Source organism: Chryseobacterium oleae, from assembly GCF_900115055.1.
Taxonomy (GTDB): Bacteria; Bacteroidota; Bacteroidia; order Flavobacteriales; family Weeksellaceae; genus Chryseobacterium; species Chryseobacterium oleae.
Genome location: NZ_FOVD01000010.1, coordinates 115,343 through 173,013, shown reverse-complemented (window position 1 = coordinate 173,013; position 57,671 = coordinate 115,343). Strand labels below are relative to the sequence as shown.

At 38.5% G+C, this 57,671-nt stretch carries 50 protein-coding genes (1 of these 50 cut by a window edge); 34 read left to right on the top strand and 16 right to left on the bottom strand.

Features of this window, described 5'->3' with window-relative positions; genetic code table 11:
* Positions 1-1,695 carry the 5' portion of a hypothetical protein gene (locus BM143_RS22740; RefSeq protein WP_090027549.1) on the bottom strand. 960 nt of this gene lie to the left of the window's left edge, so the window shows 1,695 of its 2,655 coding nt (coding positions 1-1,695); its start codon is at positions 1,693-1,695; its stop codon lies beyond the left edge, outside the window.
* Positions 1,696-1,730: 35 nt separating this feature from the next.
* Positions 1,731-2,528: a DUF2797 domain-containing protein gene (locus BM143_RS22735; RefSeq protein ID WP_090027547.1), complete on the bottom strand. Its 798-nt coding sequence runs from the start codon at positions 2,526-2,528 to the stop codon at positions 1,731-1,733.
* Between the two features lie 86 nt (positions 2,529-2,614).
* On the opposite strand from BM143_RS22735, the gene BM143_RS22730 reads away from it, so the two are divergent.
* The 10 genes from BM143_RS22730 to msrA all read left to right on the top strand — a co-directional run bounded on the left by BM143_RS22730 (position 2,615) and on the right by msrA (position 18,453).
* Complete coding sequence (locus BM143_RS22730; protein WP_090027545.1) at positions 2,615-3,637, top strand: GDP-mannose 4,6-dehydratase; 1,023 nt, start codon at positions 2,615-2,617, stop codon at positions 3,635-3,637.
* A gap of 142 nt (positions 3,638-3,779) precedes the next feature.
* The gene (locus BM143_RS22725) at positions 3,780-4,001 is read left to right on the top strand and encodes a DUF2795 domain-containing protein (RefSeq protein ID WP_002662059.1); all 222 of its coding nucleotides are present in this window, start codon (positions 3,780-3,782) and stop codon (positions 3,999-4,001) included.
* A gap of 127 nt (positions 4,002-4,128) precedes the next feature.
* Positions 4,129-7,203: a preprotein translocase subunit SecA gene (gene secA, locus BM143_RS22720; protein ID WP_090027543.1), complete on the top strand. Its 3,075-nt coding sequence runs from the start codon at positions 4,129-4,131 to the stop codon at positions 7,201-7,203.
* A gap of 153 nt (positions 7,204-7,356) precedes the next feature.
* Complete coding sequence (locus BM143_RS22715) at positions 7,357-9,558, top strand: TonB-dependent siderophore receptor (RefSeq protein ID WP_090027542.1); 2,202 nt, start codon at positions 7,357-7,359, stop codon at positions 9,556-9,558.
* A gap of 32 nt (positions 9,559-9,590) precedes the next feature.
* Positions 9,591-11,756 (top strand): TonB-dependent siderophore receptor, encoded by a 2,166-nt coding sequence (locus tag BM143_RS22710; RefSeq protein ID WP_090027540.1) that lies wholly within the window; start codon positions 9,591-9,593, stop codon positions 11,754-11,756.
* A gap of 40 nt (positions 11,757-11,796) precedes the next feature.
* Positions 11,797-12,993 carry a PepSY-associated TM helix domain-containing protein gene (locus BM143_RS22705; protein WP_090027538.1) on the top strand — a complete coding sequence of 399 codons (1,197 nt, stop codon included), beginning with the start codon at positions 11,797-11,799 and terminating at the stop codon, positions 12,991-12,993.
* Positions 12,993-15,110, top strand: a complete 2,118-nt coding sequence (locus BM143_RS22700) for a TonB-dependent receptor (protein WP_090027569.1) — start codon at positions 12,993-12,995, stop codon at positions 15,108-15,110. The genes BM143_RS22705 and BM143_RS22700 overlap by 1 nt, the downstream gene beginning before the upstream one ends.
* Before the next feature lie 51 nt (positions 15,111-15,161).
* Complete coding sequence (locus BM143_RS22695) at positions 15,162-16,373, top strand: PepSY-associated TM helix domain-containing protein (RefSeq protein ID WP_090027537.1); 1,212 nt, start codon at positions 15,162-15,164, stop codon at positions 16,371-16,373.
* An 84-nt stretch (positions 16,374-16,457) separates the two neighbouring features.
* Positions 16,458-17,426, top strand: coding sequence for an ROK family protein (locus BM143_RS22690; protein ID WP_034724626.1), 969 nt, complete (start codon positions 16,458-16,460; stop codon positions 17,424-17,426).
* A 472-nt stretch (positions 17,427-17,898) separates the two neighbouring features.
* Complete coding sequence (gene msrA / locus BM143_RS22685; RefSeq protein WP_090027535.1) at positions 17,899-18,453, top strand: peptide-methionine (S)-S-oxide reductase MsrA; 555 nt, start codon at positions 17,899-17,901, stop codon at positions 18,451-18,453.
* Positions 18,454-18,500: 47 nt separating this feature from the next.
* On the opposite strand, the gene BM143_RS22680 is transcribed toward msrA, so the two are convergent.
* The gene (locus tag BM143_RS22680) at positions 18,501-19,373 is read right to left on the bottom strand and encodes a hypothetical protein (protein WP_090027534.1); all 873 of its coding nucleotides are present in this window, start codon (positions 19,371-19,373) and stop codon (positions 18,501-18,503) included.
* 378 nt (positions 19,374-19,751) lie between these two features.
* Here BM143_RS22680 and BM143_RS23810 point away from each other — a divergent pair, with 378 nt between their 5' ends.
* The 6 genes from BM143_RS23810 to BM143_RS22655 all read left to right on the top strand — a co-directional run bounded on the left by BM143_RS23810 (position 19,752) and on the right by BM143_RS22655 (position 24,466).
* Positions 19,752-19,946, top strand: coding sequence for a hypothetical protein (locus BM143_RS23810; RefSeq protein WP_139222099.1), 195 nt, complete (start codon positions 19,752-19,754; stop codon positions 19,944-19,946).
* 64 nt (positions 19,947-20,010) lie between these two features.
* A complete protein-coding gene (locus BM143_RS22675) occupies positions 20,011-21,639 on the top strand; it encodes a tetratricopeptide repeat-containing sensor histidine kinase (protein WP_090027532.1) in 1,629 nt (542 codons plus the stop codon).
* Positions 21,640-21,654: 15 nt separating this feature from the next.
* Positions 21,655-22,320 (top strand): response regulator, encoded by a 666-nt coding sequence (locus tag BM143_RS22670; protein ID WP_090027531.1) that lies wholly within the window; start codon positions 21,655-21,657, stop codon positions 22,318-22,320.
* A gap of 128 nt (positions 22,321-22,448) precedes the next feature.
* A complete protein-coding gene (locus tag BM143_RS22665) occupies positions 22,449-23,513 on the top strand; it encodes a type I restriction endonuclease (protein ID WP_090027529.1) in 1,065 nt (354 codons plus the stop codon).
* A gap of 1 nt (position 23,514) precedes the next feature.
* On the top strand, positions 23,515-24,123 hold the full coding sequence (locus tag BM143_RS24210) for a TM2 domain-containing protein (protein WP_228430940.1): 609 nt from the start codon (positions 23,515-23,517) through the stop codon (positions 24,121-24,123).
* Between the two features lie 46 nt (positions 24,124-24,169).
* Positions 24,170-24,466 carry a hypothetical protein gene (locus tag BM143_RS22655; RefSeq protein WP_090027527.1) on the top strand — a complete coding sequence of 99 codons (297 nt, stop codon included), beginning with the start codon at positions 24,170-24,172 and terminating at the stop codon, positions 24,464-24,466.
* A gap of 128 nt (positions 24,467-24,594) precedes the next feature.
* Here the strand turns inward: BM143_RS22655 and BM143_RS22650 are convergent, their stop codons facing one another.
* From BM143_RS22650 to BM143_RS22640, 3 genes are all read right to left on the bottom strand, one after another.
* Positions 24,595-25,044: a GNAT family N-acetyltransferase gene (locus BM143_RS22650; protein WP_090027525.1), complete on the bottom strand. Its 450-nt coding sequence runs from the start codon at positions 25,042-25,044 to the stop codon at positions 24,595-24,597.
* Positions 25,037-25,663: a ribosome biogenesis GTP-binding protein YihA/YsxC gene (yihA, locus tag BM143_RS22645; protein ID WP_072925026.1), complete on the bottom strand. Its 627-nt coding sequence runs from the start codon at positions 25,661-25,663 to the stop codon at positions 25,037-25,039. Before yihA ends, BM143_RS22650 begins: the two co-directional genes overlap by 8 nt.
* A gap of 65 nt (positions 25,664-25,728) precedes the next feature.
* A complete protein-coding gene (locus tag BM143_RS22640) occupies positions 25,729-26,490 on the bottom strand; it encodes an alpha/beta fold hydrolase (RefSeq protein ID WP_090027524.1) in 762 nt (253 codons plus the stop codon).
* 272 nt (positions 26,491-26,762) lie between these two features.
* On the opposite strand from BM143_RS22640, the gene mraZ reads away from it, so the two are divergent.
* The 17 genes from mraZ (at position 26,763) to BM143_RS22555 (ending at position 46,696) form a co-directional block, all read left to right on the top strand.
* Entirely contained in the window at positions 26,763-27,221 is a 459-nt protein-coding gene (gene mraZ, locus BM143_RS22635; RefSeq protein WP_034724617.1) for a division/cell wall cluster transcriptional repressor MraZ, read from the top strand.
* Positions 27,222-27,264: 43 nt separating this feature from the next.
* Positions 27,265-28,158, top strand: a complete 894-nt coding sequence (gene rsmH / locus BM143_RS22630) for a 16S rRNA (cytosine(1402)-N(4))-methyltransferase RsmH (protein ID WP_090027522.1) — start codon at positions 27,265-27,267, stop codon at positions 28,156-28,158.
* A gap of 56 nt (positions 28,159-28,214) precedes the next feature.
* Entirely contained in the window at positions 28,215-28,580 is a 366-nt protein-coding gene (locus BM143_RS22625; protein WP_047456505.1) for an FtsL-like putative cell division protein, read from the top strand.
* Complete coding sequence (locus tag BM143_RS22620; protein WP_090027520.1) at positions 28,564-30,555, top strand: penicillin-binding transpeptidase domain-containing protein; 1,992 nt, start codon at positions 28,564-28,566, stop codon at positions 30,553-30,555. The genes BM143_RS22625 and BM143_RS22620 overlap by 17 nt, the downstream gene beginning before the upstream one ends.
* 66 nt (positions 30,556-30,621) lie before the next feature.
* The gene (locus BM143_RS22615; protein ID WP_090027519.1) at positions 30,622-32,082 is read left to right on the top strand and encodes a UDP-N-acetylmuramoyl-L-alanyl-D-glutamate--2,6-diaminopimelate ligase; all 1,461 of its coding nucleotides are present in this window, start codon (positions 30,622-30,624) and stop codon (positions 32,080-32,082) included.
* A gap of 43 nt (positions 32,083-32,125) precedes the next feature.
* Positions 32,126-32,506 carry a four helix bundle protein gene (locus BM143_RS22610; RefSeq protein WP_228430938.1) on the top strand — a complete coding sequence of 127 codons (381 nt, stop codon included), beginning with the start codon at positions 32,126-32,128 and terminating at the stop codon, positions 32,504-32,506.
* Positions 32,507-32,543: 37 nt separating this feature from the next.
* Positions 32,544-33,785, top strand: coding sequence for a phospho-N-acetylmuramoyl-pentapeptide-transferase (gene mraY, locus BM143_RS22605; protein ID WP_034724610.1), 1,242 nt, complete (start codon positions 32,544-32,546; stop codon positions 33,783-33,785).
* A gap of 84 nt (positions 33,786-33,869) precedes the next feature.
* Positions 33,870-35,195, top strand: coding sequence for a UDP-N-acetylmuramoyl-L-alanine--D-glutamate ligase (gene murD, locus BM143_RS22600; protein WP_034724608.1), 1,326 nt, complete (start codon positions 33,870-33,872; stop codon positions 35,193-35,195).
* 67 nt (positions 35,196-35,262) lie between these two features.
* The gene (locus BM143_RS22595; RefSeq protein WP_034724606.1) at positions 35,263-36,501 is read left to right on the top strand and encodes an FtsW/RodA/SpoVE family cell cycle protein; all 1,239 of its coding nucleotides are present in this window, start codon (positions 35,263-35,265) and stop codon (positions 36,499-36,501) included.
* A gap of 69 nt (positions 36,502-36,570) precedes the next feature.
* On the top strand, positions 36,571-37,674 hold the full coding sequence (gene murG / locus BM143_RS22590; RefSeq protein WP_090027516.1) for an undecaprenyldiphospho-muramoylpentapeptide beta-N-acetylglucosaminyltransferase: 1,104 nt from the start codon (positions 36,571-36,573) through the stop codon (positions 37,672-37,674).
* Positions 37,675-37,727: 53 nt separating this feature from the next.
* Positions 37,728-39,101 carry a UDP-N-acetylmuramate--L-alanine ligase gene (gene murC / locus BM143_RS22585; RefSeq protein ID WP_090027514.1) on the top strand — a complete coding sequence of 458 codons (1,374 nt, stop codon included), beginning with the start codon at positions 37,728-37,730 and terminating at the stop codon, positions 39,099-39,101.
* A gap of 84 nt (positions 39,102-39,185) precedes the next feature.
* On the top strand, positions 39,186-40,148 hold the full coding sequence (locus tag BM143_RS22580; protein WP_090027512.1) for a cell division protein FtsQ/DivIB: 963 nt from the start codon (positions 39,186-39,188) through the stop codon (positions 40,146-40,148).
* A gap of 109 nt (positions 40,149-40,257) precedes the next feature.
* Positions 40,258-41,643, top strand: coding sequence for a cell division protein FtsA (gene ftsA, locus BM143_RS22575; RefSeq protein WP_090027510.1), 1,386 nt, complete (start codon positions 40,258-40,260; stop codon positions 41,641-41,643).
* Between the two features lie 111 nt (positions 41,644-41,754).
* A complete protein-coding gene (ftsZ, locus tag BM143_RS22570) occupies positions 41,755-43,677 on the top strand; it encodes a cell division protein FtsZ (protein ID WP_090027508.1) in 1,923 nt (640 codons plus the stop codon).
* Between the two features lie 84 nt (positions 43,678-43,761).
* Positions 43,762-44,208 (top strand): GatB/YqeY domain-containing protein, encoded by a 447-nt coding sequence (locus BM143_RS22565; protein WP_090027566.1) that lies wholly within the window; start codon positions 43,762-43,764, stop codon positions 44,206-44,208.
* Between the two features lie 457 nt (positions 44,209-44,665).
* Complete coding sequence (locus BM143_RS22560) at positions 44,666-45,076, top strand: BrxA/BrxB family bacilliredoxin (protein ID WP_034724594.1); 411 nt, start codon at positions 44,666-44,668, stop codon at positions 45,074-45,076.
* Between the two features lie 105 nt (positions 45,077-45,181).
* The gene (locus BM143_RS22555) at positions 45,182-46,696 is read left to right on the top strand and encodes a GH3 auxin-responsive promoter family protein (protein ID WP_090027507.1); all 1,515 of its coding nucleotides are present in this window, start codon (positions 45,182-45,184) and stop codon (positions 46,694-46,696) included.
* A 155-nt stretch (positions 46,697-46,851) separates the two neighbouring features.
* Here the strand turns inward: BM143_RS22555 and BM143_RS22550 are convergent, their stop codons facing one another.
* From BM143_RS22550 to BM143_RS22505, 10 genes are all read right to left on the bottom strand, one after another.
* Positions 46,852-47,229, bottom strand: coding sequence for a hypothetical protein (locus BM143_RS22550; protein ID WP_090027505.1), 378 nt, complete (start codon positions 47,227-47,229; stop codon positions 46,852-46,854).
* A 41-nt stretch (positions 47,230-47,270) separates the two neighbouring features.
* Positions 47,271-47,633: a hypothetical protein gene (locus BM143_RS22545; RefSeq protein WP_090027503.1), complete on the bottom strand. Its 363-nt coding sequence runs from the start codon at positions 47,631-47,633 to the stop codon at positions 47,271-47,273.
* Positions 47,634-47,637: 4 nt separating this feature from the next.
* Positions 47,638-48,612, bottom strand: a complete 975-nt coding sequence (locus tag BM143_RS22540; RefSeq protein WP_090027501.1) for an endonuclease/exonuclease/phosphatase family protein — start codon at positions 48,610-48,612, stop codon at positions 47,638-47,640.
* 77 nt (positions 48,613-48,689) lie between these two features.
* On the bottom strand, positions 48,690-49,679 hold the full coding sequence (locus tag BM143_RS22535; RefSeq protein WP_090027500.1) for an endonuclease/exonuclease/phosphatase family protein: 990 nt from the start codon (positions 49,677-49,679) through the stop codon (positions 48,690-48,692).
* A 9-nt stretch (positions 49,680-49,688) separates the two neighbouring features.
* On the bottom strand, positions 49,689-50,417 hold the full coding sequence (locus BM143_RS22530; RefSeq protein ID WP_090027498.1) for a rhomboid family intramembrane serine protease: 729 nt from the start codon (positions 50,415-50,417) through the stop codon (positions 49,689-49,691).
* A 3-nt stretch (positions 50,418-50,420) separates the two neighbouring features.
* Complete coding sequence (gene mutL / locus BM143_RS22525) at positions 50,421-52,217, bottom strand: DNA mismatch repair endonuclease MutL (protein WP_090027496.1); 1,797 nt, start codon at positions 52,215-52,217, stop codon at positions 50,421-50,423.
* 458 nt (positions 52,218-52,675) lie between these two features.
* Positions 52,676-53,503 (bottom strand): YoaK family protein, encoded by an 828-nt coding sequence (locus BM143_RS22520; RefSeq protein ID WP_090027494.1) that lies wholly within the window; start codon positions 53,501-53,503, stop codon positions 52,676-52,678.
* A gap of 31 nt (positions 53,504-53,534) precedes the next feature.
* Positions 53,535-54,029 (bottom strand): hypothetical protein, encoded by a 495-nt coding sequence (locus BM143_RS22515; RefSeq protein ID WP_090027564.1) that lies wholly within the window; start codon positions 54,027-54,029, stop codon positions 53,535-53,537.
* Positions 54,030-54,496: 467 nt separating this feature from the next.
* The gene (locus BM143_RS22510; protein WP_090027493.1) at positions 54,497-55,897 is read right to left on the bottom strand and encodes a sensor histidine kinase; all 1,401 of its coding nucleotides are present in this window, start codon (positions 55,895-55,897) and stop codon (positions 54,497-54,499) included.
* A 3-nt stretch (positions 55,898-55,900) separates the two neighbouring features.
* A complete protein-coding gene (locus tag BM143_RS22505; RefSeq protein ID WP_034724569.1) occupies positions 55,901-56,608 on the bottom strand; it encodes a response regulator transcription factor in 708 nt (235 codons plus the stop codon).
* A gap of 153 nt (positions 56,609-56,761) precedes the next feature.
* Here BM143_RS22505 and BM143_RS22500 point away from each other — a divergent pair, with 153 nt between their 5' ends.
* A complete protein-coding gene (locus BM143_RS22500; RefSeq protein WP_034724567.1) occupies positions 56,762-57,331 on the top strand; it encodes a helix-turn-helix domain-containing protein in 570 nt (189 codons plus the stop codon).
* Positions 57,332-57,671 lie beyond the last annotated feature (340 nt).

Genomic DNA, 57,671 nt, shown 5'->3' with positions numbered 1-57,671 from the left:
GTCTGCTGCTATCTGAGAAACTTTGATGTCATAGAGATCACGCTCTACAGGTATCATTTTGATAAACTGTGCTCTCGAAACGAGCGGTTTCATGATAAAACTATTAACCTGAACTTTATTTTTATTCAATTTTAAAAGTCCGGCGCTTAAATTATAAAACTTTGTTCTGTAGGCAAAATTCCTTGTTGTCAGGAAATAATCTTTCACTTTAAAGGAAAGTCCCTGTTTATTTGATTTAGGTGCTATTTCAATGGTATTGACCGTTGCATTCAGATCATGAAAAGCGAGTGGCTGCATTCCTTTATCATAAACAACATCAGAATTTTTGAGGGACATTTTCCGGACTATGATTGAATTGATGATTCCCGGTCCTGAATTTTTCCTTGGTTTATTAACTCCTGCTTTAACAATTCCGCTTACATTTTCAACCAGAACATCTTTGAGATCCAGATTCAGTTTCTTTTCAACAAATTCAAATTTATTGATATTAAAGGCAATATGTCCGGTTTTCAGATCCATTGAACCCTTTCCCGCCTCCGGAACTCCGGGAGACAATACCAGATTTCTGATTTCCCCGCTTTTGGGGTTTAGTGCAATGCTTTCAACCGTGAAGTTCTGGTGATTTGAATACTGAATATCTCTTCCTGAAAAATGAAAATCTTTATATCCGACAGGAATTACCGCTTCTGCGGTGACTTTATCAAATTTCAACTGATTAACTTTCACATTCAATGCTTTTGCAGAAAGTAATCTGTTTCCATCTGGTTTATTAATGAGTACAGCAGCGTTACTAAACTTTATATCTTCTAAATTAACTTCAAAATTCAGTTTTTTCTCAGCCTTTTTAGGTTTTACTCCCGTGTTGTAAACGGTAAGGACAGGGTTTTGAAAATCTGCATTAGCCAGTGAAATTTTGTTTTTAGCCAAAACCACATCTTTAAAATCCATTTTTGGAATGGAGAATTCAAAGAGTTTAGGTTTTTGAGGATAGAATCTTTTAAACTGATTAAAAGACAACAATGGAATCAATCTGAAATTTCCGATTGACATTTGACCATCCGACGTCGTGATATTTCCTATTGTAATTGCATATACATTATCCGGGCGGAAGAAAAAATCTTTTCCTTTAATAGAATAACGGTCAAAAACTACAGGAAGTTTATCCTCTACTGATTCTTCGGTCATCTGCAGGTTTTCAACAAACAAGTCCAATTGCTGAACAGATAAAAATTTTTGTTTTGTATGTTTGAAAATATTAATCGTTCCTTTATTGATCCTGATATTTTCAAATAGGACAGGATTTCTTTTTTTCCCGGTTTTACGGTTTACGGGTTTTGCAAGACTGATATTTAAGTTAGGTCTAGCCAGCAACAGATCAGATGAGCTGATTCTTTTATTAAAAATAGCATCATAAATCCCAAAACGGCTGATTTTTAAGGTATCAATCGTTCCCTGAAGGCCAATAACGTTGGTGTTTTGTGGGTCTTTGCTGTTTACGGTAATTCCCGCAGCGAAAATATTCCCAGAGCCTAGATCTACATCCAGTGTTTTGTAGGATACCTTATAATTTGTATTCTTTTTTATATAATCAGGAAGTTGGGTTTTAAGCCATATATTCAGTCCGAAATTCGCGGCTAAAATAATGAGCAGCAGAACTCCAAGGCTTATTAATAACTTTTTGACCCATTTTTTCATATTGTAATTTGGTGTTTGTCATCTTAAATATAAGATTAATTTTTTATCTCCAGCTCGATGACATAGCCTTCATGCCCTCTAACATTCATAAAATCGGCACTATCGAAACTCAGATACTGTCCTTTTATTCCGGTAAGCTTTCCTGTGAATTCAGGTTTTTTATCTAATGTGAATGAAGTTACTTTCGACGGTTTTTCAAAAGGGTAATCAAATCTCCACAAATCTTCCCCTTCACTGTAGAACTTTTGGAAGTCATCAGGAAAATACTGTCTGATTTTTTGCTGGAAATCGGCGAGATCAATTTCTCCTTCGAAATCATCCTGAAGCATTTTTCTCCAGTTGGTCTTGTCAGGAAGGTGTTCTTTTAATGCAACTTCTATCATTCCCGCTTCGTAACGGTTTTCTGTTCTGGCAATCGGCAGTGCAAAAGTGGCACCCTGATCGATCCATCTTGTTGGAATCTGGGTATTTCTTGTTACTCCTACTTTTACATCTCCGGTGTATGCTAAATATACGGTGTGAGGCTGCAATTGGATTTGTTTTTCCACTTCCAGATCACGTTCTGCAACGCCTAAATGGGCTGTGGAAAGTTCCGGACGAATGATGGTATCACTGGCGTAAGGGCTTTCAAAGAAACAGCTCTTGCAGAATCCCATTCTGTAAATCGGCTTATTTTCTCCACAGTTGACACACTGAAATCCGGTATGCTTTATACGCAGTTCCTTTCCGAAAAGCTCGTTCATATGGATAAGATCCCCTGAAAGATTAAGATAATATTGGATCGGCTGTGCGTCGAAACTCGTCATTTTTAAAATTTGCCCTTGAAACTGCATACTGTTTATATTACTTTTTTAAGTAAATTTAATGATTATATTTTCAAAAAGTAAATTTATATTTTTGCGACATTAAAAAATCACAAATGACTTATCTTGTAACTGGAGGAAGCGGATTTATAGGTTCCCATTTAATAGAAAAATTATTACGAAATGGACATTCTGTCATAAACGTTGACAATTTTGATGATTTCTACAATTATCAGATAAAAATTAAAAATACTTTAGCGTCTATCGATAAAAATTACGATTTTAATTTTTCGGACAAAGAGACAGACATCAGACATTTAATGACTATTTCCCAATCAGACAGCTACCAACTCTATTATCAGGACATTCGGGATAAAAACGGGCTTGAAACCATCTTCAAAAACCATAAAATCGACCTTATTATTCATCTGGCAGCTCTGGCAGGCGTACGTCCTTCTATTGAAAGACCTCTGGAATACGAGGAAGTAAATGTTCGCGGCACCATGAACCTATGGGAGCTTTGTAAGGAATTCAATATCAATAAATTCATCTGTGCCTCTTCATCAAGTGTTTACGGAAATAACGAAAAAACACCTTTTGCAGAAACCGATAATGTGGACAACCCTATTTCGCCTTACGCTGCAACAAAGAAAAGTGGCGAAGTTTTAGGACATGTTTACCATAATCTGTATCATATTGACATGATCCAGCTCCGTTTCTTCACCGTTTATGGGCCGAGACAGAGGCCGGATCTTGCCATTCATAAATTTACAAAACTGATCTCAGAAGGTCACGAAATCCCTTTTTACGGCGATGGAAACACGGCCAGAGACTATACCTATATTGATGATATCATTGATGGAATCACGAAATCCATCCTTTATCTGGAAAATCATTCCGGGGTTTACGAAATTATTAATCTTGGAGAAAGCGAGGTCATCACTTTATCTGAAATGTTGAATGCCATAGAAAATACCCTTGGAATTTCTGCCACCCGCAAAATTCTGCCAATGCAGCCGGGAGATGTCCAGAAAACCAATGCAGATATCACAAAAGCTAAGACATTAATAGACTACAAACCAGACACAGACTTCCAAAATGGCATAAAAAAATTTGTGGAATGGTTTTTGAGAAAATGACATCATGTAAGTTGTCGGAACAGCTGTAATGCGGTCTATGACGGACAATGAACAAAAATTAATCAAAAAGAATTGAAAATCAAGTATAAAAAAGCGTATAATATAAGCTAATTTTATACTTTTGCAAAAAAATTAGAAAATTATGTACTGGACATTAGAACTAGCCTCCTATTTAAGTGACGCGCCTTGGCCGATGACAAAAGCAGAACTTATTGACTATGCAATCAGAACTGGTGCACCCATGGAAGTTGTAGAAAACCTTCAGGCTATTGAAGACGAAGGAGAGATCTACGAATCTATCGAAGAGGTATGGAGTGATTATCCTACCGACGAGGATTTCCTTTGGAACGAAGACGAATATTAATTAAAGCAATAAGCTTTAAGCAATGCGCTTAGAGCTTTTTTGCCCTTTTTTATATATAAAATTCACACGATAAGCGTGTCAGTAAAACGCTTAAAGCATATTGCTTTAAGCATAAAGCAAAAAATTTATGAGTTTTTTAAACAAAGTTCTTAAAGGGTTTTTGGGAGACAAAAAAGCGCAGGACCTAAAAGAAGTAAAAAAAGTTGTAACAAAAATCAAAGCTGTAGAACCAGCCATTCAACAGTTGACTGATGATGGACTGAGAGAAAAAACTGCTGAATTTAAAGACAATATTAAATCTGCAACCAGCAAAATTACAGCGCAGATAGAACAGATAAAAGAGCAGGTGAAAAATTCACCTAACGTAGATGAAAAGGAAGCTCTTTTCACAAAAATTGAAGCTCTTAAAAAAGAATCATACGACATCGAAGAAAAAGTTCTTGGTCAGATCCTTCCTGAAGCTTTTGCACTGGTAAAAGAAACAGCGAGAAGATGGGCTCAGAACGGAGAGATTCGTACGAAAGCAACAGACTGGGACAGACAGTTGGCCGGAGCGGGTAAAGATTTCGTAGAGATTCAGGGAGATACTGCCATCTGGAAAAACTCCTGGGACGCTGCCGGAACTCCTGTAGTTTGGGACATGGTTCATTATGATGTTCAGTTTATCGGAGGGGTTATTCTTCACAGTGGTAAAATTACCGAAATGGCTACCGGTGAAGGTAAAACTTTGGTAGGAACATTACCTATTTACTTAAATTCACTTTCTGAAAGAGGTGTTCACGTAGTAACGGTGAACGACTATCTTGCTAAAAGAGACTCCGCATGGATGGGCCCTCTTTATCAGTTCCACGGAATGTCTATCGATTGTATCGATAACCACCAGCCGAACTCAGACGGAAGAAGAAAAGCATACAACTCGGATATTACCTACGGAACGAATAACGAATTCGGTTTCGATTATCTGAGAGATAACATGGTAACTTCACCTTCAGAACTGGTGCAAAGAGAATTGAACTTTGCTATTGTGGATGAAGTTGACTCCGTATTGGTAGATGATGCCAGAACACCATTGATTATTTCAGGTCCGGTTCCTCAGGGAGACAGACAGGAATTTGATGTTCTTAAGCCTTCTATCGACAGAATCGTTGAAGTTCAGAAAAAAACGGTTTCTGCACTCTTTAATGAGGCGAAAAAATTAATCGCTGCAGGAAACACAAAAGAAGGAGGATTCAAATTGCTTCAGTCTTACAGAGGTCTTCCTAAAAACAGACAATTAATCAAATTCTTATCGGAAAGCGGAAACAGAGCATTGCTTCAGAAAGTGGAAGCGCAATACATGCAGGACAACAACCGTGATATGCCGATCGTAGATAAAGATCTTTATTTCGTTATCGAAGAGAAAAACAATCAGGTTGATCTTACCGATAAAGGAGTAGAATATATGTCTCAGGGGAATTCTGACAATAACTTCTTTGTTCTTCCGGATATCGGAACAGAAATCGCTGAAGTTGAAGCCAGAAATCTTTCTAAAGAAGAAGAATTCGAAGCTAAAGAAAAACTTTTCTCTGACTTCGCAGAAAAATCTGAGCGTGTACACACAATGAGCCAGCTGTTAAAAGCTTACACATTATTTGAAAAAGATGATGAGTATGTAGTGATTGACGGGGAAGTAAAAATCGTAGACGAGCAGACAGGTCGTATCATGGAAGGAAGACGTTATTCAGACGGTCTTCACCAGGCGATCGAAGCTAAGGAAAATGTAAAAATTGAAGCCGCTACGCAGACTTTTGCAACGGTAACACTTCAGAACTATTTCCGTATGTATAACAAGCTTGCGGGGATGACCGGTACAGCTGAAACAGAGGCGGGAGAGCTTTGGGAGATCTACAAATTAGATGTTGTGGTGATTCCTACCAACCGTCCTATTTTAAGACATGACAGACAGGATTTAGTTTTCAAAACTAACCGTGAAAAATATAACGCCGTTATTGAAGAAATTGAAAAATTAACAGCAGCCAAAAGACCTGTATTGGTAGGTACTACTTCTGTTGAAATTTCTCAGTTACTTTCTAAGGCCCTTCAGTTAAGAAAAATCCCACACCAGGTATTGAACGCGAAGCTTCACAAGAAAGAAGCAGAGATCGTTGCCGGAGCAGGACAGCCGGGCGTTGTAACGATTGCAACGAACATGGCAGGTCGTGGTACGGATATCAAGCTTTCCAAAGAAGTAAAAGAAGCAGGAGGTTTGGCTATTATCGGTACAGAAAGACACGATTCAAGACGTGTAGACAGACAGCTTAGAGGTAGAGCGGGACGTCAGGGTGACCCTGGAAGTTCTCAGTTCTATGTATCTCTTGAAGATAACCTTATGCGTCTTTTCGGTTCTGAGAGAATCGCGAAAATGATGGACAGAATGGGTCATAAAGATGGTGAAGTGATTCAGCATTCTATGATCAGCAAGTCTATTGAAAGAGCGCAGAAGAAAGTAGAAGAAAACAACTTCGGGATCAGAAAGAGACTTCTTGAGTACGATGACGTAATGAACAAACAGCGTGACGTGATCTATAAGAGAAGAAAGAATGCTCTTTTTGGAGATCACCTTAAGTATGACATTACGAACATGATTTTTGATGTTTCAAATTCAATTGTTACCAAAGGAAAAGCTACAGGAAACTATAAAGATTTCGAATTCGATATCATTAAGTTCTTCACCATGGAATCTCCGGTTTCTGAAAATGATTTCAAGAGCAAGCAGATTCCTGAATTGACGGATCTTGTTTTCAAGGCAGCTCAGGAAGATTATAAAATGAAACTGAACTTACTGAAAGAAAAATCATTCCCTATCATTGAGAATGTGTATCAGAATCAGGGTTCCATGTTTAAAATGATCCAGGTTCCTTTCTCAGACGGACACAAAACAATGACAATTGTGGCTGATCTGAAAGAAGCTTACGATACTCAGTGTGAAAGTTTAATCAATGATTTTGAAAAGAATATCACTTTATCCATCATCGATGAAAACTGGAAACTTCACCTTCGTGAAATGGATGACCTGAGAAGATCTTCTCAAGGTGCCGTTTACGAGCAGAAAGATCCATTGGTGATTTACAAACAGGAATCATTCCACTTATTCAGTGAAATGGTAGACAAAATGAACAAAGAAATTATCTCTTTCTTATACAAAGGAGAAATCCCTGCTTAAGGAATTAATAATAAAATCTCATAAAAACCCCGCTTCAGCACAGACTGAAGCGGGGTTTTGTTATTTAGTGCCTAATGAATTCATGATAAATATCAATCCTGTTATTTATTTAGAACAATTAAAAACAATATATTTGCAAAAAATTTGACTTTCATGAAACAAGTACTGATCTGTGCCTCATTGCTGGGTTCTCTACTGGTCTCTGCCCAGGAAAAGGATTCAACAGCCTTAAAAAGCATTGATGAAGTGATCATCAACACCTATGTCAAAAAAGACAGTGATTATTCCAATAAGATGCCTTTAAAAGCTATTGAAAACCCACAGGTATATTCGAGCGTAGATAAAGTAATTTTAGAAAATCAGGGAATTTTTACCGTTGATGATGCTTTCAAAAACATTACGGGTCTGCAAACCATGTGGACATCTAATGGAAGAGCCGGTGATGGTGGAGCTTATGTAAGTTTAAGAGGATTTGTTTCATCCAATTCATTGAGAAACGGAGTTCTTGGAGCAGTAACCAGTACTATAGATGCCGTGAACCTTGAAAAACTTGAGGTTTTAAAAGGTCCATCCGGAACATTATTCGGAAGCTTGCTGACCAGTTATGGAGGTGTTATCAACCGTGTAACAAAAAAACCTTTTGAGACTTTCGGAGGAAATGTAAGTCTTGCAGGAGGAAGTTATGACACGTACAGAGCCGCCGTAGACATCAACACTCCCCTAACGAATGATAAGAAACTTCTATTCCGCTTAAATTCTGCTTATACCAACGAAGGTACATTTCAGACAGAAGGTTTCAGAAGAAATTTAGCAATTGCGCCAAGCTTAAGCTATAAACCAACAGACCGATTAAGCATTAACCTGGATATGGAATTATTCCAAATGAAGAGTATGAGCGATCAGACGTTCTTCTTTTATTCAGGAAAATATTTGCAGAAGGTGAATAACATCAGGAATCTTAATCTGGATTACAAAAATTCATACTTAGGAAAAGACCTTACCAATACGGGACGAAGCATCAATTTCTTTGGGCAGGTTCAGTATAAAATTTCAAATTCTATCACTTCTTCTACCAATTTCAGCAGTTCTTCCAGCTATTCAGAAGGGTTTATGCCTTATCTGTATTTTATGGGTGATGATGCTACCAGCATGTACAGAAGTGATCAGTCTACGCGAGACAGCAGAAAAAAATCAATCAATTTCCAACAGAACTTTAACGGAGATTTTAAAATCGGAAACTTAAGAAACCGTGTAGTTTTAGGATTTGATTATTTAAGGGTAAACAACAATCAGAATTTCTATGATGTAAACGGATTCGACAAAAATGCCGCCGGTGAGTCTGTACCTGTCCCATTACATCAGCCGGGCTTCAACTATACCAACTTCAATGGAGCAGCTCTTCAATCCATGTACAATGGAATGGCAGGAAATGAAAAACCCTACTTAATATCCGGAACACAGGAAAACTACGCCGTATACTTATCCAATGTCCTGAACATAACGAACAATCTGAATGTGCTGATGGCTTTACGTGTTGACAATTTCAACAATAAACCGGGAGCTGATGTTGCGGATGGAAAGAAAATGAATCAGACTTTCTTTTCTCCAAAACTTGGGGTTGTGTATGAAGTAATCAAAGACAAGGTTTCTCTTTTCGGGAATTATCAGAACAGTTTTAAAAACCTTAGTTATTATGTAGACGGAGCGGGAGCGACAAACACACCGCTTCCTGAACAGGCCAACCAAATGGAGGGAGGAATTAAGACAAGCCTTTTTAATGGAAAAGTATCTTCTACTTTCAGTTACTACAACATTAAAGTAAAGGATGTTTTAAGAAATGTGCCTACCGTAGATGCTCCCAATGCACAGATACAGGACGGAACTATTGTAAGCAGAGGTGTTGAGCTTGAAGTGAACGCTTATCTGGTAAAAGGTTTTACAGCCATTGCAGGGTTTACTTATAATGATTCGAAATACACCCAGTCTGATAAGTCCGTTTTAGACAGAAGACCGAATACGTCAGGTTCTCCTTATCTGGCTAATCTATACGCAAGCTACCAGTTTCTTGATGGAAAACTTAAAGGCTTAGGATTCGGAGTTGGTGGAAACTACGCCAGCGAAAATAAGATTGTCAATAATGTGGAGACTGATCCGGTTACTCATGTAGCTACTGAAAATGTATTTACTCTGCCTTCTTATTTTGTACTGAACGCAAGCGCCTATTATGACACTAAAAGATTCAGGATAGGAGTAAAAGTAGACAATTTCACCAATGAACGCTACTGGATAGGATATACTACTGCCAATCCACAGAAGCTCATTAATGCAGTGGGAACTCTTACTTACAAGTTTTAATCCATTACCATAATTCAGACACTATTTAAACAATGAAAAGAATAACGATAGGAGCAGCATTATTAACATCTATGTTAACTTTAGCTCAGCAAAAAGACACGATTAAATCAAATGACATCGAAGAAGTTGTTGTCAACGGAAGATACTATCAGAAATATAAACTTAACGAGGTTTCAGGATCATTAAGACTGCAAACCCCGATTATTGAACTTCCGCAAAACGTACAGTCCATCAGCGGTCAGGTTTTGAATGACCAGATCACTTTAAATATGTCTGAAGGAATTGTCCGTAACGTAAGCGGTGCCAGAAAAGTAGAACACTGGGACAATGTGTATTCCAATGTTTTCATGAGAGGAGCAAGTATCGCTACTTATATGAACGGAATGAATGTTTCCTCTACGTGGGGACCTATCAACCCCGACGCATCTATTATTGACAGGATAGAATTCGTAAAAGGACCGGCAGGATTCATGGGATCTATGGGTGATCCGGCAGGATTTTACAATGTGGTAACGAAAAAACCAACAGGAAAATTTGCAAACAGTGTAAGATTCACAACGGGAAGCTATAATCTTTTCAGAGGAGAAGCAGATCTTGACGGTGTTATCGTGAAGGACGGTGTTTTGGATTACCGTTTAAACCTAATGGGTAGTTCCAACAAATCATGGTCAGAAAATGATAAGACCAGCAAAATAATTGTGGCTCCGTCTATTACTTTCAGACCAACAAAAACAACGACATTCACGGCACAGTATAATTATCAGTTTTTAAAATTCAATCAGCCGGGAGCTTATTTAATGTCTCAAGACGGTTATGCTTCATTAAATGTTCATACTAACTTTAACGACCCAAACTTCAAAAAAACTGAAGTAAAAGATCAGAGCTTATTCTTGACTTTGGATCAGAAATTATTCAAAGACTGGGTGTGGAGTACGCAGTATGCCTATATGGATATGAACTATGACGGTGGTTCATGGTGGGGAACTTTTGATCCGAACGATAAAAATATCTTCAACAGAACAGTAAGCAACTGGCAGGCTGTTGGGAAAAACCATATTTTCCAGACATATTTAAGAGGTAGTCTGAATACAGGGAACATCGTTCACAAAATTATCGCAGGATTTGACTACGGAGACAGGAAATACAATGCAGACTTCTCTGGGTATGGTCCAGGAGTCTATCCGATCAATATTCAGAATGTACAGTATGGAGTAAATCCTTCTACACTACCTCCTGACAGTTTTTATACTTTAAACTCTTCAGCTCCTTTCTATAACGATCAAGGCGTAAAGTATACTTCTTATTATGCACAGGATCAGATAGAAATGTTCAATAATAAGCTGCGTCTTACTTTAGCAGGAAGATATACAAGCGGTACTACTTTCGCAGGATATCCATTTTACTCCGAAGGAAATATTGTTCCTAAAGATAAAGCAGGTGAATTTACGCCAAGAGTTGGAGCAAGCTACTCTTTCAGTGATGATTTCTCCGCATACGGGGTTTTTGATAAAACATTTGTACCACAATCAGCTGTGCAGTATTCTGAAACTAATCCTAAAGGTGTTCCTCTTACCACACCTTTCAGAGGCCAGAACCTTGAAGTCGGAATTAAAAAAGACTGGTTTGGCGGGAAATGGAATTCAACATTTGCAGTATATGATATAAGAAGACAAAATATATTTACATCTGATCCCGCTCGTCCCGGTAGTGGTCTTTCAGTAGCTACTGGTGAACAGAGAGCCAGAGGTTTCGAAGCTGATATTAAAGGAGAAATTGTAAAAGGATTAAATGTAGTGATCAACTATGCTTATACAGATGCTAAAACGATCAAAGACAGTGATGCTTCAAAAATAGGTCAGCAATCTCCCGGAAATGCTAAAAACGTACAAAATACATGGTTAAGCTACAGGTTCGAACATGGCAATCTAAAAGGATTCGGTATTTCTGCAGGATATCAGTACCAGGGAGGAAGACAGTCTTGGTTTGGAACCACCGCAAAATACGACCAGAGCCTGGAAGATTATTTTGACACCAACTTCGGTATTTCTTATACTGCTAAAAAATTCGATGTTAATCTATTGCTGAATAATGTTCTGAACAGAAAGCTTTACAGTGGCTACAGATCAGATGACGGTTCGTACGCATGGATCTACAATGCTCCGCGTAACTGGAGACTATCAATAGGATATAAATTTTAAATAATCAAAAGTTAGCCTCTTCGGAGGTTAACTTTTTGCTATGAAGAAAAAGCACCCCCATAAAAAGAAAATTTCTTTTACAAAAAAATGGTCTGCCAAACTGCATTTGTGGTTTGGTTTGTCCGTTGGTATCATTGTCTTTATCGTTTCGCTTACCGGAACGCTGTATGTGTTTAAAGACGAAATACAGAACAGCCTCCGAAAAGAAGCCATGTATGTGAAGGAAACCACAGCGTCTCCCCTTTCTATAGCTCTCCTGAAGGAAAAAGTCAGTCTGGAACTCAATGAAAAGTTTCCGGTGAATGCCGTGGAAATATCTTTGGACAAAAATAAATCTTACCGTTTTTCTTACTACGAAAAAAACAAAAAGGGCTGGAATTATTTTGAGGAAGTTAAAATCAATAAGCTGGTTTACGTCGATCAGTACACCGGAAAATTACTGGCCATTTATGATGAAAAATACAATTTTTTCAACATTCTGAAATACATCCACTGGAGTCTTCTTCTGAACTCCGAATGGGGAAAATACGTCGTAGGAATTCCTACCGTCCTGTTTATCTTCATGCTCATCACCGGAATTGTATTATGGTGGCCCAAAAATAAAAAAGCAAGAAAAGGTCGTTTCTGGTTCAGTTGGGAAAATGTAAAGACCTGGAAACGTAAAAACTATGATCTTCATAATGTATTAGGTTTCTATGCTTCATTTTTCGCTTTACTGATGAGCATTACAGGAATCTATTTTGCGTATCCGTATGTGAAAAACACGTTCAATCTTGCGCTGTCAGGCTCTTTGGAACAGCCGAAAGAAAAAGAAATTAAATCTCCGGATTCTCTGGTGGCTAAAAATCCTTCGGTCTATGATCTTACGGCTCAGGAAACGAGAAAACTGTATGCCCATTCTTCCAGTTTCAGAATTCCACTGAACGGAAAAAACAAAAAAGGAAAGGAATTGAAAAACATCCCGGTGACCATATACGGAGAAGAGGGACGTTTCAGCGAAAGAAATGCATTGGTCTTTGACAAATATTCAGGAAAACTGCTGGCGGAAAAACCTCATCAGAATCTGAACAACGCGGAAAAATATGCCAATGCCAATTATGACATCCACACAGGTTCCTATTTTGGGCTGTTTGGAAAAATCTTATGGTTCATCACCGGACTCATCTGTACTTCACTTCCTGTGACAGGGTTTCTGGTATGGTGGGGAAAACAAAAAAAACAAGGAAAGAAAATATAATGAAAAAAGCGCTCTTATCAGCCGCATGCTTAGGCTCGGTAACTGTTTTTGCACAGGTTAAAGACAGTGTCCAGACCAACAGCGTGGATGAAGTCGTGATGACTGCTTCCAGAAAAAAAGAAAGTATCAAAGAAATACCAAGCTCAGTAACCATCGTTGCCGAAAAGCAGATCCAGTCTCAGCTGACCGTTAATTCAGATATCACCAGTATTCTTCAGTATACGGTTCCCAGTTTAGGAACCAACTCCGGGCAGACTTCCAACACAGGACAGACTTTAAGAGGTCGCCAGGTCCTTGTCCTTATCGACGGAATTCCCCAGTCTACTCCACTCAGAAACGGAGCAAGAGATATCAGGTCTATTGATCCTTCAGTGATTGAAAGAATCGAAGTCATCAAAGGAGCTTCATCCATCTACGGAAACGGTGCAGACGGTGGAATCATCAACTATATCACGAGAAGAAGCAAGTCCGATAAAAATATTTCAGGATTGACTCAGATCGGTTTTACAGGCCAGGCTTATGGCGGAACTTTAGGAGTAAGAGCCAGCCAGCTTTTATCCGGAAAGGTGAATAAATTCGATTATGTATTCTCTCTTGCCTATGAAAGAACAGGCTACATGAAGGATGCAGACGGAGTAAGCCTTTCCCCGACCTACAGCACCGCAAAAATGGACAACTACAACGGAATGCTTAAAATAGGGTATGATATCAACAAAGATCAAAGGATTGAAGCTTCTTATATCGGATATTCCTCCAGATCTGACCTCAGCTTAGGATTGGTAACCGGAAAATATGGCATTAAGCCCACCATTGGGGAAGGCGTAGGAAAAAACCTGGAAACGACTCCTCAGGGAACTCCTAAAAATCATAATTTCAGGATCAATTACGATAATCAAAATCTATTCTGGGGGACCACTTCACTGAATTTCAATGCCTATATGCAGGATTTTAAGACGGTGTACGGATACAGTGACACGTTCTTCGGAGGTGGACAGTCCAATGTGATCTCTAAAAAATACGGAGCCAGAATTAATTTTGACACCAAACTTTGGACCGCTCAGAATTCACAGGCCGAAATCATGTACGGAATGGATATCCTGAATGACCAGACCGTACAAAAGCTGGAAGATGGCCGCTACTGGACACCGGACATGAATATGACCAACCTCGCTCCTTTCTTATTGGTTAAAGTTGATTTATTAAAGAAACTGACCCTCAAAGGAGGTCTTCGCTACGAAAACATGAGCGTGAAAGCAGGTGACTTTAATACCCTTTCTTCCATTAAAAGTGATGGAACCTTTACCACAAGTATTTTTGTAACCGGAGGAAAATTAAAATATAATGCATTGGTAGCTAATTTAGGGGTACGTTACAACGTTGAGCCTTTCTTAAACCTGTTCGGAAGTTTTTCACAGTCCTACTCTATCAACGAGCTGGGAAGAATTCTGAGAACATCTACCCAGGGAACCATTCAGAATCTTGAAACAAAACCAATCATCGTGAATAACTACGAATTTGGTGCTACAGGACAGATTTCAAAATGGGTCAACTATGAAATCACCTCTTATGTAAGTACTTCAAAACTGGGCGCTTCATTTGTACAGAGTCCGGACAGAGCATTAACCATTCAGAGATCGCCGGAAATTGTATACGGGGTTGAAGGATTCCTTCATTTCACCCCGACAAGATGGGTCAATTTCGGAGGAAGCTACAGCTGGATGGAAGGAATCACTTCCGTAAAAGATGACGGAGATTATTCAGCTAAAATCAACAACAGCAGAATTTCTGCACCTAAAGTTCTGGCATACGTTCAGTTCAGACCTATCCCAACATTATCTCTTGGTCTTGATATGCTGCATGCCTTTGAGCAGGACAGATTCCAGCCTAATGCAAAAACAGGACTGTATGTATACGGAGAAGGTTATGTTCCTGATTATACTGTTTTCAACTTTAAAGCAAGCTACGAAGTCAATAGAAACTGGAGAGTGTCTTTAGGAGTAGAAAACGTATTCAACAAAATGTATCAGCCAGCTATTGCATGGTGGTCTGCGCGTGACAGCGAATTCGTGAATTCATTGGGAGCGAGAGGTACTGCAATGATTGAGTATAAATTTTAATTAAACTAAATAAAAAGTAAAACTTATCTTTGTGCTACTTTGAATTGAGATATGAAGAAAAAACATCATCATAAAAATAAGCCGGGTTTCTTTAAAAAATGGTCTGCTAAACTGCATTTGTGGTTTGGTCTGGGGATTGGGTTTCTGATCTTTATCATTTCTATTACAGGAGCACTGTATGTTTTTAAAGACGAAATAGAAAACCTGACCAGAAAGGATGTTATCTTTCACAATGAACAGAATATAGATCAGAAAAAGGTTCTTCCCATCCGACTGATGGAAAAGGCCGTTGTGGAGCAGGTAAAAGAAAAATATCCGGTCCATTGGGTTAATATTCCTATCGACAAAAAGAGATCCTATGTATTTTACTGGTACGAGCATAATACGAAAGCCTGGAATTATTTTGAAGAACTTCCGGTCTATAAGGCGGCTTACGTAAATCCTTATAACGGAAAAGTACTCAGAGTTTATGATGAAAAGAACGGTTTTTTCAATATCGTAAAAATGATCCACTGGAGTTTCCTGTTGAAGCAGGACTGGGGACCTTATGTAGTCGGAATCCCAGTGATCATCTTCCTGATTATGCTGATCACCGGAATTGTGCTTTGGTGGCCTAAAAATAAGGCCGCTAGAAAACAGCGTTTCTCATTCAAATGGAAAAACATCAAAAGCTGGAAACGAAAGAATTATGACCTTCACAATATCTTAGGCTTCTATTCATCCATCTTTGCTTTAGTCTTCACCATCACAGGACTGTTTTACGCTTACTTCGTGGTGCAGGCGATGATCTATGTGATCTTCTCCGGCGGAGAAACAAAATATCCGGATTTCTCCCATATTAAAACCAAAGCTCCGATAGAATTAAGAACAGAAGGAACACTGGATAAAGTTATCAATACGGTTATTCTGAAATACCCGGATGCATTCGGTTTTGCGATTGATCTTGGCCATGAGCATATGGATGATCACGAGCACCCGAACTTTGAAGTCTATGTAAAGCACCTGTCTTATTCTTACCATAAAAGCAGCAATCTGATCTTTGATGAAAACTCAGGAGAGCTTCTTCATACCCATGATCCAAAAGACAAAAACTTTGGTGAGAAAGCCGTCAATGCCAACTACGACATCCATGTTGGAGCCATTTTAGGACTTCCTACAAAGATCATCGCATTTGTTGTTAGCCTGATCTGTGCATCCCTTCCTGTGACAGGATTCATGATTTGGTGGGGAAGAAGAAAAAAGAAACCGGTAAAAACCGCGTAAAAGTTTTTTAAATAAAAGTTTTGTTAATAATCCATTAATACAATCTTTTTTATAATTTTAACCCTTTAGAATTTATAAATAGAAATGTCATTAATAGATTTATCAAAACAGGTTGCTCTCGGAATTGATATCGGCGGAACCAATACAAAATTCGGAGTGGTGAACCACCGCGGTGAAGTTCTGGAAAAAGGAAATCTGAGAACTGATGAATACGAGCAGGTAGAAGACTTTATCGATGCTTTATACGAACAGGTAAAACCCCTGATCGATAAATACGGTACAGAAAAAAACTTTGACGGTATCGGGGTAGGTGCTCCGAATGCCAACTATTATAAAGGAACCATAGAACAGGCACCCAATTTACCTTGGAAGGGACTCGTTCCTTTCAGTGACCTGATGAAAGCCAAATTCGATCTTCCGTGCACCATCACCAATGATGCCAATGCAGCAGCCCTTGGAGAAATGCTTTTTGGAGCTGCACGCGGAATGAAAGATTTCATTATGATCACTTTGGGAACCGGTGTAGGCAGCGGAATTATTTCCAACGGAAGTTTGATTTACGGCCATGACGGTTTTGCAGGAGAATTGGGTCACACCATTGTAAAGCCAGGCGGAAGAAAGCACTGGAGCACAGGATCTGAAGGAAGTCTGGAAGCGTATGCATCCGCAACAGGAATTGCCATCACCGCTAAAAAGATGAGAGCCGAATTTCCTGAATCTATGTTGAATCAGTATCCTGAAGAAACGATCAACTCAAAAACGGTACATGAGTGTGCATTGAAAGGCGACCTTATCGCTATTGAGGTGTTCAGATATACAGGACAGAAGCTGGGTGAGGCATTAGCGAATTTCGTGATGTTTTCTTCCCCTGAGGCTATCCTTTTATTTGGAGGGGTCATCAAGGCTGGAGATTTTATTTTAAAGCCTGCTAAGCTTCATATGGAAAGAAACCTTCTGCCGATCTTTAGAAATAAAGTAAAATTGGTTTTCAGTGAGCTGGACGAAGCCGATGCTGCCATTCTTGGAGCAAGTGCTTTGGTTTGGGAAAAATAACTGAAAAACGACATTAAAATAATAGTTAAAGCATCCTTTTGGGGTGCTTTTTTTGTTTCATACGGATTGCTGATTTCAAATAAATGGCGAAATTCATGGATTTTTGTTGGTTCTCGCAAAGGCGCAAGGCTGTATGTTTTAAGGCGCAAGGATTTTATCTCCGATAAAATTGTATACCGCTGTCATTGCGAGGAGCGCAGCGACGAAGCAATCTCATCATCATCTTGCTGAAAATTTTGGACTTTCCTGCGTCTTAAAAATGCTTTCTAACATACAGCCTTGCGCCATTGCGTTGATCCAACTTATTAGGTTAAATATTTCTCAGCAATTATAAAAACTGCGTATCAATTCTGTTTTAAATCATCGGGTTTCTCACCTTAAATGAAAAACTTTTTCATACTTTTGATTGGTTTTTTACTGCTTTTATGTCATCGCTGAACAGAAAAACCACAAATAAAATAATCAACAGACAATGGATAACAATAATTTAGAACAGATCACTTTCGGGGGCGGATGCTTCTGGTGTGTCGAAAGCTGTTTCAATATGCTTAAAGGCGTTCATTCTGCTATCTCGGGATATTCGGGTGGCCACAAAGATAATCCTACCTATGAAGAAGTATGTACTGGCGAAACCGGACATGCGGAAGTGGTACAGATTACATTTGACCCCAATATCATTTCTTATGCACAGCTGATGGATGTATTCTTCTTCCTTCACGACCCTACCCAACTGAACAGACAAGGCAATGACATCGGAACACAATACCGTTCTGTGATCTATTATAAAGACGAAGCTGAAAAGGCTAAAGCTGAAGAAGCCCTAAAAAAATCTGAAGCATCAGGAAAATGGTTGGGAACCTATGTAACAGAAGTTACCCAGTTTGAGAAGTTCTGGCCGGCAGAACAGTATCATCAGGGATATTATAACGTCAATCCCAACCAACCTTACTGCAGCGCCGTAGTAGGCCCGAAGATCCAGAAGTTTAAAAAACATTTTGGAGAGCTCGGAATGCTGAATGCGGACTAAATAACAAAGCGAATATCTTTCTGATGTTCGCTTTTTTTGTGCAAAAATTATTCTTCTATTTCTATCGAATCTTTCGGCTTTCCTGCATATTTATAAATAATAGTAGGGGTTGATCTTTTTAATTCTCTTCCATTCTCCGGATCTACCCCATCTTCTGTAAAAAACTCAACCTCATTATAATATTTTGAATACCATGTTGTGCCGAGAGCATTCTGTTCGGTAAGCGTATCTTTTCTTTTAATCTTTTTAAAATATTGAAACAGATGTTCGTTCATTGCCTTTACATCCAGTCCAGGACGGATGAAACTGCTGTCTGTCCCAATATATCTTTCCCCATTCCAATACATATATTTTTTATCAATACCTGATTGTATATCGGCCATAAAGCCTAAGGGAAATGAAGACCCATGACTCACTTTCTTATTACTTGAAAATACAATATTTCCAGTCACGAGGCATAAAAGTAACGCAATCTCCATAATACCCAACCCATTCTGTTTCATAAACTCAGGCATTTTAAAAGTTTGCGTATTCTCAACTGTATTGGTAAGGTTAATCACTAGTCCAGAATTTCCCATCGGGATAATTTCTTCTTTTTCATCAATACTTACTTTAAAGATTGTTTTCTTAGCATTTTCATCATTTTTCACGAAAGTTCTGGAAAAATCTGTAAAGTCTTTATAACCTAAGTATTCACTAAGCTTATTCAGAATCTTTATGTCTTTTATACTGGGTTCTTTATTATCCCGTAAACAAGCATCATAGTACCTAACGAAGGTCTTTTCGTTAACTATAAACTTTAGCTTTTTTTCAAAATGGTCAACAAGTTCTTTGCACCAACCATTCTTAGTGCTTTCAGCAGGAAAATCTTTTCTCGCCTTCTCAAATACCTCATGAATTAGTAGTTTTTTCTTGGACATATATAGTTTTTTCGGTCTTACAAAATAGGTGATTATCTCTCATACCACATTACGGATTCCCATAAGGCCCCGTTGTCCAGAACGTGTCCACAGATGTCCAAAATGTGTCTAACATCTGCACCATCATTTTCCGCACCTTTGCTTCAGAAATCAGTGACAAACAAAACATTACAAAAACAAATTTACAAAACTGATTTCAAACTCACCAGATAAAACGGAGGAAAACTCCGGGTTGGGAAGCAGATGTTTCTCCTCCGTTTTTGAAGGTTCACTTCCCAAAAAAATTAGAAGCGCTTCGAAATTTTAAACGTGTACTGCTCGTGATCAAAAACCACGAGAGGAAGAAAAACAGTCTAAAAACTTCAAAATTTTAAGGAAATGATCCAGTTTATATTAATGCTAATCGGTTTAGCATTTTCAAATAATAACGCTAATACAGCAACTAATAATACTACCGGAAACCAAACAACGATACAGGCATCTCCAGGAGAAGGGTTAGAAGGAAACGGAGAAGATACAGGAGGCAACACCGGACAAAAACCACCTTTATCAGATCCTGGAACAAACCCATAAAGGATGACAACGGAGAGCAATGGAAATCATTGCTCTCTTTTTTGTATCTTGGAAAACAAAAACCTTGAAAAAAATTAAACTTCTTACCTTATTAGGGTTTGCTTTAATAAGCTGTAAAGATGAGACTCAAAAGTTCTTCAAAAAAAACAGTTACGAAAATTTAGATAAAGCAAAAAAGCTAAGAGATTCCGGGGATACAGATTCTGCCTATATATATTATGCTAAAGCTAAAGAAGATCTATCAAGCATCGATGATAAAACAGAAACAGGCAGGGCCCTTGCCAATCTGGCTATTATAGAAAATGATAAAGGGGATTATCATGCAAGTATAGCAAGTTCTATTGAAGCTGAAAAACTATTACAAAACAAAAATGACAGCATTTCTAAAAGTATTGCATCTTCCAACTATAATTCCGTTGCCATTGCCTCTAAAAATCTTAAAAACTTTAAAGATGCCATTGAGTATTATAATCGGGCTATTTCTATTTCGGATAATAAAGTGGATTCTCTAGCATTTTATAATAATATTGGAGACACCTATTTAGAGCAACATGATATTAAATCTGCGAAGATGTTCTTCCAAAAAGCATTACAGACTACAGACAGTATAGATTATGCACGAGTGCTAAATAATTTAGCCAAAACAAAGTTTCTTGAAAACTCAAGCTACAATCCTATTCCAGACTTATTACAAGCCTGGAAAATAAGAAAAAAATTTAAAGACAATATTGGAATTAATTCAAGTCTGGCAACGATTGCAGATTATTACATTATAAAAGATAAGACGAAAGCTCTTCCTTATGCTGAAGAAATGTATAAAATTGCCATACAGAATAAAAGCCCGGATGACAGGCTTGAGGCTTTAAATAAATTAATAAGGCTTGACCCCGAGAATTATTCTAAAAATTTTCATGCCTACAATTTTCTCATAGATAGTCTTCATACTGCAAGAAACAATTCGAAAAATCAGTTCGCGCTTATACGGTTTGGTAATGAAAAATTAAAAACGGATAATATTCGTAATGAAAATCGTATTCTGTGGTTATCTTTTGCTTTAGGTATATTGGTTTTGATCACTATAATCATATCTGTTTGGTATAAAAAAAGAAAAGAGATAGAGGTCAAAAACACTCAGCTTAAGATGTCTAAAAAAGTCCACGACGTTGTAGCCAACGGCATCTATCAAGTGATGACCAAAATAGAAAACCAGGAAGATTTTGATAAGGAACACGCCCTTGACGAGCTCGAATTTGTTTATGAAAAATCTAGGGATATTTCCTACGAAAAACCTGATCACGAAAACGATAGCAAAGATTTCAAAGATAAAATATCAAACCTCATTGCTTCTTTCAAGAACGAAAATACAGAAACCTATACGGTAGGAAATGATGCCGAAATCTGGGCTGGTATTTCCCAATCTTCTTTTGATGAAGTCTATCAGGTTGTACGGGAACTGCTGGTGAATATGAAAAAACACAGTCAGGCTTCGCGCGTTATCTTCAAATTTGAAAGAATTGAGAATTCAGTCAAAATCCAATATACAGACAATGGAATTGGAGTTCCGGGAGAGATGACCTATAAAAATGGTCTTACAAATACGGGAACCCGTATTGCCGCTATCGATGGAGCTATTATTTTTGACAATAAATCTGAACAGGGGCTGAAGATTACGATCTCATTTCCTGTTTCTTAAAAAAGACCTAAACGAATGTTCAAAAAAATTTTAATAGCCGAAGACCACGAAAGTATCAGTATTTCTATCCAGAAAACATTGGAAGAACTCAACATTCCGAATGTAGATTATGTATACTATTGTGATGATGCATTAGCCAAAGTTCAAAAAGCCATCCGTGAGGAAGCGCCTTATGACCTACTGATCACAGATCTTTACTATGAAGAGGATCACCGGGACCAGAACCTCAAAGACGGAAGAGATTTAATACAGAAAGTAAAGGAATTGCAGCCTTCCTTAAAAGTGATTGTTTTTTCTGCAGAACATAAATCAGGAATTATTGATTCTCTGTTTAATAAGTTTAAAATCAACGGCTATGTCCGTAAAGCAAGAAACGACTCCAAAGAGTTGAAAAAATCCATTGCCTCCGTTTTCATTAATGAAAATTATTTATCCTTTGATTTGAAACAGGAAGTCAAAAAACTGAACAGTTATGAATTTTCAGCTTATGACATCGCTTTGGTTTCTCTTCTTTCAAAAGGAATTCTGCAGAAAAATATTCCTTTGCATCTCCAGGAGAAAGACATTAAACCCTACAGCTTAAGCAGTGTAGAAAAAAAGTTGAACAGCCTGAAAGAAGATCTCGAAGTTTCCAGCAATGAACATCTGGTAGCGTTCTGCAAAGACCTCGGAATTATTTAATCTTGTCTTTATATATGATATAAAAACCTTTCAAGTTCTTTGAAAGGTTTTTTGTTTTACGGATTCCCGTAAGGAAAATGCTTTTTCTCGGGATACTTTTGAGGCATAAATTTAAACATAACCAACCTATGGATCTCAAACTAAAATTAGAACAGCTGCATCAGAAAGTTGTCGGATTAAAAGACCAGATCAATACTGAAGAAGCCACAAAAAATGCCTTTGTCATGCCTTTCATACAAATTTTAGGCTACGACATTTTCAACCCTACGGAAGTAATTCCTGAGCACATCTGTGATATCGGAACCAAGAAAGGAGAAAAGGTAGATTATGTGATCAGAAAAAATGATGATCCTATTTTAATTATTGAATGTAAACATTGGAAAGAAAGTGCAGACGCCCATAATTCTCAATTGCATCGGTACTATCATGTTTCGAAATCAAGGTTTGGAATTTTAACCAATGGTATTGTTTACAATTTTTATACAGATCTGGAAAAACCTAATATTATGGATGAGAAACCTTTCTTCACCATTAATATTGAAGATCTGAAAGACAGTTCCATTAAAATATTAGAAAGCTTTACAAAAAACGATTACAATTTAGAAAGCATTCTGGATTCTGCTGAGGCACTGAAATACATAAAAGCGATCAGAAAAGAATTCGAAAAAGAAATTGAAACCCCTTCCGATGAAATGGTAAAACTATTGGTTGGCAGATTCTTCGAAAAACCTATGACAGCAAGTAGAATGGTTTCTTTTAAAGAGTACACGAAAAAAGCTTTAACCCTTTCTATCAATGAATCTATAAGCTTTAGATTAAAATCGGCATTAAGCATCAATGAGCAGATTGAAAAACAGGAAGAAACCATTAAAACACTTCCGGTTGATGAAAATAACGATTCTAAAATTGTGACAACAGAAGAAGAATTGGAAGCCTTCCAAATCGCGAAAGCCATTTTAAGAGAAAAAGTTCCTTCCGACAGAATTGCTTACAGAGATACACTATCCTATTTTGGAGTTCTACTTGATGACAACAATAGAAAACCGCTCTGCCGATTTCATTTCAATACTGCCAATAAGTATATTGAAACCTTCCACAATGGAAAAGATGCAGGAGAAAAAGTATTGCTGAATAACCTTGATGAAATATACAATTTCAGAGATCAGCTTCTTAAAACATTAGAAAACTATTAATATGGCAGTATTCGCAATCCCAAACCCCAAAAAAACACTGAACGTCGACATTTCTATTGACAGAGTGAAAGAAAGTGTTAAAAATATTACTTTTCTACATTCTAAATATAGATTCCACAGTTCAAATGAAATCTTCAATCAATACACTTATGAATCATATGAGTTCCTGAGTTTGGGCGTTTATATTGATATTAATCTTAATTCCATATCAGAAAACAAAACGGAAATAACGGTAGAAATAAGGAGAAAAATGGGGACCTTCAATGAATCTCATGAAGTCACACATGCCAACCAGCATATTTTCAATATCGTCAATTATATTGCACAATTAACAGCCATGTCCACAGATGAAATAATCAAATTAAAATCACAACAATCACAAAATGTCCCGCCCATAATCAAAAGCCGGAAAGAAAAAAATATGGCAGCAATACTTTCTTTTTTTCTTGGAGGTTTAGGAATACACCGTTTTTATTTGGGGCAGACAATGATGGGAGTATTTTATCTTATTTTCTGCTGGACCCTTATCCCTTCTTTTATCGCCTTCATAGATTTCTTTGCCTTTGTTTTTATGTCGCAAAACAAATTTGATTTAAAATATAACCGTTGATACAACTCATACCCACGAAAACATTATCATATAAAAACTAATACCCATGAAAAAACTACTATTTACAGCCCTTTTGGCTACAGGATTACTACTTCCGGCGAGCTTTACAGCAACAGCAAACAGTACAGCTTCCAAAACAGAAGTATCTTCTAAAAAACAAAAGAAAAAAACGAAAAAGAGCAAAGGCAGTTCCAGCTCTAAAAGATCAAAATCTTATTCACAATCCAAAGGATGTTCTTATAATGGAAATCAACTCTATGTAGGTTCAAGAGGAGGCTGCTATTATTATACCGGAAGCAGCAAACAATATGTAGACAGATCATACTGCTCCGGGTGCAACTAACCTTAAGCCATGCAGAAGGAAACCTATTGAACATGTGGCCTCAATAACTTCCATCCTCAAGCTTCAAACTTCCTGCCTTTAAAAACACATTCATTATATAAAAAAAGCGAAGATCTCTCTTCGCTTTTCTATTTTCTTATCATTTCCGTATGCGGAATATCGTCTTCCAGATATTTCTTCCCGGTATCTACAAATCCGAATTCGGAATAAAATCTTAATAAATAATCCTGTGCTGAAATCATAATCTCAGAAGTATGGAAACGGTTTTCTATCGTTTCTACAGCATATCTGATCAATTGTCTTCCAAGATTTTTACCTCTCGCCTGTTCTGTAGTAAGAACCCTTCCGAAAGAAGTTTCATCATACTTGATTCCTTTGTCAAAAACACGGCAGTAGGCAAGGATCTGCCCGTCTTCTTCCGCCCAGATATGAATTCCTTTCTGATCGTTATTATCAAGATCAGGGTACGGACAGTTCTGCTCGATTACAAAAACATCGATACGGGCTTTCAGGATGGCATACAGCTCAGGAACCGTAAACTCATCAAAGCTTTTAATTTTCCAGATTATATTACTCATCTTCAAAATTTACACTATTATTTTTCAGGAATTCGTTCGTCGTCTGAATGAAGTTCAGGATTTCATCACCGCCGGTTTTCTTTTCTGCAGAAGTCACATACAATTCAGGAAGATCATCCCAGGTTTTATGCAGCTCATTTTTATAATTTTCTACATTTTGAATCGTAACATTCGGCTTCAGTTTATCTGCTTTCGTGAAAACAATGGAAAAAGGAATTCCACTTTCCCCGCACCACTGGATAAATTCAAGATCGATCTTTTGCGGTGTATGTCTGGAATCTACCAAAACAAAAAGATTCACCAGATTCCTTCTGTTCAGAATGTAGTTGGTGATCAGTTTTTCAAAATCTTTTCTGATCGATTTTGAAACCTTTGCATATCCATAACCCGGTAAATCTGTCAGGTACCAATTTCCATTCACTAAAAAATGATTGATCAGCTGAGTTTTCCCCGGAGTCCCGGAAGTCTTTGCCAAGTCCTTATGATTCATCATTGCATTGATCAATGAGGATTTCCCAACATTAGACCTTCCGATAAAAGCATACTCAGGCATCGTAGGTTCAGGACATTCCTGCCATTTCCCGCTACTTTTTACAAATTCTGCTGTTTTTATAACCATTTTTGAATATTTTTTAGAAAAACAAACCATTAAGAAAAGCTCTTAATGGTTTATTATTATTTGTTTTAAACTTTATCTTTTAACCAGTTGTAGAGAATTTCATTGAACTCGTCCGGTTTTTCCATCATCGCAGCATGTCCGCATTTCTCGATCCAGAAGAGATCTGAATTCGGGATAAACTTATGCATATCTTCAGCTACTTCGGGAGGTGTTACATTATCCTGTCTTCCCCAGATCAGACATGTGGGCGTCACAATCTTCGGAAGGTCATTCAGCATATTGTGTTTGATGGCGCTTCTGGCCAGCATTACCGTCTTTATCCCTTTCATTCTGTCGTTCACCACAGAGAAAACCTCGTCTACAAGATCTTCTGTAGCGATAGCAGGGTCATAAAAAACCTCTTCCGTCTTCTTCCTTATATAGGAACGGTCGTTTTTTCTCGGGAAGCTATCCCCGAAAGTTCTTTCATACAATCCCGAACTTCCTGTTAAAACAAGATTCTTTACCAGATCCGGTCTTGCCAAAGTCATAATAAGCCCCACATGACCACCCATAGAATTTCCTACAATGGTGACAGGTGCAGAGATATGGCTCTCTATAAACTTGATAATATATTTTGCAAGGGTGGTAAGATTCGTATTGAGTACCGGCAGATCGTAGATAGGCAACTGAGGAACATATACCTTGAACCCCTTATCCGAAAAAAAATCTACCATCTTATCGAAATTACTCAAACCACCCATTAAACCGTGCAACAGCACCAATGGATGTCCTTCTCCCGCCTCTATAAAAGTATATTTCTTTTCTTTTTTTGTACTAAATATCATAAAATGCCTTAATAAAGCTCTGCAAAAATACAAATTAAACCTCAAAAAAATTTTGATTACCCTAATTTAAAGTAAAAATAATATAATATCCCCCTTTTTATTGACTTTTTTCAAAACCCCTTTACTATGGCCTGAATAATAGTTTTTACAACACTCAAAATATCAAAGACTTACCCCTGTGAAATTGAATCTTTAATAAAACTTATTAACATTAAGTCAAAAAGTGGGAAAAAGTGGGAAATTTTGGAAATTATTATATAAATTTGTCCCAAATGAAAAGTTTCATTGGAACATATGAGTGTAAAATTGACGACAAAGGCCGGTTAAAAGTTCCCTCCTCCCTGATCAAACAGATGGAAAACTTCGACGATAAGGCATTTGTAGTCAAGAGATCTGTGTTCCAACCTTGCCTCGAAGTTTATCCCATGAATGCGTGGGACCAACTGATGGGCAAAATTAATAAGCTAAACAGATTCATTAAAAAGAATGCTGATTTCATTCGAATGTTTACGGCAGGGGTAAAAACAGTAGAGCTGGACAATGCAGGAAGACTTCAGATTTCAAAAGATCTGGTGACTTTTGCAAACCTTCAGAAAGACACGGTGATTACCAGCGCAGGAGAGCTTTTTGAAATTTGGGATAAAGAAGCCTATGAAAAGGTGATCTCTACCAACGAAGCTGATTTTGCGAGCCTGGCCGAAGATGTGATGGGCGCTTTCGATGAAGAATAAACCGCGCTTGCTGTAAAAGGCAAGGTAAAAAACACAATTAAGTATGTACCACAACCCCGTTTTATTGAAGCAGAGCGTTGATGATTTGGTGACGAATCCTGACGGAATATACGTGGACTGCACTTTTGGAGGAGGAGGCCACTCAAGAGAAATTCTGAGCAGACTTTCAGAGAAGGGGAAACTTTTTAGTTTCGACCAGGATCTGGATGCTCTTAAAAATACGATCGATGATCCCAGGTTTACGCTGGTGAATCAGAATTTCAGGTTTCTGGAGAATTCCATGCTGATGTATGGTATTTCTCAGGTAGACGGCGTATTGGCCGACCTTGGTGTTTCATCTCATCAGTTTGATGAGGCGGAAAGAGGCTTCTCTACCAGAAACAATGCACCTCTGGATATGAGAATGAACGTCATGCAGAGTCTTGATGCCAAGAGAGTGATCAATGAATATGAAGAAACCGAACTTGCCGATATCTTTTACCACTACGGAGAACTGAGAGAAGCAAGAAAACTGGCACGAGACATCGTTCATCACAGAAAAACAAAGACTATCACCACTACTGAGGATTTGAAGAAGCTTTTCAGCTACCTTCCGCCACATAAAGTGAATAAATTCTATGCTCAGCTTTTCCAGGCCATAAGAATAGAAGTCAACCAGGAGTTGGAAGCATTAAAAGAAATGCTGGTTCAGGCACTGAATGTCTTAAGACCAGAAGGAAGACTTGTTGTGATTTCTTACCATTCACTGGAAGACCGTCTGGTAAAAAGGTTCCTGAAAAACGGAATGTTTGAAGGCGAGCAGCAGAGAGATATCTACGGAAATTATAAAAAGGTCTTTGAATTGCTTAAGAGTAAAGCGATCATCCCGGATGATCAGGAGATAGAGGAAAACTCAAGAGCACGAAGCGCAAAAATGAGAACAGGAATTAAAGTGTAAAAGTGAATGGTGACAAGCAAAGCGAATTCACTATAAACAAATTGACATAAAAAACTTTGGCAAAACGAACAACAAATCGCCCTCAGAAAAGACTCACTTTTATAGACATTATAAAAGGAAACTTTCTGAACCGTGATGAGATCAAAACTCATTACAAGTATTTTTTGTTGTTGTTCATTCTGATGATGGCCATGATTTACAGCAATCACCTGGTCAACAAAAAGATCAAAATTGTCAATGCTTTAAAAGAAGAAACTGAAGAATACAAATCGAGAAACGCTTACGCCCAGAGTAAGCTGATCAAAGTAAAAATGGAATCGCAACTGGGGAAGGAAGTAGCAAAGGACTCACTGATGACTTTGGAAAACCATCCTCATAAACTGCTAATAAAACTAGACAGTACAGATGCAAAAACAAAATGAATACGATAACAAACGTAAAAAGACGTTAAGATGGGGCTACCTTTTCGCAGTGGGAGCTCTGTGCGTATTTGTGATGTTTCTTGCGAGAATTGTAATCCTGCAAAATACTAACGTTCAGGAAATTAAAGACGATTACATTAATAAAAACTATCGCGAAGCCACTTTGAAGGCTGCCCGTGGAAACCTATTTGCTTCCGACGGATCTATATTGGCCACAACCGTAATGCGCTATGACATCTATCTTGATTTTAAAACAATGAAAGATACGATCTACAGCAACAATATCGGGGCGCTGACAGATTCTCTAAGCAAAATGTTCGGGAAATCCAGAGGAGAATTCAGACAGAAATTTGACGAGCAGAAAAAAAAGAAAAACCAGTACTATACTTTGGTGAAAGGTCTTGATTTCGACCAATACGACAGAATCAGAAACTTTCCGATCTTCAAAAAAGGAAAAAATAAAGGAGGTTTTATCGTAGACCGAAATTATAAGAGAGAGCTTGCTACTTCAGAAATTGGTGCCGGAACCATCGGTATCGATAATGGAGAGGTAAAAGCCGGTCTGGAAGGCGCTTTTTCAAAATATCTTACCGGAACAGACGGAAGAAGACTGGAACAAAGAATCAATTCATCACAATGGAAACCTATCGATTACTGGAAAGTAAAAGAGCCGGTGGATGGTGAAGACGTCTACACCACTTTAGATCTTAGAATTCAAGACATTGCACACTCTGCTTTAGAGAAGCAGCTGATCACTTATGAAGCCAAACACGGAACGGTGATCGTCATGGAAACAGAAACCGGAAAAGTGCGTGCCCTGGTGAATCTGAGAAGAACAGAGTCCGGAGAATACGAAGACTCTTATAACTACGCTTTAAAAGACAACATCGAACCTGGGTCCACTTTTAAAACCATTTCTCTTTTGGCAGCAATGGACGATGGGTTTATCGATGAAAACACAACTGTAGACGTAGGAGGAGGAGTCTGGACGTATGCAAAACAGAGAATATCTGACGGCCACGGCGGAGGAACTTACGATATCAGTGATGTTTTAGCCAAATCAAGTAACGTGGGAACGGCAAAACTGATTACAAAGTATTATGCAGATAAGCCTCAAATCTTTCTTGACCACCTGAAAAGATGGAAATTATTCGATAAAATGGATATTGAACTTCCGGGAATTACAAAACCGAAGATTCTGACTCCACAACATAAAAGATGGAATGCCGCAACACTGGCTTCTATTTCTTACGGATATTCATCCAACATCAACCTGTTACAGTTAACAACCTTCTATAACGGGGTTGCTAATGGTGGTAAAATGCTGAAGCCATTATTCATCGATAAGATCATGAAAGACGGTAAAGTAATGTACAGCGCAAAACCGGAAGTTATGGTGAACAAAATGGCCTCAGAAAAAGCCATTAAGATGATGACGAGCGCACTGACGAAAGCCGTAGAAAAAGGAACCGGACGAAGCATCTTCACGCCCAACCTTAAAATGGCAGGAAAAACAGGAACTGCAAGATTTGAATATTGGCTTCCTGGTCCCATGAAATACCGAGCATCATTTGCAGGATTCTACCCGGCAGATCATCCCAAATACACGTGTTATGTGATGATCAGTGAGCCTAATACGGCAATCGGTTTTTACGGAGGTCCCGTTTCGGCTCCCGTATTTAAGGAAATTGCAGGAAAAACATTCCTGAAAACGCCTCAGAATATAGAAAAAGAAATGCTGGTAGACAGAAAGGTGAATCTAAACAAACTGGTAGAACCTAATGTCAAAGTAGCAGTCAACAATAAACAGATGCCAAATGTAGTAGGACTCATCGGTAAAAATGTAATTCCTCAATTGGAAAACCTAGGTTACCGCATTGATTACAAAGGTGTAGGAAGGATTAAAGAGCAGTTTCCTCTGGAAGGCACGATAATCAGCAAAAACCAGAGAATTTATTTGTCTCTGCAAAATTAAAATAGAAAACCCAGTCCCAAAGGGACGATTTAACAAAGGACAGGAAAAATTCCTGTCAAATATAAAATGATAATAACAGAATTATTAAAAAGAATCCCAGTTTTAGAAATTCACGGCGACGACGCCCGTGACATCTCAGAATTGGTTTTCGACAGCAGAAAGATTACGGAAAACTCATTGTATGTGGCAGTGAGAGGAACCGTTGCAGACGGACATTCATACATTGCATCATCTGTTGAAAAAGGTGCAAAAGCAGTGGTGTGCGAAGAATTTCCTGGAACATTAAATGAAGATGTAACCTACATTAAGGTGAAAGATTCATCTCAAACTTTAGGACATCTGGCATCCAACTTTTACGGAAATCCATCCCAGAAACTTAAATTAATCGGAGTTACCGGAACCAATGGAAAAACATCAGTTTCTACCCTTCTTTTTGATGTATTCAAAAATTTAGGATATGATTCTGCTCTACTTTCCACGGTGGAGATCAGAATTGCGGATGAAATCATTCCTGCGACTCATACAACTCCGGATGTGATTACCATCAATAAAATTTTAGCCGATGCGGTTGAAAAAGGCTGTGAATTCGCTTTCATGGAGGTAAGCTCCCACGGAATTGCACAGAACAGGATTGAAGGTCTGCATTTCAAAATGGCAGGATTCACCAACCTTACTCACGACCATCTGGATTATCATAAAACATTCGACGAATATCTTAAAACCAAGAAAAGGTTTTTCGATGGACTTGAAGATACTGCCGTAGCCATCACCAATGTAGATGACAAAAACGGAATGGTAATGCTTCAGAATACAAAAGCTAAGAAAAAGTCTTACGCTCTGAAGACCATGGCAGATTATCACGGAAAATCTTTAGAAATTGATTTCAACGGAATGCTGCTGAATTTCAACGGAAAAGAATTCTGGACGACATTGACAGGACGATTCAATGTGTACAATTTACTGCTGGTTTTCGGAATCGCAACAGAACTTGGTTTTGAGCAGGATGAAATTTTGCAGGCAATCAGCAAACTAAAAAGAGTTTCAGGAAGGTTTGAAACCTTCAAGTCAGACGGTGGAATTTTCTTCATCGTAGATTATGCTCATACGCCGGATGCTTTGGAAAACATTCTGGACAGCATTAATGACATCAGAACCAAAAACGAAAGACTGATCACCGTTTTCGGATGCGGAGGCGACAGAGATCACTCCAAAAGACCTGAAATGGGAAATATTGCCACGAGAAAATCAACACTGGCAATCATCACTTCAGACAATCCGAGAACAGAAGATCCTGCACAGATCATCAAAGAAATTGAAGCAGGTGTTGAATCTCAAAACTTCAGCAAGTATACTTCAATTCCGGACAGAAAAGAAGCCATCAAAATGGCGATTAAGTTTGCAGAGCCCAAAGATATTGTTTTAGTAGCCGGAAAAGGCCACGAAACCTATCAGGATATTAATGGTGTTAAACATCATTTTGACGACAAAGAAACGATCAACGAACTTTGGAAGTTAATGAGTAAATAGATAAGATTAAAAGATTCAATTCATTTAAATATTTAAAAATTTGATGATGACCAAAAATTTTGAAAATTTCCCTGTTTACATCAAGAGCTTAGATTTAATTGAAAAAGTGTATCAATTTCTTAGAAGTGAGAATTTAGAAAGAGAATTTGAATTTAATAATCAAATAAAAAGAGCCGGATTTTCAATATCCAACAATATTGCAGAAGGTTCAGAATATAATAACAACAGACAGTTTATTAAATATTTAAAAATTGCAAAAGGCAGTTGTGCCGAAGTTAGAAGTATGATGATTGTAAGTAAAAGATTAAAATTAGGAGAAGAAAATAAAGCTGAGGAAATCATTAGTCTTTCACGGGAAGTTTCTTCTAATATTTCAAACTTTATTAAGTATTTAAGTGAAAATATGGAGAAGCCCCATCTTTAAATCTTTAAATAAATTAAATTTTTAAATTAAAAAAAACATGCTATACTATCTATACGAATACCTAACCAGCCAGGGAATCCACATACCGGGATTGGGAATGCTGAAATACATTTCTTTCCGTGCCGGAATAGCTGTGCTGTTTTCTTTGGTCATTGCTTTGGTCTACGGAAAAAGGATCATCAATTATCTGAGAGCAAAACAGATGGGCGAATTGGTACGTGACCTTGGATTAGACGGACAGAAGCAGAAAGAAGGAACTCCTACGATGGGAGGACTTATCATTATTATTGCAACGATCATCCCGGTGCTGCTCTTTACGAGAATCACCAATGTGTATATCGTTTTGCTACTGGTTTCCATGTTGTGGATGGGTGCTATTGGTTTCGTAGATGATTATTTAAAGAAAGTAAAGAAAAATAAAGACGGTCTGAGTGGGAAATTCAAGATTGTAGGCCAGGTTGGTTTAGGGTTAATTGTCGGAGTTACAATGTATTTCCACCCGGACATTACGGTTAAAAGAAAGTATGCGGATGCAAAAGTGGTAAACCGAAACAATGTAGAGCAGAACTTCATGCCAACAGAAAAGATCACCGTTTCTACCGTTCCGTTCGCCAAGAACAATGAGTTTGATTACAGCGGAATACTTTTCTGGATGAATGATAAAGATGCCCATGAGTGGGCATGGATTGTCTTTATCCCGATCGTTATTTTCATTGTGACCGCCGTTTCAAACGGAGCCAATATTACGGATGGAATCGACGGGCTCGCGGCAGGAACCAGTGCCATAATACTGCTCACCCTCGCCCTGTTCGCCTACCTTTCCGGGAACATTATTTTTGCAGACTACCTCAATATTATGTTCCTCCCGAATATGGGGGAAACCACGATTTTCGCAGTAGCCATGGTAGGTGCCGTCATCGGATTCTTCTGGTACAATACCTATCCTGCCCAGGTTTTTATGGGGGATACAGGAAGTCTGATGCTGGGAGGAGTGATTGCCGTTTTAGCGATCATCCTGAGGAAAGAACTTCTGATTCCGGTATTATGCGGAATCTTCCTGATTGAAAACGTATCCGTAATGCTACAGGTTGTTGTTTTCAAATACAGAAAAAGAAAATATGGGCTGGATTATGCTCAGAATAATAGATTTTTTAGAATGTCACCATTACACCACCATTATCAGAAAGGAGGTTTCCATGAGAGTAAGATCGTCAACAGAATGATCATCATCGGAGTAATGCTGGCCATAGTATGCCTGATCACATTAAAAATGAGATAACCAATCATTTAAAATATTGAAAAATTTAAGTATTTAAAAATTTTTGAATCATTTAAATCTTTCAATCATTAAATCAAAATAGATATGAAAATAGTTGTTTTAGGAGGTGGAGAGAGCGGATGCGGAGCTGCTTATTTAGCGAAAAAACAGGGTCTGGAGGTTTTCCTTTCAGACAAAGGAGCTATTAAGGATAACTACAAGCAGTTTTTAGCCGAAAATGAAATTGAATTTGAAGAAGGAAACCACAACGAAGAAAGAATATTAAATGCCGACTGGATCGTAAAAAGCCCGGGAATTCCCAAAAAGGCAGAGATCGTTCACAAAATTCATGAGAAAGGAATCAGACTTTCCTCTGAAATTGAGTTCGCTTCAGAATTTACAGATGCCAAAATCATCGCCATCACAGGAAGCAACGGAAAAACAACGACAACTTCCCTGATCTACTACATCCTGAAAAATGAAGGACTGAATGTAGGATTGGGAGGAAATATAGGATACAGCTTTGCAAAACAGGTGGCTGATGAAAACCATGAATATTATGTACTGGAGGTAAGTTCTTTCCAGCTGGATGATATTCAGAACTTCAGACCTTACATTTCCCTGCTGTTGAATCTGTCTCAGGATCACCTGGATCAGTACAACTACAATTATGAAGAATATGCTTTAGCTAAATTCAGAATTGCTGAGAATCAGGAAAATGACAACTTCTTCATCTACAACAAAGATGACGAAATGAGTAAAACCATTCTTGAGAAGCTGGAAATAAAAGCGAAAATGATTCCCTTCTCGACAAAAGAAAAATTGTCTGAAGGTGGTTTCATTGATGGTGATGAGATCGTAGTTAAAATGAAGGATGAGTTTTCCATGAAGATCGACAAGTTGTCCCTTCTTGGAAATCACAATGTGGCCAATAGCTTAGCCGCTTCAATAGCCGGTAAAATACTGGAAATCAACAATGAAAGCATCAGAAACTCACTGATGACATTCCAGGCGGTAGAGCACAGACTTGAATTCGTAACGGAAGCCAATGGTGTAAAATACATCAACGACAGCAAGGCAACGAATGTAAATGCAACCTACTACGCTTTAGAAAGCATGAAAACTCCAACGGTTTGGATCGTGGGAGGATTAGATAAAGGAAACGACTACTCAGAAATTGAGGAGCTTGTTAAAAGAAAAGTAAAAGCCATTGTATGTCTTGGAATAGACAATACAAAGATCATAGACTTCTTTAAAGACAAAAAAGAATTCATCTATGATACATCAAGCATGGAAGAAGCCGTGAAAATATCAAAATCACTGGCCAAAAGCGGAGATACCGTTTTACTTTCCCCATGCTGTGCAAGTTTTGACCTGTTTAAAAGCTATGAAGACAGAGGAAAACAGTTTAAAGAGCAGGTATTAAAGTAAGTAAAAAGTAAAATGTCGGATGTCAAAAGTACATTTTACTTTGTACATCATACATGAATACAAAAATATGGACGAACAGAACACAGAAAGCAGAATTGAATTTCTAAAGGGCGATAAAGTACTTTGGATGGTCATCCTTGTGATCTCCATTTTCTCTATTTTCCCTGTATACTCTGCAAGTTCAAATCTGGAATATATCGTTAATAACGGGACCACAACAGGTCACGTTATCAAGCATATGTTCTTTGTGGTCTTAGGTCTTGTGATCATGAGAGTGGTAGGAATGGTGAAATACGAGTACATCGGAAAGCTCAGCAGTATTCTGCTCGGTTTAATGATAGTCCTCCTTGTGGTCACCATGTTTACGGGTCAGACCATTGATGGAGCCAGTGCTTCAAGATGGTTGAAAATCCCCGGAACCCCTATCTCCTTCCAGCCTTCGTCATTTGCGTTTTTAATGCTGATCATTTATCTCTGTAGATATCTGACCAAGAAAATAACCCGGGAAAGACTTCCGATAGAGAACATTATGTACATCTTCGGACCTATCCTGCTGGTATTTGTACTGGTAGCGAAAGACAACGGTTCTACGGCATTGATGATCCTGATGGTTTCCGTGATTGTTCTGATTATAGGGCAACTCCACTGGAAATACATTGCTGGGTTCATCTCTTCCTCTTTTGTAGCCATTGTTTTCTTCCTGATTATCGCATTAAACACCAATCTGATCGGCGGAAACCGTGTGCATACATGGATGAGCCGTATCGAAACATTTACCTCCAGCAAAGCAAAAACCGCTGATGTAGATGATGAAAGCGTAAAAGCTAAAAACTATCAGGTAATGCAAGCCAAAGCCGCCATCGTACATGGTGGAATTACCGGAATGGGACCTGGAAAAAGTGCATTGAAACAAATGCTTCCACAGTCTGCCTCCGACTTTATTTTTGCCGTGATTGTAGAAGAATACGGACTGATTGGTGCCGCTTTCCTGATATGTCTGTATCTCATTATGATGATCAGAATCGTGATGATTGCCAGCAAAATGCCCGCGTTTTTCGGGTCCCTGCTCGTGCTCAGTCTCGGGGTGATGATCTTCATTCAGCTTGCAGTAAATATTGCTGTAGCAGTCAATCTGATCCCGGTAACAGGACAGCCGCTGCCATTGATAAGTTACGGAGGAACCTCTATGCTGGTGACGTACCTCCAGCTTGGAATTATTTTAAATATAAGCTCAAGAATCCAGATATACGATGAAGAAGGAATGGGCAAAAAACAAAGCGTAGCAGAAATTAATGATATTGCATAAAGAGTCCCAACGGGACGATTTAACAAAAGATAGGACGCAGTCCTATCAGTCCATCAACATAAAAAGAAAATGAACAAAAAACTAAAAGTATTACTATCAGGCGGCGGAACAGGAGGACACATCTTCCCGGCTATCGCTATTGCAGACGAAATCAGAAAAAGATTTCCTGATACAGAATTTTTGTTCATCGGAGCCAACGGAAAAATGGAAATGGAAAAAGTTCCACAGGCAGGTTATAAAATTGAAGGAATTGATATTGCCGGAATCGACAGAGGAAATATGTTGTCGAATTTAGGGTTGCCTTTCAAAATTTTGAAAAGCTTGTCAAGATCAAAGAAGATCATTAGAAATTTCGCTCCCGATTTTGCAGTTGGAACCGGAGGTTTTGCAAGCGGACCTGCTTTGTATGAAGCCAATAAATTGGGAATTCCCATCTTTATTCAGGAGCAGAATGCCCATGCAGGCGTAACCAATAAAATATTAAGTAAAAAAGCCAAAGCCGTTTTCACGGCTTATCCGAAAGTGGAAGGTTTTCCAGCTGAAAAAATAAAATTCCTGGGAAATCCTATTCGTGAGAATATCATCACAGGAATGACAGAAACAGATCTGGCAAAAGAAAAAATGGGACTGAGCAAAGATAAACTTACCATTCTTTCAGTAGGTGGTTCTTTGGGCTCCAGAACATTAAACAATGCCTGGAGATCTCATTTAAATGAACTTGTCAATAAAGACTATCAGCTGATCTGGCAAACAGGAAAGCTTGATTATAAAGATATTTTAGAAGAAACAAAAGATACGCACTGCAGAAACATTCAGATCCTGGAGTTCATCAAGGACATGGAACTGGCCTACTCTGCAGCAGACATCATTGTTTCAAGAGCCGGAGCCATTGCCATTTCAGAGTTGGCGGTTGCTAAAAAGCCGGTTCTTCTGGTCCCTTTCCCGTTTGCGGCGGAAGACCACCAGACCAAAAATGCCATGAATCTGGTTGAAAAAAATGCAGCAAGAATGGTAAAAGACTCTGAAGTACAGGAAAAATTCTGGAATATTCTGGAAGAAATCTGCAACAGTGCCAATGTGAGAAATGAGATGTCTCAGAATATGGAATATTTTGCTAAGCCCAATGCCGCAAAAGAGATTGTAGATGAGATATTTAGCATGTTAATGAGATAATTTGATAATAGGTTAATTCTTCAATCATTTAATCTTTAAATTTTTTAATAAGTATGAAAATTCTTGAAACATATCAAAATTATTACTTCGTAGGAATCGGAGGGATTGGAATGAGTGCTTTGGCGCGTTATTTCAATGCTTCGGGCAAAAAAGTGCTGGGCTATGACAAGACCAACACCAAGCTTACGACCCAACTGATGAAAGAAGGAATTGATATCGTTTTCGAAGATCATATTGACGAAAAAGTAACCGGACTTCAAAAAGAAAACACCTTGGTGATCTATACTCCTGCCATCAAAACATTGGGGATCTTAGATTATTTCAACCAGAATCATTTTGAAGTTTTAAAACGTGCCAAAGTTTTAGGCCTGATCACAGAGAATACGGACTGTATCGCTGTAGCAGGAACTCACGGAAAAACAACAACCTCTACATTGGTCTCACACCTGTGCAAAGAAGCTGACCTTCCGTTTTCATGCTTTTTAGGCGGTATTTCTGAAAATTTCAGATCAAACTTCCTGTATAACGGCACACAATATTCGGTAGTAGAAGCCGACGAATATGACAGAAGCTTCCTGACCCTTTCTCCGGACTGGGCTGTAGTAACTTCTACTGATGCTGATCACCTGGATATTTACGGCGACAAAAGCCATATTGAAGAAGGGTTCAAGCAGTTTGCGGCACTCGTTCCGAATGACAGACAGTTATTTGTAAGAAAAGGACTGGACATCGGCAGAGACCATCAGACTTACGCCGTCAATGAAAAAGCAGATTACTATTCAGACAACCTGCGTATGGATCATGATAAGATCTATTTTGATTTCCATACTCCATCTGAAACGGTAAAAGATTTTGTTTGGGAAATTCCGGGCATCCATAATGTGGAAAATGCAACAGCAGCATTGGCTATCCTTCACAATTTAGGCGTAGATTTTGAAACGCTGAAAAAGGCTATTGCCAATTTTAAAGGAATTAAAAGAAGATACACCAAGCATATTTATCCAAACGGTAAAATTTATATTGATGATTATGCCCACCATCCGACAGAGATCAATGCGGTCGTGAGCTCAATCAGAACCTTTTATCCGGAGAAAAAACTGTTAGTGGTTTTCCAGCCGCATCTTTTCAGCAGAACTAGAGATTTCGCAGATGGGTTCGCAGAAAGTTTAAGCAAAGCAGATGAACTGATCCTTCTCGACATTTATCCGGCAAGAGAACTTCAAGAAAATTTCGAAGGAATAACATCCGGCTGGTTATTGGAAAAAGTGAATTTAGACAAAAAAGAAAAATCGGATCTGTCCGATGCTTTTGATAAAATAAAACAAAAAGATTTTGACATCCTTCTCACGGTAGGCGCAGGAAACATTGATACCCTGTATGATCCTATTACGGAATGGATAAATGCTTCTGTACAAAGTAAAATTTAAAAAGTATTAATGTACAGAGATTATTTAATAAAATAACTAATTAAAATACACAGTACACTGTACTTTATACATTGTACAAAATATATGAAAAATAAATACAGAATATTAAAAATTGCTGTCACAGTGATCATCCTTGGATTACTGCTGAGTTTCTCATTGAAGAGATTCAGCGGCCAGAAGATTACGGACAATAAGATTTCTGTAAAAATGAATGAAAAAACTCCCGTATACTTCATTGATGAAAAAGATATCCGGGAAATTGTAAAAAAAGAAAATCCTTCCGGGAAAGTAGGAGACCTGAATATTCCGGTATTGGAAAAGAAAATCAATTCACTTCCGGCGGTAGACAGTGCCAATGTCTATTTGAATTTAAACGGGAAGCTTTATCTGGATATTAAGCAGAGAGTTCCTGTTTTCAGACTGAATAAAGACGGAAGAGACTTCTATGTAGATGAAAAAGGAGTTGAATTTCCCATTTCCAAAACCTATTCGCATCCATGCATGCTGGTGACAGGAAATATTAATCCGGATGAGTATGAAAAACTGGCAGAATTAGTGGAAAAGATTGATAAAGATGATTTCAGTAAAAAATTCTTTATCGGAATTTCAAAAAGCAAAGGCGACTATAATCTCCTCACCAGTGACGGAAATTATAAAGTAGAAATAGGAGATCTTGATAATATTGAATTTAAAGTTAAAGGCTTAAAAACTTTCGTGGAAAAATACCTTGTATTTCAAGATCCACAAAAGTACAGCATGGTTTCAGTGAAATACCAGAACCAGATTGTAACCACTTTAAATCCTTATTTCAAAGAAAACGACAGTATTTTGAAAGCAGGAAATCTGGAACTGGCCAAAGCCCCGGCACTGGCTGCAGCTAAAAAACCGGACGTAATGCCTAAAACTGAAACGAAGAAAGCAAAAACACCTGCAGCAAAGCCTAAGGAAAAAGCAAAGCCAAAAACGACCGCCAAACCAAAGGAAACGAAAAAGACAGAGAAAAAGCCCACGGCAGCAAAGCCCAAAGCAAAGGTAAAAATAGAATAAAGAGTCCCAAAGGGACGATTTAACATAGAATTGGATAAAATCCAATTGATTAAAAAAACGGGACAAGTCCCAGACATGAAAAAGTAGAAAAAAATCAAATCGACATAAAATGGAAAATCAAGAGTATTCAGTAGGTCTGGACATCGGGACAACGAAGATTGTCGCGATTGTCGGAAGGAGGAATGCACACGGGAAGATAGAAGTTCTCGGCGTTGGGAAGGCCAAAAGTCTTGGAGTTCATAAAGGTATTGTGAATAATATTTCACAAACCATTAATTCAATCAAGGCGGCCGTTTCTGAAGCACAATCCAGCGCAGGAGTTCCTATCCGTAAGGTCACAGTAGGTATTGCAGGAAAACATATCCGTTCTCTTCAGCATTCCGACTATATCATGCGTGAGCATCCGGACAAATTTATTACAGACGACGACATTGAAGCCCTGAAAGATCAGGTAAAAAAGCTGGTAATGCTTCCCGGAGAAGAAATCATCCATGTTCTTCCCCAGGAATATAAAGTGGATTCCGAAGGTGAAATTCAGGAGCCCGTAGGAATGCATGGGAAGCGTTTGGAAGCTAACTTCCACGTGGTAGTAGGACAGATGGGCAGCATCAGAAACATCGCAAGATGTGTAAGAGAAGCAGGCCTTGAAATGGAAGCCCTTACCCTGGAACCTCTGGCGTCTTCAGAAGCTGTATTAACGAAAGAAGAAAAAGAAGCCGGCGTTGCTATCGTAGATATAGGCGGCGGTACTACAGATATTGCGATCTTCAAAGATAATATCATCCGTCATACCTGCGTCATTCCTTACGGAGGCGGTATCATTACGGAAGATATCAAAGAAGGCTGCTCCATTATCGAGAAACATGCAGAACAACTGAAAGTAAAATTCGGTTCTGCAGTTCCGGAACTGGAAAAAGACAGCACATTTGTAACCATTCCCGGACTTCACGGAAGGCCGGATAAAGAGATTTCCCTTAAAACCCTGGCGCAGATCATCAACGCGAGAGTGGAAGAAATCCTGGAAATGGTGAATACAGAATTAAAAGCTTACGGAGCATTCGAGCAAAAGAAAAAGCTGATCGCAGGGATTGTCCTTACGGGAGGTGGATCCAACTTGAAGCACCTTCGCCAGCTTGCCAATTATACAACAGGTTTTGACAGCAGAATCGGATTTGCTAATGAATATATTGCAAACGACAAGAATCAGTACCTGAAAGGCCCGGAATTTGCTACTTCAATCGGCTTGCTGATGGAGAGTTTGAAGATTCGCGACAAAAAGCAGGGCGCTGAAACAGAAGAACTCGTGGAAGAGGAAATGGCCAATGCAGAAGCTGCTGTGGCACAGTCAGAAACAGTTCAGGCGGTTCAGCCTACAGCGATGGTTCAGGAACAACAACCCGTTGTTAATGAGCAGCAGGAAAACAGAAGAGCGAAATTGACCTTCGGGCAGTCGCTTATGGAAAAAGTAAAAAAATTCTTTGAAGAAGTAGAGTAATATAAATGATAGAAGATCATTGATAATTGATAAATAAAAAGCTTTTTGCCCAACGCCATTTATCACTCATCAGTTATCATTCATCACTCATCAATTATAAAAAGCATAGTTATGGAAAATATAGGTACACAAGGATTTTCATTTGATTTGCCAAAAGGAAATTCATCCATCATAAAAGTAATCGGTGTAGGAGGCGGTGGAAACAACGCGCTGAAACACATGTACGAGAAAGGGATTTACGGAGTAGACTTCGTAGTCTGCAATACGGATGCCCAAACGTTAGATAATAACCCCGTTGCCAACAAAGTACAGCTTGGTACCACCATCACAGAAGGTCTTGGTGCCGGCGCTGATCCTGAAGTGGGGGAAAAATCTGCTATTGAAAGCATCGAAGAGATCAAAGCATCTATGGGCCAGAATACCAAAATGGTGTTCATTACTGCCGGAATGGGCGGTGGTACAGGTACCGGAGCTGCTCCTGTGATTGCTAAGGTAGCTAAAGACATGGGAATTCTTACCGTGGGTATCGTTACCGTTCCTTTCAGTTTTGAAGGGAAAAGAAGACTTGAGCAGGCCGAAATTGGTCTTGAAAAGCTAAGAAATAATGTTGATTCACTTATTGTCATCAATAATGATAAATTAAGACAGCAGTTTGGAAACCTTGGATTCAAGCAGGGATTCTCAAAGGCCGATGAAGTTTTAACCAATGCCGCGAAAGGAATGGCAGAAGTTATTACCGGTTACTTCGATGTAAACATTGACTTTAGAGATGCTAAATCTGTACTTCAGAACTCTGGTACAGCTTTGATGTCTACAGGAATTGCTTCAGGAGAAAACAAAGCAGAAGAAGCGGTTAAAAAAGCATTAGACTCTCCATTGTTGAATGACAACAAGATTACCGGTGCTAAAAACGTCCTTCTATTGATCAGAAGTGGTGCTGAAGAAGTGACCATGGATGAGATCGGGGTAATTATGGACCACATTCAGAAAGAAGCTGGAAATACTGCTGACATTATTTTCGGGGTGGGTGCTGATGAAGAACTGGGAGATTCTGTAAGCGTTCTTGTCATCGCTACAGGTTTTTCAAATGACAGCAAAAGATTTGCGGGTCCTACAGAGAAGATCAGAATCAGTCTTAATGACAGTCTTGAGACGCCAAAATCCTCTCCTTTCAAAACAAGAGAAGAAAGAGAAACAACTTCTGAACCAACGCGTGATTTCGGAGGAAAGCACACTTTCAGACTCGATGACGAGGACAGCGATGCGCCACAATTCGGCATGACCTCTTCTGAAAAAAAAATGATCGTTGAGGAAGAAGAAATTAAAACAGAAATAAAATTCTTTGATAAAGAGGAAGATACGCAGAACAGCGCTTCCCGCGACTGGAGAAATGAGGAGGAAACAGAAGAAGAGTCTTACAGCTTATTCTCTTATGATGAAGAAGGAGAAGATCCAAATGATCTGGAAATCGAGTCTTTTAAATTTGATTTTGATGCCAGAAAAGATGAAACTCCGTCTACACCAGCTACGAGTGTTTTTTCAGATGAAAAACCTGTTGAATTCAGTTTCTTTGTAAACAATCAGCCTTCGTCCAATGAGCCTAAGACTGACTACGGTCAGCCAAAAGCAGAATTTACAGCGCCTGCAAGTGCAGTAACTGAAATTCCGGTTCAGGCAGTTGAAGCGATCTTCCAGACAAGATATGAAGAGCCGAAAGCGGAAACAAAACCGGCTTTTGAAGAAAAAATAGAAATTGAAACTCCAAAACCTGCAGAATCAGAATTCACCTTCGTGAATAAAGCGGTTGACCAGGACAGAATTGTGGAGAGAAGAAATAAATTAAAAGAATTCAATTCACGCTATCAAAGCTTTGACAGTACAAGCGAATTCGAATCTGTACCGGCTTTCAAAAGAAAGAACATCGCTATAGACGGAACCAATGCCTCAGACCAGAATATCAACACCTATCTGTCTGACAATAACGGATCTATGCAGGTGAGAGAGAACAGATTTTTAAATAAAGACGTTGACTAAAATAATATGACGGTGAGTTGATTTGATGATGTGATAATGAATCATCAGATCAGCCCATCAGCATATCATCAAATTACCAAAACCATGAGTTTAGAAAATATCATAAGCGAAGCTATAAAAACAGCCATGAGAGCGAAAGACAGAGTCGCTTTGGACTCTCTGAGAGCTGTAAAAGCTCAAATTTTAAATCTACACACTGAAGCGAGAGGAGTTGAAGTTACTCCGGAGCAGGAAATTGCGATCCTTCAGAGAATGATTAAGCAGCGTAAAGATTCTTTCGAGCAGTTTTCTGCACAGGGAAGAAATGACCTTGCTGAAGTAGAAGAAGCCCAGATGAAAGTGATTGAGCAATTTTTGCCTAAACAGCTGAGTCCGGAAGAACTGGAAGCTGAGATCAGGAACATTATCTCAGAAACCGGAGCTGAGTCTGCAAAAGACTTAGGAAAGGTAATGGGAGCCGCTTCAAAAGCGTTGGCAGGGAAGTCAGACGGAAAAAGTATTTCCGAAATGGCGAAAAAGCTGCTTTCATAAAACCGGGATACGTGGTGCAAGATCCGGAATTTAACCGGAATGCAAATACGAACCCAAAAAACAGGATATCCAACCTTTGCATATCGATTTGATTAAAGAATCCCGGAACGCTAGCGTTCCGGGATTCATTTTTTTGGATATTCATAATTATTAATTCAGTTGATCATGTTTAAAAAAAACTGAATCGGTGTTACTTAACGGCTGATTCATGCCGAATTGAATAATTTGAATGCTCGAGGGAAAGCAGTAAATGTTTTTTTCATGGTCGTTTGTTTTTCAGAATCATTTCAAATTTAGTAAATATTTCTCATTATTCATAATTTTATTTCACATTTTTTTGAATATTATTGAAATATTAATATTATATTAATTTTATCTGACTAAACAATTGATAGTTTTTATATATTGAAGAAAAGCTAAGAAATCATTAACTTTGTATCGATAAAAAACAAAATATATGTATCCAACAGATTTAGTAATGCCTATGAAGGCAGAACTTACAGATAAAGGTTTCCAGGATTTAACATCTCCGGCACAGGTAGAAGAGGCTTTAAAGCAGTCAGGAACTACCCTATTGGTGATCAATTCAGTTTGTGGATGTGCAGCAGGTGCGGCAAGACCGGGAGTTGTGTATTCTTTGACAGGGGATAAAAAACCTGATCATTTAACAACTGTTTTTGCAGGATTTGATACGGAAGCCGTAGCAGAAGCAAGAAAGCATCTTGCTCCATTCCCTCCAAGCTCTCCATGTGTAGCGCTTTTCAAGGATGGTGAATTGGTTCACATGCTGGAAAGACACCACATCGAAGGAAACCCTGCAGGCGCTATTGCAGCAAATCTTCAGGCCGCTTTTGACGAGTACTGCTAAGAAACAATAAATCTAAATACCAAACCGTTACATTATTTGTAACGGTTTTTTTATTTATTACGATAAAAATTCTCTAAAAATTCAAATATTATTATATTTGTTGGAATGGCAACAAAGGCACTTTTCAATACTGTCGTCAACTGGTTTATCCGCCAAAGGATAGATCAGATTCAGAATTTCATGGACCATCCCATTGAAACTCAGAAAGGTATACTCTTTTCTCAGCTGTTTCATGCTGAAGATACGGAATATGGCAGAGCATATGGCTTCAATTCAATTTCGAGCTATCAGGACTTTAAAAACAAGGTTCCGATCGTTACCTATGAAGATTTCGAGCCTTTTATTGAAAGAGCAAGACAGGGACATAAGGATGTAACCTGGCCGGGATACATCAAACATTTTGCAAAATCCTCGGGAACAACCAATGCAAAAAGCAAATTCATCCCCATTTCCGCCGAAAGCCTTGAATACTGCCACATGAAGGCTGGAAAAGATATGGTGTCTATCTACGCTAACAATCATCCTGAAAATCAGCTTTTTACCAATAAAAACCTACGTTTGGGAGGAAGTTCTGAACTTCATGCCGATTTTAATACCAAATTCGGGGATCTCTCCGCTATATTAATTGATAATCTTCCGTTCTGGGTAGAAATTACCACCACACCAAGCAAAAAGGTTTCCCTGATGTCTGAATGGGAAAGCAAGCTTAAAGCCATCACTTCGGAAGTAAAAAATGAAGATGTAGGAAGTATCCTTGGGGTACCGAGCTGGATGATGGTTCTTCTTCAAAGGGTATTGAAAGAAACCGACAGCGGAAGCATTTCTGAGCTATGGCCTAATTTAGAGGTCTTTTTTCACGGTGGAATCAGTTTCAAGCCATACAAGGACCAATACAGGCAGATCATCGGTAAAAAGATCAATTACTACGAAATTTACAATGCTTCTGAAGGCTTCTTCGGGATCCAGGACAGATCGGACAGCGACGAAATGCTGCTGATGTTGGATTACGGTATTTTTTACGAGTTTATTCCGATGGATCAGTTTCATTTTTCCAACCCGAAAGTGGTGAGTCTGGAAGATGTTGAAGTAGGAAAAAACTATGCAATGGTGATCACTACCAACGGCGGACTGTGGAGATACCTGATCGGCGATACCGTGGTATTTACCTCTACCAATCCTTTCAGAATAAAAATTACAGGAAGAACCAAACATTATATCAATGCGTTCGGAGAAGAGCTTATGATCACGAATGTGGAATCTGCGCTATCAAAGGCCTGCGAAGTGACCGGAGCAAGCATTACCGACTTCACAGGTGCTCCTGTTTTCATGAAAGAGAATGAAGGCGGTGCCCATGAATGGATCTTCGAATTCAGTCACCATCCGGATGATCTGGACCGTTTTACCGATGCTTTCGATCATCATTTAAAAACGATCAATTCAGATTACGAAGCCAAAAGATATAACAATCTGACGTTGAAAAGACCCATTGTCCACATCGCAAAACCTGATCTTTTCTACCAATGGCTGGAGTCCAAAGGAAAACTGGGCGGCCAGAATAAAGTCCCGAGACTGAGCAACGACAGAGAATATATAGATCCTTTACTGGAACTTAACAGATAATGCAAAGAGAAAGGAAGCTTGACGAAGGAAGATGGAAGTTACAGAAGCCCTCAAATTAATATTAGGGTACTTCCCTAATTCCTCATCCCTAATCCCTAATCAACAAAAAAAACGCAGCCAAAATTTGACTGCGTTTTCTGTATTTTAGTATTTCACTATTTCTTTAAATCCTCCTTCAATTTCTTCGCTCCCTCTTCTACTTTGGCAGCGCCTTTTGCAGCGGCATCTTTCACATCCTGGCCAACTTCTTTCGCTCCGGCTTTGATGTCTTTCCCTGCTTTATTAAGGTCTTCTTTCGTTTTCTGAGCAGCTTCGTCTATTTTGTTTCCTGCCGCATCTACTTTAGCTTTTACATCTTCCTTCGCCTTGTCTATTTTAGCAGTATCCACATGAGGAGATGTTTCAGAAACGGTAGTCGTGGTGGTCGTTACAGACCCGTCGGTTCCTTCAACCTGTTCTGTTTTAGTCGTAGACTTTGTGCATGATACAACAAATACTGCGATGGCAGCTGCTGCTAAGATTTGTTTTTTCATATTGTATATTTTTTTAAAAGGTTTTTAATATTTGGTGAATTTTATTCTGTCTTCGCTCCATTGGCTGGCGGAGTGTCTGATGTTTTCTGTTTTTTCTCTGCTTCCGTCTTCTTCTTCTCTTCTTCCAGTTTCTTTTTGTTCTCTTTTTCGAGCTCTTCTTTCAGCTTTTGCTCTTCTTTCTTAAGTTTTTCAGCTTCCTTTATAGAATCCTGATATTTCTGTGATGACATTCTGATCTGGCGGACAATATCTACTGATGTGGCACCTGCTGAAAATGAATCGACAGCAGCGGTATCATAATGAATTTTCACCTGCTCATCTGCTGCAAAACCCGGTGTTTCTTTCTTTGAACAGGCCGACAGCAAAAGCAGTATCACAAAAACCGCAGAGAGTAAATTTTTCATGGAACTAATTTAGCAGAAATTCTGCAATTACTGGATAGTGATCCGATAATTTTACAGAGTGGTCTACCTTATAGCTTAGAGGAACGATAGACTTTGAAGTAAAGATATAGTCGATTCTAAGAGGCACTTTATAATCATGAAAACTGGTTGAGGCTCCGTTTCCTACCGTAAGAAACGCATCCTGAAGATCTTTCCCAAGATTATAATATTCATAAGAATTGGGAACCGAGTTGAAATCTCCAGCCAAGATCACCGGATAAGGTGAAAAATCGATTACCTTACGAATCTTTCTGATCTGATCTTCATGGGCTTTGAAAGTAGGTGTCATATGCGCAAAAAGGTTCGCTATTTTCCCGCCTTCTTTGGCAAAACCATCAAATTTAAGCATTGATTTATGCAGTCTGAATGGCTCCAGATACACATTCACGACTCTTATAATTTTTCCGTTGATATCTACATCAGCATAGAAAGAGTTTCCTCTTGCGCTTTCTTCAATCAGCTTCTCCTGTCTTACAATTTTGTGTTTCGTCTTCAGAATCACTGAAGGATATTTTACCATATCCTTTCTGATAGCCCTGTTGGTGTCTTTTTCCTGAACCAGAATAATATCGGCATCCTGATCAGCAATGTATTTTTTCACTTTATCCCAGCCAAAATCGCCATATTTTACATTAAACGTAATGACTTTGATATCTCTGATGGACTTAAAACTTTCTGTTTTTGGAGAAAAATTAACCCATCGTCTTACGGGGTTGTAAAAAAGAAATGTTCCTAACAAAAATGCAATGGCTATTTTCTTGCGTTTAACAATCCAAACCAATGTAAGTAGGACATATACGATAATCAGATAGGGGAAACCAAGCGAAAGAAGGTTAAGAGAGCCTAAAAAGTTAGGCGGAATCCATGCGTTGCCCAATGTGCATAAGAGCAACACGGCAATAACAATGTGAATAAATAGTAAGAACTGGCTCGGCTTCATGAAATAACGGACTAGGGTACGATTCTCTTCATCAAAAACCCTACCAAGCTCAAAACCTTTAACTAATTTTATGATTATTAATGATTTAGTGAAAATTTTCCTATTACAGGATAATGATCTGAAATCTTTACAGTTCGGTCCACAGTATAGCTGACCGGCAGGATCGTTTTTGAGGTGAAAATATAATCAATTCTGATTGGAAATTTGTAGTCGTGGAAACTGGTTGCACTTCCTTTTCCCGCTTTTACAAAGGCATCTTCGAGACCATCAGACAAGTGATAATATTCGTAAGAATTCGGAACAGAATTAAAGTCTCCGGCAAGAATAACGGGATAAGGTGACGCTTCAATGCTTTCTTTAATAGTACTTACCTGGTCCTGGTGCTTTTTAAAAACCGGGATCAGTCTTTTAACGATGTTCTTCATCTTTCTTTCATCCTCTTCTTTGAGACCATCCATTTTGATCATCCCTTTTTCAAATTTAAAAGGCTCCAGATACATATTGATAAACCGGTATATTTTTCCATTAATTTCAATATCTGTCTGGGACGCATACGCATTATTGCTTTCAGAATCACTCTTAATAAGTTCCTTAGAATCTATAATTTTATATTTTGAAAAGACCTTCAGTACTCCATTTTTGCCACTTCCCTCCATTCCTCGGACCGAGATTTTACTCCCGGACTCCTGCAGCATAATTACGTCGGCATCAGACCTGTTCAGGTATTCCTTAACGGCATCAGCACCGAGCAAACCAGCCTTAACATTAAAAGAAAGTACTTTCAGGTCTGCTTTTTCTTTTTTGTCGGAAGTGAAATTGATCCATCTCTGTACAGGAACCATAAAGAATAGTCCCGCCAGCATAAAGACAAAAGTTCTTTTTTTCCAGCTGAAAAGCCAGAACAGAGTAAATATTGCATACAGTATAACCAGCACAGGAAACCCTAAAGACAGCAGATTGAACCACGGAAATATTTTAGGCGGAACATACGCATTCAATAAAGTACCCAGCAGCAGGAATAAAATACCGAGATGCAGGATTAATATGATAAGACGGAAAACTTTCACAGAATTTTTCTAATTGAATCTATACAAATGTTTTTTCCATATCCTTGCAAGAATCCAGCCAACTAATGCGCCGCCAACATGTGCCAGGTGAGCAATACCGCCTCCGTTTCCGGAAACGCCAAGGTATATAGAAACGACAATAACGATAGGCATCAGGTATTTAACCTTTATAGGAACCGGAATAAACATCATCATGATCTTTGAATCAGGGTAAAGGGTGGCAAAGGCTGCTATCACTCCGAAAATAGCTCCAGAAGCACCAACCATAGGTGTTCCCATCATCTTTTGCACGCTTACTAATAGTTCTTTCTGTTTAAGAACCGAAGCTGCATCTCCGCTAAATCCGACATTTGCTCCTGAAAAATAAGCGTTGACATTAAACCCAAGCTGCTGTAATTCACTTACCAACTGCTGAACTTCAACAAAATTCCATAGATTAAAAAGGAAAAAAGCTCCCAGCCCACTTAAAAAATAAAGGATCAGATACTTTTTCTCTCCCAATGACTGTTCCAAGATAGGGCCAAAACTATATAATGTCAACATATTAAACAAAATATGCATAATGCTTCCGTGCATAAACATATGCGTGATGATCTGCCATGAATGGAAAAACGGAGAAAAGGGATAAAAAGCAGCAAGATATTCAGTTGCTATATCTGCTAGAAAATAGGTAACAATAAATACTACAATATTGATTATAATAATATTCCTTGTGATGGGTGGTATATTGTTAAACATTTTTTAAAATTTCTTTTTAAAATCATTAAACGGAACTTCATAAAAACATCTTTTGCCATCCGGTAAAAATTCCGGGAAGCCTAAAGCTGTAAAATCTTTGATGACCTGTTCCGCATCTTTCTTATAAATAAAATCGAACCTTGATTTCGAATGCATTTTGTTCCACTGGTTGAGATAAAACTGCATAAATTCCTCTTCAGTCTTATATTCCAGGATCTCAAAAAGGTTCTCCAGAAACTTCATTGCCTGGGTTTCTTTAAGTCCTTCGGGAAGTGCATCTATTCTCAGCACGCTTTCATGTGCAATTTTCATGTCAAACCCGAGTTCCGGAAGAAATTTTTTGAAAGAATTGTATTTACTCTTCTCAATTTCGTTCATATGATACTCCAGAGAAAACAGCAAAGCATGGCTGTTGGGGTTTACATTGATATTGTTTTTCCTTGATGTTTTATTGTTTTCGGAAACAACCAGTCTGTGCATTCTTCCAAGATCCAGCATCAGGGTTACATCGCCTTTGTTGAACAGCCAATAGCCGTTCGGCAACCTCATCAGGTCTTCATCGAAATCTTCGTCTTCAAATAAATTAATCTTCGAAGGTTCTGCTGTCATATTCTGATGGTACATTTCCGTAAGATTCTGAATCTCCTCCGGACGTACATTTCGCTCTTCAATAAATGGGTTGTAGTCTTTATCTACAATAATTTCCGGCATCTTGATCACACCGCCTCCACTGTTTCCTTTGCTTGGAAAAGGCTTATTCATCATCGCATCCATTTCCGGATCTTTATCAAAATCAAGGCTTGGAGAAACGTTATAAATTCCCAGAGATCTTTTGATGGTAGAACGAAGAAGGGCAAAAATAAGGTGCTCGTCTTCAAATTTCACCTCTGTTTTCTGAGGATGGATATTCACATCGATCTTTTCCGGATCCATTTCCAGATACAGGAAAAATGTAGGAACATATCCCGGCAGAAGCAATCCTTCAAAAGCTTCCTGAACCGCCTTATTGAAATACGGACTTTTGAAATACCTTCCGTTAACAAAAAGAAACTGTTCTCCTCTTGACTTTTTAGCGCCTTCAGGTTTGGCCACAAATCCGTGAAGTTTACACCAGATAATATCTTCTTTGATAGGAATCAGCTGTGGTTGTAGTTTACGTCCGAAAACATCTACAATACGCTGCATCTGACTTCCTTTTCTAAGTCTGAAAACAGCTTCATCATCATGAAACAGGGAAAACTCCAGATTTTCATGAGCTAAGGCAACACGCTGAAACTCATCAATGACATGTCTGAATTCAACATTATTATTTTTAAGGAATTTTCTTCTGGCCGGAACGTTGTAAAAAAGGTTTTTCACCAGAAAATTAGATCCGTCTGCAGTCTGTATCGGGTCCTGAAACTGAAATACCCCACCCTCAATGTAGATATTGGTTCCAATCTTGGCATCATTCTGCTTCGTTCTCAGTTCAACCTGAGAAACCGCCGCGATAGAAGCCAGCGCCTCACCTCTGAATCCTTTGGTAGAGATCTTAAAGATGTCTTCCGTTCCTTTGATTTTTGACGTAGCATGTCTTTCAAACGCCATCCGGGCATCGGTCTCAGACATTCCTTTGCCGTCGTCCACCACCTGGATCAGGTTTTTTCCTGCATCCCTGATAATCAATTCTATCTTGGACGCTTCCGCATCAATAGCATTCTCCAAAAGTTCTTTCACAATGGATGCAGGTCTCTGCACCACTTCTCCTGCCGCAATTTGGTTAGCTACATGATCCGGTAAAAGCTGAATAATATCTGACATAAAACGTTTAATCAACTTACAAAAATAGTCAATGAAAACGGGAATTAAAACAATAAAACCGTGAATTAAAATTTAATTATCAACATTTTAATCACAATTTGCCGTCCGGTTCTGTTTTTATCCCTGATGGAGGAAAAAAACATTGAAAGGAGGATGTTCTTTTTTTAACGCAAAGGTTCATTTACATAGCGCTTAATTTTGAGCAAAGCAAAGAGTTCGACTACGTCGATGATGAAGCTGCCGGATACCACCGCTTAATCGAATCAATGAAATTGATTCCCTTCTTTGCTCTCCTTAATACTGTACGGTCTTAGAATAGAACTTTGCGTTAAATAAACAGGCTCTGAAAAAACATCCGTTAACTGAAGAAGAACACCCCTTCTCTACCATCGAAAAGGGGTGTTTCACAGCTAGTTTACACAAAAATAATACTGATATTTACTTTATTTCTTTAGGGCTCATTCGTCAAAAACAAGCGTTCTTTTTTCTTTTCTTTTCGGAATCCCGTGTATTTTATCATACAGGGAAGCCAACATATTTGGTTTTTTATAAATCCTGCTGTAGCGGTATCTGGTATTAAAATGTCTGATATGAATTTTATAGGCATCATACCCAATGACAATTAAAAGACATAAACTGATTACATAAAATACCCTGAATTCAAGATAATAATATGTCAATCCTGAGAACACCGCTCCTAAAACATAGGCCGCCATAATACTCGTCAGCAGTTTTGCTCTTGCAATCAACTCACCGCTCTTTCTATATTTCTTTTTCGTAAACATGGAAAACAAAATTCCAAGGTCTGTGGTGGTACCCGTAAGGTGGGTTGTTTTCACCGAGAAGTTGGAGATACTCGCGGTAAGCCCGTTCTGAAGCCCGGTTGCAAAAAGCATCAGTGCTACCAGATATTCTGTTTCTTCCAGTGTTTTCTGGTAATAGAACTGACCGTATATCCCTACAAACAATAAACATATGATTTCCAGCACAATCGGCATAGAGTGTGCAAAATATTTACTCTTTTTATTGAAATTGATGACGATGAAGTTCGACACAAAGCTTCCGAAGAAGAACAGGAAGATCCATGCTCCTACCACAGCTACCTGCGACCAGTTTCCTTTACTGATTTCCGCTGCCAATATGGCGTAGTGACCTGTTACGTTGGACGTAAAAGAGAGGAAAATTAACAGAGAGGCAATATTTATAGTACCTGCAGTAAATGCAGTCAGCGTCCCCAATCTGATATTGTCTCCCAACGTTCGGCTGTTACTATAATTTCTTAACATTTTTTTATTCTTTTATGGTGTTGATGTATTTTTAGGCTTCTACAAAGATCTCAGCCAGTCTTCCTCTTTCCGGAAGTCTCTCAGGCATTTCCACTTTGATTTCCTGAACCTTCAGATCTTTGCATTTTTTGATGTAAGGTGCAATATCAAATTTTCCTTTGCCCTTACTTTTAATGGATGGTGAATAGTAAGCTTCTTCTATATGTTCTGCTTTCACGTAATTGTTGAAAGTCCTCTGAAAGCTTCCCGTGAAAATATCGCAGATGATCTTATTAACCAGGTGAGGATATTTGTTTCTGATGATTCCGTAGGCATCACAGAACTCCTGAGATCTGATCTTATTGAAGATGGTATTTTTCGTATTGAAAAGAAGATCTCTGATAGAATCTCCGGCTTCATATCCTGAAACCAAAAGAATGTTATACTGATTCTGGTCTTCCGATGCTTCTTTCTCTTTCAGTACTTTTTTTAATATATTCAGTGACTCAAGAGAGAAATCCGTGGCGATTAAAATTGTTCTGGTCATATCTTTTAGATTTAGGTTTGTTGTCATATTTTGATGATACAAAACTAAAGCGGCAAGATTAGAAGCCCTTTGGAATGGAATTAAAATGTGATTAAAGAGATTAAAATGAGATTAGAATATTGTTAATGGCCGTTAACATAAGGGAAAGGGAAAGACCTCAGATGTCAGATCTCAGACATGAGACTTTAAGCGTAAGAATGTGAATAGTGAATTTTGCTTCGCAAGTGAATGGTGAATTTAGTTGTAAGAAACAAGAGCCAAGATACAAGACATCAGATTTCAGATTTTTAGGTTGAGGCTAAGATTGAGAATGGTCAATGGTCAATTTTGTTTCGCAAGTCAATGGTGAAAAGCTTCCAACTCAAAGGCCCGAGTACAGAACTCATAACTCATCATTGATAACTCATAACTTACCAAAACTCTCAAACCCTAAAACGCTCCGACCCTCAAATTCTCTAACCAGAGCCTTAACTCTCCGGTCTCGTACTGTAGAAATTAGGAAAACGCATCTGTACAGTGGTTCCCTGGTTTTCGTGAGAACTTACGATCAGTTCGCCGTGGTGCATCCTTACGATATTTCTTGCCAGCGGAAGTCCGATTCCGTAGCCTTCGTAGTTTTTGGTATTGGACGCTCTGAAGAACGGATCGTAGATTTTGTTCATCTCTACCTCCGGAATTCCGATCCCGAAATCTTTTACAATGATATAAACATCAGTATCTGAGGCGCCCAGTGAAACTTTTACCTGCTGGAAATTAGAATATTTACAGCCGTTGTTAATGATATTGGCTACCGCAAGATGCAATAACTGCTCATTACCCTGAACTTTTAATTTTTTAGGATTATCCGGAAGCATACTGATATCCAGGTAGATATTATTTCTGGAATCAATTTTTCTGAGTGTTTCGATCACATCCCAAAGCAGCTGATCGATTCGCACCTTATCCATTTTCTGGATCTTCCCGTCGAAACCGGTTTGAGCGATCATCAGTAAGGCTTTGATCTTTTTATCCAGCTTTTCAGCTTCGTCGAGAATAATTTCTAAGGTATCTTTATATTCATCTGCCGTCCTGTTGATCGAAAGAGCCACATCCGCTTCGCCCATAATCGATGTCAGAGGTGTTCTCAGTTCATGAGAGACGTTTCCGATCAAGTGATTCTGAGTTTCAAATGAAGTTTCGATACGATTCAGCATTCCGTTGAACGTATCTACCAGCTCATTCAGTTCTTTATTATCAGGCTGAGCTTCTAATCTAAGGTGAAGGTTCTCGGAACTGATCTCTTTTACCTTCCCGGTAATTTTAAGAATCGGTCTGAATAAAGTTTTGGACAGATAAAAAGAAAAGATCATACTGAAGAACAGGGAAAGTACAATACAGGTGATCAGTGTTCTTTTTAAAAATCCGAGATAATAGATTACATAATGGTTTTTTGCAGAAGCAATGGCGATATAATCTTTATCATCATATTTAAAGGTCTGCCCTATATAGTAGAATTCTTTATCATTATAATTGGATTCCCCTTTTCTGACAATACTTTTGAAAAAATAATCCGGAATATGAACTTCCTGTGAGATTTTTTTGAAATTGGAATCTGCAGGAACCGCAAAAACGTAATCTCTTTCCATCGGAAGCTCCTCATCATTCAGACTGTTGAGGATATAGTTTTCGGGAAGATCAAGATGGTCTTTGCTTTTCTCAATCTGAACAATCGTCGTTGTACGGATCTTAAGCAGTTCATAAAACCTCTGATGGGAAAAGTTGACAATCGAAAAATAAACCAAGCCGCTGAAAAGCAGAATGATGGCAGTAAATACCAGCATTAAAAGCACCATCGTTTTGGTCTGATTTGTAACAACTTTATTAAACATCCATTAAGATTTTTTCAGTACATATCCCATTCCTATCACCGTATGAATCAGCTTATTATCATCGTGACTGTCCAGTTTTTTTCTTAAATAATTCACGTAAACATCTACTACATTGGTTCCCAGCTCATAATTAACGCCCCAAACCGCATCCAGAATTTCAGCTCTGGAAATTACTTTTTCAGGATTATTAAGGAAATACAGCAGAAGTTTATATTCTGTAGACGTCAGTGAAATCTCATCTCCGGCGCGCGTCACTTTCTTCGTATAATCATTAACCATCAGGTCTGAAAACTGAAATACGTGCTCATTGTCCGGTTCCGGCTCGGCAATTTCCTGAGGACTTACTCCGTTGCTTCTTCTTAGCAGAGATTTTACCCGCGCCACCAGTTCAATAAATTTAAAAGGCTTCACCAGATAATCATCTCCTCCGCTTTCCAGTCCAAGAACAATATTCTCAGAAGTTCCCAGTGCGGTCAAAAACAAAATCGGAACATGCTGATTGGTTTTCCTGATCTCTTTGCAGACATCCAGACCATTCATTTCCGGCAGCATAATATCCAGAACCACCAGATCGAAATCATTGGCCTGTACCAGCTGTACACCGGTACGCCCGTCAAAAGCCACGGAAATTTCATAGCCGCTTTCCTGAAGCCCTTTCTTTATAAAAGAGACAACGCTGGTTTCGTCTTCGATGAGGATAATCTTTTTCATTCAAATAAGGAATTTCACAAAAATAGGGAAAAATTTCAATAACAATTTTCAGTGAATTGATCCGGCAGTTGACCGAAGCTATATAGAATAATATTAACTTTGCTTTTCATCTCTTAAAGGAAGGAACATAATTTAGGTTAAATTGCAAACACTATGAATGATTTTTTAATAGGTATCGGTAAAAGATTGAAGGATATCAGAAAAAAGAATAATTTAACCATCAATGAGCTGGCTTCCAAAGCCAATGTAAGCAACGGCCTTGTGTCCAGGATCGAAAACGGAAGAACCATTCCTTCACTTCCTGTACTGTTGGATATGATCCAGTCTCTGGAGATCGATGCCAGCTATTTCTTTGAAGGCGTGGAGAAAAAATCCAGCGCCAAATTCATTTATCTTCCCAAAGACAGCCAGCAGGTTATCGAAAAAGAAGTGGAAGCGGAAGGATTCAAGTATATGCATATCTTCAGCAAAAGCCTGCACTCTCTAGGTTTTGAAGCCGTATTACTGACAATTGAACCCAATTCCAAAAGGGAAAAAGTAATTACTGATGCCTGGGAATTCAAATACATCCTGAAAGGCGAAGTAAAATATATCATCGATAATGAAGAAATTATCTTAAAAGAAGGTGACTCTCTTTATTTTAATGGAAAATTCCCGCACGTTCCGGTAAGCATCAGCGATGAAAGCTGTATTATGCTTGTTCTTTATTTTTATACCGCTTAGAACCATTATTTTTAAACCTTATTAACCGTGTCAAGGTTTTGAACCTTGACACGGTTAACACGTAGAAACGTTCCGTTTTTAGGTACACATTTTCGTAAGCTGTCTTATTTATTTAGACAAAAAGTTTACAAATAGTAAACTTTACGGTTTTCTGTTTACCTCTAAAATTAACGTTATGTTAACCCATAAGACTATCTCTGTCTAAAATTCTCATTCAGGAAACATTTCATCAATTAAACTAAAACACCCTGTAATAAAGATATTTAAGGGCTAATTATAACTTTATTTTTCATTTCCAAAAAGGTAAATACAGTAAAATATAAGTAACAAATTGGCCTGA

Excerpts from the sequence above, each read along its gene's own strand:
- BM143_RS22735 (WP_090027547.1), bottom strand. The coding sequence starts at position 2,528 with ATGCAGTTTCAAGGGCAAATTTTAAAAATGACGAGTTTCGACGCACAG.
- BM143_RS22730 (WP_090027545.1), top strand. The coding sequence starts at position 2,615 with ATGACTTATCTTGTAACTGGAGGAAGCGGATTTATAGGTTCCCATTTA.
- BM143_RS22725 (WP_002662059.1), top strand. The coding sequence starts at position 3,780 with ATGTACTGGACATTAGAACTAGCCTCCTATTTAAGTGACGCGCCTTGG.
- secA (WP_090027543.1), top strand. The coding sequence starts at position 4,129 with ATGAGTTTTTTAAACAAAGTTCTTAAAGGGTTTTTGGGAGACAAAAAA.
- BM143_RS22715 (WP_090027542.1), top strand. The coding sequence starts at position 7,357 with ATGAAACAAGTACTGATCTGTGCCTCATTGCTGGGTTCTCTACTGGTC.
- BM143_RS22710 (WP_090027540.1), top strand. The coding sequence starts at position 9,591 with ATGAAAAGAATAACGATAGGAGCAGCATTATTAACATCTATGTTAACT.
- BM143_RS22705 (WP_090027538.1), top strand. The coding sequence starts at position 11,797 with ATGAAGAAAAAGCACCCCCATAAAAAGAAAATTTCTTTTACAAAAAAA.
- BM143_RS22700 (WP_090027569.1), top strand. The coding sequence starts at position 12,993 with ATGAAAAAAGCGCTCTTATCAGCCGCATGCTTAGGCTCGGTAACTGTT.
- BM143_RS22695 (WP_090027537.1), top strand. The coding sequence starts at position 15,162 with ATGAAGAAAAAACATCATCATAAAAATAAGCCGGGTTTCTTTAAAAAA.
- BM143_RS22690 (WP_034724626.1), top strand. The coding sequence starts at position 16,458 with ATGTCATTAATAGATTTATCAAAACAGGTTGCTCTCGGAATTGATATC.
- msrA (WP_090027535.1), top strand. The coding sequence starts at position 17,899 with ATGGATAACAATAATTTAGAACAGATCACTTTCGGGGGCGGATGCTTC.
- BM143_RS22680 (WP_090027534.1), bottom strand. The coding sequence starts at position 19,373 with ATGTCCAAGAAAAAACTACTAATTCATGAGGTATTTGAGAAGGCGAGA.
- BM143_RS23810 (WP_139222099.1), top strand. The coding sequence starts at position 19,752 with ATGATCCAGTTTATATTAATGCTAATCGGTTTAGCATTTTCAAATAAT.
- BM143_RS22670 (WP_090027531.1), top strand. The coding sequence starts at position 21,655 with ATGTTCAAAAAAATTTTAATAGCCGAAGACCACGAAAGTATCAGTATT.
- BM143_RS22665 (WP_090027529.1), top strand. The coding sequence starts at position 22,449 with ATGGATCTCAAACTAAAATTAGAACAGCTGCATCAGAAAGTTGTCGGA.
- BM143_RS24210 (WP_228430940.1), top strand. The coding sequence starts at position 23,515 with ATGGCAGTATTCGCAATCCCAAACCCCAAAAAAACACTGAACGTCGAC.
- BM143_RS22655 (WP_090027527.1), top strand. The coding sequence starts at position 24,170 with ATGAAAAAACTACTATTTACAGCCCTTTTGGCTACAGGATTACTACTT.
- BM143_RS22650 (WP_090027525.1), bottom strand. The coding sequence starts at position 25,044 with ATGAGTAATATAATCTGGAAAATTAAAAGCTTTGATGAGTTTACGGTT.
- yihA (WP_072925026.1), bottom strand. The coding sequence starts at position 25,663 with ATGGTTATAAAAACAGCAGAATTTGTAAAAAGTAGCGGGAAATGGCAG.
- BM143_RS22640 (WP_090027524.1), bottom strand. The coding sequence starts at position 26,490 with ATGATATTTAGTACAAAAAAAGAAAAGAAATATACTTTTATAGAGGCG.
- mraZ (WP_034724617.1), top strand. The coding sequence starts at position 26,763 with ATGAAAAGTTTCATTGGAACATATGAGTGTAAAATTGACGACAAAGGC.
- rsmH (WP_090027522.1), top strand. The coding sequence starts at position 27,265 with ATGTACCACAACCCCGTTTTATTGAAGCAGAGCGTTGATGATTTGGTG.
- BM143_RS22620 (WP_090027520.1), top strand. The coding sequence starts at position 28,564 with ATGCAAAAACAAAATGAATACGATAACAAACGTAAAAAGACGTTAAGA.
- BM143_RS22615 (WP_090027519.1), top strand. The coding sequence starts at position 30,622 with ATGATAATAACAGAATTATTAAAAAGAATCCCAGTTTTAGAAATTCAC.
- BM143_RS22610 (WP_228430938.1), top strand. The coding sequence starts at position 32,126 with ATGATGACCAAAAATTTTGAAAATTTCCCTGTTTACATCAAGAGCTTA.
- mraY (WP_034724610.1), top strand. The coding sequence starts at position 32,544 with ATGCTATACTATCTATACGAATACCTAACCAGCCAGGGAATCCACATA.
- murD (WP_034724608.1), top strand. The coding sequence starts at position 33,870 with ATGAAAATAGTTGTTTTAGGAGGTGGAGAGAGCGGATGCGGAGCTGCT.
- BM143_RS22595 (WP_034724606.1), top strand. The coding sequence starts at position 35,263 with ATGGACGAACAGAACACAGAAAGCAGAATTGAATTTCTAAAGGGCGAT.
- murG (WP_090027516.1), top strand. The coding sequence starts at position 36,571 with ATGAACAAAAAACTAAAAGTATTACTATCAGGCGGCGGAACAGGAGGA.
- murC (WP_090027514.1), top strand. The coding sequence starts at position 37,728 with ATGAAAATTCTTGAAACATATCAAAATTATTACTTCGTAGGAATCGGA.
- BM143_RS22580 (WP_090027512.1), top strand. The coding sequence starts at position 39,186 with ATGAAAAATAAATACAGAATATTAAAAATTGCTGTCACAGTGATCATC.
- ftsA (WP_090027510.1), top strand. The coding sequence starts at position 40,258 with ATGGAAAATCAAGAGTATTCAGTAGGTCTGGACATCGGGACAACGAAG.
- ftsZ (WP_090027508.1), top strand. The coding sequence starts at position 41,755 with ATGGAAAATATAGGTACACAAGGATTTTCATTTGATTTGCCAAAAGGA.
- BM143_RS22565 (WP_090027566.1), top strand. The coding sequence starts at position 43,762 with ATGAGTTTAGAAAATATCATAAGCGAAGCTATAAAAACAGCCATGAGA.
- BM143_RS22560 (WP_034724594.1), top strand. The coding sequence starts at position 44,666 with ATGTATCCAACAGATTTAGTAATGCCTATGAAGGCAGAACTTACAGAT.
- BM143_RS22555 (WP_090027507.1), top strand. The coding sequence starts at position 45,182 with ATGGCAACAAAGGCACTTTTCAATACTGTCGTCAACTGGTTTATCCGC.
- BM143_RS22550 (WP_090027505.1), bottom strand. The coding sequence starts at position 47,229 with ATGAAAAAACAAATCTTAGCAGCAGCTGCCATCGCAGTATTTGTTGTA.
- BM143_RS22545 (WP_090027503.1), bottom strand. The coding sequence starts at position 47,633 with ATGAAAAATTTACTCTCTGCGGTTTTTGTGATACTGCTTTTGCTGTCG.
- BM143_RS22540 (WP_090027501.1), bottom strand. The coding sequence starts at position 48,612 with ATGAAGCCGAGCCAGTTCTTACTATTTATTCACATTGTTATTGCCGTG.
- BM143_RS22530 (WP_090027498.1), bottom strand. The coding sequence starts at position 50,417 with ATGTTTAACAATATACCACCCATCACAAGGAATATTATTATAATCAAT.
- mutL (WP_090027496.1), bottom strand. The coding sequence starts at position 52,217 with ATGTCAGATATTATTCAGCTTTTACCGGATCATGTAGCTAACCAAATT.
- BM143_RS22520 (WP_090027494.1), bottom strand. The coding sequence starts at position 53,503 with ATGTTAAGAAATTATAGTAACAGCCGAACGTTGGGAGACAATATCAGA.
- BM143_RS22515 (WP_090027564.1), bottom strand. The coding sequence starts at position 54,029 with ATGACCAGAACAATTTTAATCGCCACGGATTTCTCTCTTGAGTCACTG.
- BM143_RS22510 (WP_090027493.1), bottom strand. The coding sequence starts at position 55,897 with ATGTTTAATAAAGTTGTTACAAATCAGACCAAAACGATGGTGCTTTTA.
- BM143_RS22505 (WP_034724569.1), bottom strand. The coding sequence starts at position 56,608 with ATGAAAAAGATTATCCTCATCGAAGACGAAACCAGCGTTGTCTCTTTT.
- BM143_RS22500 (WP_034724567.1), top strand. The coding sequence starts at position 56,762 with ATGAATGATTTTTTAATAGGTATCGGTAAAAGATTGAAGGATATCAGA.